Annotated in this window: 57 protein-coding genes (1 of these 57 cut by a window edge); 36 read left to right on the forward strand and 21 right to left on the reverse strand. The window is 73.5% G+C overall.

Going from position 1 to position 55,619, the window contains the following annotated elements:
- A protein-coding gene (locus ACQPYN_RS21565) for a hypothetical protein (protein ID WP_433027420.1) crosses the window boundary here: on the forward strand, nt 1–3,164 show its 3' end. Its footprint begins 4,486 nt before the window's first position; the window shows 3,164 of its 7,650 coding nt (coding positions 4,487–7,650); its start codon lies beyond the left edge, outside the window; the stop codon is at nt 3,162–3,164.
- 1,527 nt (nt 3,165–4,691) lie between these two features.
- A complete protein-coding gene (locus tag ACQPYN_RS21570) occupies nt 4,692–5,228 on the forward strand; it encodes a LysM peptidoglycan-binding domain-containing protein (protein WP_433027423.1) in 537 nt (178 codons plus the stop codon).
- 443 nt (nt 5,229–5,671) lie between these two features.
- On the opposite strand, the gene ACQPYN_RS21575 is transcribed toward ACQPYN_RS21570, so the two are convergent.
- The 3 genes from ACQPYN_RS21575 to ACQPYN_RS21585 form a co-directional block, all read right to left on the reverse strand.
- Entirely contained in the window at nt 5,672–7,039 is a 1,368-nt protein-coding gene (locus ACQPYN_RS21575) for an MFS transporter (RefSeq protein WP_433027426.1), read from the reverse strand.
- Between the two features lie 108 nt (nt 7,040–7,147).
- Nucleotides 7,148–8,050 carry a biotin-dependent carboxyltransferase family protein gene (locus tag ACQPYN_RS21580; protein ID WP_433027429.1) on the reverse strand — a complete coding sequence of 301 codons (903 nt, stop codon included), beginning with the start codon at nt 8,048–8,050 and terminating at the stop codon, nt 7,148–7,150.
- Entirely contained in the window at nt 8,047–8,685 is a 639-nt protein-coding gene (locus ACQPYN_RS21585; protein ID WP_433027432.1) for a 5-oxoprolinase subunit B family protein, read from the reverse strand. Before ACQPYN_RS21585 ends, ACQPYN_RS21580 begins: the two co-directional genes overlap by 4 nt.
- An 83-nt stretch (nt 8,686–8,768) precedes the next feature.
- On the opposite strand from ACQPYN_RS21585, the gene ACQPYN_RS21590 reads away from it, so the two are divergent.
- Both ACQPYN_RS21590 and ACQPYN_RS21595 read left to right on the forward strand, forming a co-directional pair.
- A complete protein-coding gene (locus tag ACQPYN_RS21590; RefSeq protein ID WP_433027435.1) occupies nt 8,769–9,482 on the forward strand; it encodes a GntR family transcriptional regulator in 714 nt (237 codons plus the stop codon).
- A 437-nt stretch (nt 9,483–9,919) separates the two neighbouring features.
- Nucleotides 9,920–12,277: a hypothetical protein gene (locus ACQPYN_RS21595; RefSeq protein ID WP_433027438.1), complete on the forward strand. Its 2,358-nt coding sequence runs from the start codon at nt 9,920–9,922 to the stop codon at nt 12,275–12,277.
- Between the two features lie 75 nt (nt 12,278–12,352).
- On the opposite strand, the gene ACQPYN_RS21600 is transcribed toward ACQPYN_RS21595, so the two are convergent.
- Complete coding sequence (locus tag ACQPYN_RS21600) at nt 12,353–13,324, reverse strand: aldo/keto reductase (RefSeq protein WP_433027441.1); 972 nt, start codon at nt 13,322–13,324, stop codon at nt 12,353–12,355.
- A gap of 162 nt (nt 13,325–13,486) precedes the next feature.
- Between ACQPYN_RS21600 and ACQPYN_RS21605 the strand changes: the two genes are divergently transcribed.
- Nucleotides 13,487–15,223 (forward strand): MFS transporter, encoded by a 1,737-nt coding sequence (locus tag ACQPYN_RS21605; RefSeq protein ID WP_433027444.1) that lies wholly within the window; start codon nt 13,487–13,489, stop codon nt 15,221–15,223.
- A 70-nt stretch (nt 15,224–15,293) separates the two neighbouring features.
- On the opposite strand, the gene ACQPYN_RS21610 is transcribed toward ACQPYN_RS21605, so the two are convergent.
- From ACQPYN_RS21610 to ACQPYN_RS21625, 4 genes are all read right to left on the reverse strand, one after another.
- Entirely contained in the window at nt 15,294–17,117 is a 1,824-nt protein-coding gene (locus ACQPYN_RS21610; protein ID WP_433027447.1) for an NAD(P)-binding domain-containing protein, read from the reverse strand.
- Nucleotides 17,118–17,253: 136 nt separating this feature from the next.
- Complete coding sequence (locus ACQPYN_RS21615) at nt 17,254–18,108, reverse strand: DMT family transporter (RefSeq protein ID WP_433027450.1); 855 nt, start codon at nt 18,106–18,108, stop codon at nt 17,254–17,256.
- Between the two features lie 2 nt (nt 18,109–18,110).
- Nucleotides 18,111–18,878 carry an SDR family NAD(P)-dependent oxidoreductase gene (locus tag ACQPYN_RS21620; RefSeq protein WP_433027453.1) on the reverse strand — a complete coding sequence of 256 codons (768 nt, stop codon included), beginning with the start codon at nt 18,876–18,878 and terminating at the stop codon, nt 18,111–18,113.
- On the reverse strand, nt 18,875–19,657 hold the full coding sequence (locus tag ACQPYN_RS21625; protein WP_433027456.1) for an enoyl-CoA hydratase/isomerase family protein: 783 nt from the start codon (nt 19,655–19,657) through the stop codon (nt 18,875–18,877). The genes ACQPYN_RS21620 and ACQPYN_RS21625 overlap by 4 nt, the downstream gene beginning before the upstream one ends.
- 59 nt (nt 19,658–19,716) lie before the next feature.
- Between ACQPYN_RS21625 and ACQPYN_RS21630 the strand changes: the two genes are divergently transcribed.
- The gene (locus ACQPYN_RS21630) at nt 19,717–20,316 is read left to right on the forward strand and encodes a TetR family transcriptional regulator (RefSeq protein ID WP_433027459.1); all 600 of its coding nucleotides are present in this window, start codon (nt 19,717–19,719) and stop codon (nt 20,314–20,316) included.
- Here the strand turns inward: ACQPYN_RS21630 and ACQPYN_RS21635 are convergent.
- From ACQPYN_RS21635 to ACQPYN_RS21650, 4 genes are all read right to left on the reverse strand, one after another.
- Complete coding sequence (locus ACQPYN_RS21635; RefSeq protein WP_433027461.1) at nt 20,313–21,599, reverse strand: acyl-CoA dehydrogenase family protein; 1,287 nt, start codon at nt 21,597–21,599, stop codon at nt 20,313–20,315. The genes ACQPYN_RS21630 and ACQPYN_RS21635 overlap by 4 nt on opposite strands.
- A gap of 11 nt (nt 21,600–21,610) precedes the next feature.
- Entirely contained in the window at nt 21,611–22,519 is a 909-nt protein-coding gene (locus ACQPYN_RS21640) for an SMP-30/gluconolactonase/LRE family protein (protein ID WP_433027463.1), read from the reverse strand.
- Nucleotides 22,520–22,598: 79 nt separating this feature from the next.
- The gene (locus ACQPYN_RS21645) at nt 22,599–23,951 is read right to left on the reverse strand and encodes a phosphotransferase family protein (RefSeq protein ID WP_433027465.1); all 1,353 of its coding nucleotides are present in this window, start codon (nt 23,949–23,951) and stop codon (nt 22,599–22,601) included.
- Entirely contained in the window at nt 23,948–25,204 is a 1,257-nt protein-coding gene (locus tag ACQPYN_RS21650) for an acyl-CoA dehydrogenase family protein (RefSeq protein ID WP_433027467.1), read from the reverse strand. Before ACQPYN_RS21650 ends, ACQPYN_RS21645 begins: the two co-directional genes overlap by 4 nt.
- Before the next feature lie 179 nt (nt 25,205–25,383).
- Between ACQPYN_RS21650 and ACQPYN_RS21655 the strand changes: the two genes are divergently transcribed.
- Nucleotides 25,384–26,187 carry a crotonase/enoyl-CoA hydratase family protein gene (locus ACQPYN_RS21655; RefSeq protein WP_433027470.1) on the forward strand — a complete coding sequence of 268 codons (804 nt, stop codon included), beginning with the start codon at nt 25,384–25,386 and terminating at the stop codon, nt 26,185–26,187.
- On the opposite strand, the gene ACQPYN_RS21660 is transcribed toward ACQPYN_RS21655, so the two are convergent.
- Nucleotides 26,184–26,762, reverse strand: a complete 579-nt coding sequence (locus ACQPYN_RS21660; protein WP_433027473.1) for a TetR/AcrR family transcriptional regulator — start codon at nt 26,760–26,762, stop codon at nt 26,184–26,186. The genes ACQPYN_RS21655 and ACQPYN_RS21660 overlap by 4 nt on opposite strands.
- 95 nt (nt 26,763–26,857) lie before the next feature.
- Here ACQPYN_RS21660 and ACQPYN_RS21665 point away from each other — a divergent pair, with 95 nt between their 5' ends.
- The 10 genes from ACQPYN_RS21665 (at nt 26,858) to ACQPYN_RS21710 (ending at nt 36,290) form a co-directional block, all read left to right on the forward strand.
- On the forward strand, nt 26,858–28,009 hold the full coding sequence (locus ACQPYN_RS21665) for an acyl-CoA dehydrogenase family protein (protein ID WP_433027475.1): 1,152 nt from the start codon (nt 26,858–26,860) through the stop codon (nt 28,007–28,009).
- 89 nt (nt 28,010–28,098) lie between these two features.
- The gene (locus tag ACQPYN_RS21670; protein ID WP_433027478.1) at nt 28,099–29,592 is read left to right on the forward strand and encodes an acyl-CoA carboxylase subunit beta; all 1,494 of its coding nucleotides are present in this window, start codon (nt 28,099–28,101) and stop codon (nt 29,590–29,592) included.
- Nucleotides 29,593–29,614: 22 nt separating this feature from the next.
- Nucleotides 29,615–31,540: an AMP-binding protein gene (locus ACQPYN_RS21675; RefSeq protein WP_433027481.1), complete on the forward strand. Its 1,926-nt coding sequence runs from the start codon at nt 29,615–29,617 to the stop codon at nt 31,538–31,540.
- Nucleotides 31,537–31,989 (forward strand): MaoC family dehydratase, encoded by a 453-nt coding sequence (locus tag ACQPYN_RS21680; protein ID WP_433027484.1) that lies wholly within the window; start codon nt 31,537–31,539, stop codon nt 31,987–31,989. The genes ACQPYN_RS21675 and ACQPYN_RS21680 overlap by 4 nt, the downstream gene beginning before the upstream one ends.
- Nucleotides 31,986–32,795 carry an HpcH/HpaI aldolase/citrate lyase family protein gene (locus ACQPYN_RS21685; RefSeq protein ID WP_433027487.1) on the forward strand — a complete coding sequence of 270 codons (810 nt, stop codon included), beginning with the start codon at nt 31,986–31,988 and terminating at the stop codon, nt 32,793–32,795. The genes ACQPYN_RS21680 and ACQPYN_RS21685 overlap by 4 nt, the downstream gene beginning before the upstream one ends.
- Complete coding sequence (locus tag ACQPYN_RS21690) at nt 32,792–33,697, forward strand: LLM class flavin-dependent oxidoreductase (RefSeq protein ID WP_433027490.1); 906 nt, start codon at nt 32,792–32,794, stop codon at nt 33,695–33,697. Before ACQPYN_RS21685 ends, ACQPYN_RS21690 begins: the two co-directional genes overlap by 4 nt.
- 110 nt (nt 33,698–33,807) lie before the next feature.
- Complete coding sequence (locus ACQPYN_RS21695; RefSeq protein WP_433027493.1) at nt 33,808–34,347, forward strand: quercetin 2,3-dioxygenase; 540 nt, start codon at nt 33,808–33,810, stop codon at nt 34,345–34,347.
- Nucleotides 34,328–35,212, forward strand: coding sequence for an alpha/beta hydrolase fold domain-containing protein (locus ACQPYN_RS21700; protein WP_433027496.1), 885 nt, complete (start codon nt 34,328–34,330; stop codon nt 35,210–35,212). The genes ACQPYN_RS21695 and ACQPYN_RS21700 overlap by 20 nt, the downstream gene beginning before the upstream one ends.
- A gap of 149 nt (nt 35,213–35,361) precedes the next feature.
- Nucleotides 35,362–35,820: an STAS domain-containing protein gene (locus ACQPYN_RS21705; protein WP_433027499.1), complete on the forward strand. Its 459-nt coding sequence runs from the start codon at nt 35,362–35,364 to the stop codon at nt 35,818–35,820.
- On the forward strand, nt 35,820–36,290 hold the full coding sequence (locus tag ACQPYN_RS21710) for an ATP-binding protein (RefSeq protein WP_433027502.1): 471 nt from the start codon (nt 35,820–35,822) through the stop codon (nt 36,288–36,290). The genes ACQPYN_RS21705 and ACQPYN_RS21710 overlap by 1 nt, the downstream gene beginning before the upstream one ends.
- 2 nt (nt 36,291–36,292) lie before the next feature.
- Here ACQPYN_RS21710 and ACQPYN_RS21715 read toward each other — a convergent pair whose 3' ends face one another.
- From ACQPYN_RS21715 to ACQPYN_RS21730, 4 genes are all read right to left on the reverse strand, one after another.
- On the reverse strand, nt 36,293–37,024 hold the full coding sequence (locus tag ACQPYN_RS21715) for a GAF and ANTAR domain-containing protein (protein ID WP_433027505.1): 732 nt from the start codon (nt 37,022–37,024) through the stop codon (nt 36,293–36,295).
- Nucleotides 37,021–37,866 carry a GAF and ANTAR domain-containing protein gene (locus ACQPYN_RS21720; RefSeq protein ID WP_433027507.1) on the reverse strand — a complete coding sequence of 282 codons (846 nt, stop codon included), beginning with the start codon at nt 37,864–37,866 and terminating at the stop codon, nt 37,021–37,023. Before ACQPYN_RS21720 ends, ACQPYN_RS21715 begins: the two co-directional genes overlap by 4 nt.
- 106 nt (nt 37,867–37,972) lie before the next feature.
- Entirely contained in the window at nt 37,973–38,374 is a 402-nt protein-coding gene (locus ACQPYN_RS21725; protein ID WP_433027510.1) for a hypothetical protein, read from the reverse strand.
- Between the two features lie 7 nt (nt 38,375–38,381).
- The gene (locus ACQPYN_RS21730; protein ID WP_433027513.1) at nt 38,382–38,729 is read right to left on the reverse strand and encodes a hypothetical protein; all 348 of its coding nucleotides are present in this window, start codon (nt 38,727–38,729) and stop codon (nt 38,382–38,384) included.
- Between the two features lie 60 nt (nt 38,730–38,789).
- On the opposite strand from ACQPYN_RS21730, the gene ACQPYN_RS21735 reads away from it, so the two are divergent.
- The 6 genes from ACQPYN_RS21735 to ACQPYN_RS21760 all read left to right on the forward strand — a co-directional run bounded on the left by ACQPYN_RS21735 (nt 38,790) and on the right by ACQPYN_RS21760 (nt 42,970).
- Nucleotides 38,790–39,155: a hypothetical protein gene (locus tag ACQPYN_RS21735; protein WP_433027516.1), complete on the forward strand. Its 366-nt coding sequence runs from the start codon at nt 38,790–38,792 to the stop codon at nt 39,153–39,155.
- Between the two features lie 40 nt (nt 39,156–39,195).
- Nucleotides 39,196–39,525 (forward strand): Cd(II)/Pb(II)-sensing metalloregulatory transcriptional regulator CmtR, encoded by a 330-nt coding sequence (cmtR, locus tag ACQPYN_RS21740; protein WP_433027519.1) that lies wholly within the window; start codon nt 39,196–39,198, stop codon nt 39,523–39,525.
- Entirely contained in the window at nt 39,522–40,220 is a 699-nt protein-coding gene (locus ACQPYN_RS21745; RefSeq protein ID WP_433027522.1) for a cation transporter, read from the forward strand. The genes cmtR and ACQPYN_RS21745 overlap by 4 nt, the downstream gene beginning before the upstream one ends.
- Nucleotides 40,221–40,290: 70 nt before the next feature.
- Entirely contained in the window at nt 40,291–41,148 is an 858-nt protein-coding gene (locus tag ACQPYN_RS21750; protein ID WP_433027525.1) for a TetR family transcriptional regulator C-terminal domain-containing protein, read from the forward strand.
- On the forward strand, nt 41,133–42,032 hold the full coding sequence (locus tag ACQPYN_RS21755; RefSeq protein WP_433027528.1) for a 3-keto-5-aminohexanoate cleavage protein: 900 nt from the start codon (nt 41,133–41,135) through the stop codon (nt 42,030–42,032). Before ACQPYN_RS21750 ends, ACQPYN_RS21755 begins: the two co-directional genes overlap by 16 nt.
- Nucleotides 42,029–42,970, forward strand: a complete 942-nt coding sequence (locus tag ACQPYN_RS21760) for a 3-hydroxyacyl-CoA dehydrogenase NAD-binding domain-containing protein (protein ID WP_433027531.1) — start codon at nt 42,029–42,031, stop codon at nt 42,968–42,970. The genes ACQPYN_RS21755 and ACQPYN_RS21760 overlap by 4 nt, the downstream gene beginning before the upstream one ends.
- Here the strand turns inward: ACQPYN_RS21760 and ACQPYN_RS21765 are convergent.
- The 4 genes from ACQPYN_RS21765 to ACQPYN_RS21780 all read right to left on the reverse strand — a co-directional run bounded on the left by ACQPYN_RS21765 (nt 42,960) and on the right by ACQPYN_RS21780 (nt 45,039).
- A complete protein-coding gene (locus ACQPYN_RS21765; protein ID WP_433027534.1) occupies nt 42,960–43,160 on the reverse strand; it encodes a hypothetical protein in 201 nt (66 codons plus the stop codon). The two genes, ACQPYN_RS21760 and ACQPYN_RS21765, sit on opposite strands and share 11 nt — an antisense overlap.
- 50 nt (nt 43,161–43,210) lie before the next feature.
- Nucleotides 43,211–44,287 carry a M28 family metallopeptidase gene (locus ACQPYN_RS21770; RefSeq protein WP_433027537.1) on the reverse strand — a complete coding sequence of 359 codons (1,077 nt, stop codon included), beginning with the start codon at nt 44,285–44,287 and terminating at the stop codon, nt 43,211–43,213.
- 20 nt (nt 44,288–44,307) lie between these two features.
- Nucleotides 44,308–44,550, reverse strand: a complete 243-nt coding sequence (locus tag ACQPYN_RS21775; RefSeq protein WP_433027540.1) for a hypothetical protein — start codon at nt 44,548–44,550, stop codon at nt 44,308–44,310.
- A gap of 288 nt (nt 44,551–44,838) precedes the next feature.
- Nucleotides 44,839–45,039, reverse strand: coding sequence for a hypothetical protein (locus ACQPYN_RS21780; protein ID WP_433027543.1), 201 nt, complete (start codon nt 45,037–45,039; stop codon nt 44,839–44,841).
- A 294-nt stretch (nt 45,040–45,333) separates the two neighbouring features.
- On the opposite strand from ACQPYN_RS21780, the gene ACQPYN_RS21785 reads away from it, so the two are divergent.
- The 13 genes from ACQPYN_RS21785 (at nt 45,334) to ACQPYN_RS21845 (ending at nt 55,615) form a co-directional block, all read left to right on the forward strand.
- A complete protein-coding gene (locus tag ACQPYN_RS21785; protein WP_433027546.1) occupies nt 45,334–46,089 on the forward strand; it encodes a MerR family transcriptional regulator in 756 nt (251 codons plus the stop codon).
- Complete coding sequence (locus tag ACQPYN_RS21790; RefSeq protein ID WP_433027549.1) at nt 46,086–46,412, forward strand: YnfA family protein; 327 nt, start codon at nt 46,086–46,088, stop codon at nt 46,410–46,412. Before ACQPYN_RS21785 ends, ACQPYN_RS21790 begins: the two co-directional genes overlap by 4 nt.
- Before the next feature lie 199 nt (nt 46,413–46,611).
- Nucleotides 46,612–48,069, forward strand: coding sequence for a HEPN domain-containing protein (locus tag ACQPYN_RS21795; protein ID WP_433027552.1), 1,458 nt, complete (start codon nt 46,612–46,614; stop codon nt 48,067–48,069).
- Between the two features lie 31 nt (nt 48,070–48,100).
- Nucleotides 48,101–49,306, forward strand: a complete 1,206-nt coding sequence (locus ACQPYN_RS21800) for a helix-turn-helix domain-containing protein (RefSeq protein WP_433027555.1) — start codon at nt 48,101–48,103, stop codon at nt 49,304–49,306.
- Nucleotides 49,307–49,310: 4 nt separating this feature from the next.
- Entirely contained in the window at nt 49,311–49,868 is a 558-nt protein-coding gene (locus ACQPYN_RS21805; RefSeq protein WP_433027558.1) for a flavoprotein, read from the forward strand.
- A gap of 135 nt (nt 49,869–50,003) precedes the next feature.
- The gene (locus ACQPYN_RS21810; protein WP_433027561.1) at nt 50,004–50,357 is read left to right on the forward strand and encodes a hypothetical protein; all 354 of its coding nucleotides are present in this window, start codon (nt 50,004–50,006) and stop codon (nt 50,355–50,357) included.
- Between the two features lie 68 nt (nt 50,358–50,425).
- The gene (locus tag ACQPYN_RS21815) at nt 50,426–50,602 is read left to right on the forward strand and encodes a hypothetical protein (protein ID WP_433027564.1); all 177 of its coding nucleotides are present in this window, start codon (nt 50,426–50,428) and stop codon (nt 50,600–50,602) included.
- A 114-nt stretch (nt 50,603–50,716) separates the two neighbouring features.
- Nucleotides 50,717–51,565, forward strand: a complete 849-nt coding sequence (locus ACQPYN_RS21820) for a hypothetical protein (protein WP_433027567.1) — start codon at nt 50,717–50,719, stop codon at nt 51,563–51,565.
- A complete protein-coding gene (locus ACQPYN_RS21825) occupies nt 51,558–52,448 on the forward strand; it encodes an FtsK/SpoIIIE domain-containing protein (protein WP_433027570.1) in 891 nt (296 codons plus the stop codon). The genes ACQPYN_RS21820 and ACQPYN_RS21825 overlap by 8 nt, the downstream gene beginning before the upstream one ends.
- Nucleotides 52,445–52,711 carry a hypothetical protein gene (locus ACQPYN_RS21830; RefSeq protein ID WP_433027573.1) on the forward strand — a complete coding sequence of 89 codons (267 nt, stop codon included), beginning with the start codon at nt 52,445–52,447 and terminating at the stop codon, nt 52,709–52,711. Before ACQPYN_RS21825 ends, ACQPYN_RS21830 begins: the two co-directional genes overlap by 4 nt.
- Nucleotides 52,708–54,225, forward strand: coding sequence for a replication initiator (locus ACQPYN_RS21835; RefSeq protein ID WP_433027575.1), 1,518 nt, complete (start codon nt 52,708–52,710; stop codon nt 54,223–54,225). The genes ACQPYN_RS21830 and ACQPYN_RS21835 overlap by 4 nt, the downstream gene beginning before the upstream one ends.
- Before the next feature lie 13 nt (nt 54,226–54,238).
- Nucleotides 54,239–54,445: a helix-turn-helix transcriptional regulator gene (locus ACQPYN_RS21840; RefSeq protein WP_433027578.1), complete on the forward strand. Its 207-nt coding sequence runs from the start codon at nt 54,239–54,241 to the stop codon at nt 54,443–54,445.
- 3 nt (nt 54,446–54,448) lie between these two features.
- Nucleotides 54,449–55,615: a tyrosine-type recombinase/integrase gene (locus ACQPYN_RS21845; RefSeq protein WP_433027581.1), complete on the forward strand. Its 1,167-nt coding sequence runs from the start codon at nt 54,449–54,451 to the stop codon at nt 55,613–55,615.
- Nucleotides 55,616–55,619 lie beyond the last annotated feature (4 nt).

Below are 55,619 nucleotides of genomic sequence, written 5' to 3' on the forward strand. Positions count from 1 at the left end.
CGCGCACGGTGCGCACGCAGTACGTGCGCGTGCTGCACGAGGCGCCGATCGAGCGGGGCCGGCTCTCGCGCCCGATCGTCGAGCGCCTCGCCGCCGAGCTGCTGGGAAACCTCGCCTCCGAGGGACGCATGGCCGACGACACCGCCGCCGCGCGGATCGTCGAGCAGCGCGCGGCGACCATCCGCGTCGAGACCGACGAGTTCCTGCGCATCCTCGATGCGCTGGTGAACCTCCCCCTCGCCCGGGAGTACCGCGACCCGGCCACCGGCGCCGTGCTGCGCCCGACCGAGAGCCGCGCCGACCGGGAGGCCCTCGCGATCAAGGAGTACTCCACCTGGCACGACAAGGTCACCCGCGCCGCGGGCGCGACCGCGTCGTCGTTCACCGGGCTGCGCCCGCACAGCGGCCGGGTGGGCCGGACCCTGCAGACCGTCGTCGCGGGCACCTTCGCGCTCAACCTGACCTACCACGTCCTCGCCGGTCTGGCGGGCCTCACCGGCATCGCCACCAGCGGCGTCCCGCCCGACGCCGCCGGACTCGCCGTGGTCGCGGGCGTCCTCACCAACACCGTCTTCGCCGTCACCGACGTGCTGCTCGGCTGGCCCGCCTTCCGCACGGCGGCCGCGGGCCGCGCCGGCTGGGACGACACCAACGACCCCCGGCTGCGTCGCTGGCAGAACATCGCCGGTACGGGCTTCGTGGTGGGCGGCGGCGCCCTGACCGTCCAGCTCGCGGCGGAGGGCAACCTGCCCGTGGCGGTCGCCGCCGCCGGGTTCACCGGCGCGTCGGTGCTGCTCGCCCGGCACGGGATCGCGATCGAGACCTGGCGCGGGCGCGCCGCCGCACCGCGGCGCGGGGTGACCGCCGCGCTGGTCACGCAGACCGGCCTGATCGGCCTGGGCCTCGCGTCGCTGCCGCACCCCGGCCTCGCGGCGGCCGGCGCGGTCATCGCGGCGTCGGTCCCCGGTCTGTACGTGGTCCGGCGGGTGTGGCAGCGCCTCGGCGGCCGCCACCACCCCGGGGCGGTGACGGTCCGCTCGCGCTGCCCGGGGACGGCCCGTTCCCGACCGAGCTGGTCGCGACGGCGCTGCGCCGCCTGGGCGGACGGGACGTGCCGGTGGACCGCCGATCGCTGCCCCACGACGCGCGCGGTCCCCGGTCCGCACCGTCACCGCCGCCGAGCTGCAGCGCGAGCTGATCGCCCTCGGCGTCGCCCCCGTCACCGCGCAGGACACCGCGCGGCGGCTGATCGCCTTCACCGTCCGCGGCGTCGTCCACGTGACCGCCGAGCGGGCGGCGGAGATCGCCGCGCGACTCGGCGACCCCGCCGTCGCCGCGTGGTGGCGCGACGTCCTGGCCCACGAGGTCGACCACCACGTCACGGGGCGGGCGCGCGACACCCACGCCGACCACGACGCCGACGCGGCCGCCCTCGCCGGGCGGTACCGGCTGCTCTTCGGGCCCACCGAGCCGGACGCCGGGTGGCGCGTGTCGCAGCGCTTCGCGCCCACCGGGCACCTCGTGCGCCTCGCCGCCGTCCCCACCGGGCGGGCGGAGAGCGCGGTGATCGGGCAGGTGATCCGCGAGGGCGTGACCTCGGCGCTGCTGCCGCTGGCGGGCCCGGGCGGTCTCGCGGCGCCGGCCGGGCTGGACCTGCGCCCGCTGGCCGCCGTCGGCTGCCAGGGCCTGTGCGCGATCGACGGGTTCGGCGTGCGCATCCGGGAGATCGGCGGGCCGGACGACGTCGTCGCGTTCGTGCACGACGACGGGTGGCTGTACCTCGACACCCGCACCCTGGCCGCGCTCCGGGGCGGCGCGGCGGGCCTCGCGACGTGGCAGGGCCTGGTCGACGAGGCGGAGGCCGCGCTCGCCGGGGCGCCGTTGCGCTTCGCCGCCCGCCTGCTCGTCCCCCTCGCCGGCGTCATCCGGCCCGGTGCGGTCGGGCCCGTGGGCCGGGCGCGCGGGATCGACACCAGGGCGTACCCGGTGCGGATGCACGACGGCGGCGTGCCGATCGCCGGCCCGCAGCCCGACCTGCTGGCGCGGGCCGCCCGGCTGCCCCGGGGCCTCGCGGTGGAGGGCTGGGACGACCTCGCCCCCGACGTCCGCACCGGTCTCGCCGCGGCCGCGGCGCTGCTGGCCGGGACGGGCCTCCTGGACGCCGTGCTCGCGCCGGTCCGGCCCGCCGCCGTGGGTGTCGCGGTCCTCCCCGAGGCCGCGTTCGCAGCCCGGTGGTACTCCCAGCCCGACACCGTGGGCATGGCCGTCCCCGAGGCCTTCGCCCACCTCGGCGGCGGGCTCGTCCTGCGCGAGGACTCGTTCCGCCTCGACGCCGCCGACGCGCCCGCGCGCAACGCCCGTCTCGTCGAGGCGTCCGCCCTGCTCCTGCACGAGCTGACCCACGCCGTCGACGATCCTGCGAACACGGGCCGGCCCACCGAGCACCGGGCGTTCCTCGCCGAGCACCACTTCGCCCGCGCCCTGCGCGGCGCCCTCGAGCTGGCCCCGCTGCGCCACGTCCGCAGCCCCGACGCCGACCGGCGGCGGGCCGTGGCCGCGGGGTGGTCGGAGGTGCTGCGGCAGTGGTCGCCCACCCGCCCGGCGCCGCGCAACTACCCGCTCCCCCGGTGGTACGACCAGTGGGACCACACCCCGGCCAGAGAGGGGTACTCCGGGCACGACGGCCCGCTCGCCCTCCCCGGCCCGGTCCCGTACCCGACCGACGCCGTCGTTGCGGCGCTGCGGGCGCTGCGCGCGCGGGCGGTGCCGCTCGACCCCGCCGTCCTGCCCTACGACGCGCGCGGCCCGCCGGTGCTCGTCGTCGGCGCCGAGGAGCTCCACGCGGCGCTGGTCGCCGGCGGGCTCACGCCCGTCGGGGCCGCGGACACGGTGGCCCGAACGGTCGCGGTCACCGTCGACGGCGCCGTCCACCTCACCCGCGAGCGGATGACGGCGATCGCGGCGCGCCGGGGCCGTCCCGGGGTCGCGGCGTGGTGGCGCGACGTGCTCACCCACGAGACCGACCACCACGTGACCGGCCGGGCCCGCGGCGACCACGACGCCGACGCGGCTGCCCTGGCCCGGCGGCACCGCGCGCTCTTCGCCCTCGACCGGGTCGGCGTCGAGCGGGAGATCGTCCTGCCGGCCCCGCCGCCCGGCAGTGACGGCGACGTCAGGGTCCCCACGACCCTCGACCTCACCCTGCAGCGCTGGAGCCCCGCAGGCCTGCGGCACATCGAACTGCTCGACGTCGACCCCGAGGTCGTGCGCGACGGGCTGACCGGCCCGGTGCTGCGGCCGTCGTACGCCCGGGCCTGGGCTGCCGCGCTCGACCACGCGACGCCGTTGCCCGCCGCGCACCGCGTCCTCGACCCGCTGCTCGACCTGGTCGTCCGGGCCACCGGCGAGTGGGTCGCGGGACGCGGCGACGGGCCGGCGCAGGTCGGGCTCCTCGCGGTGTCCGACCGGGCCGTGCCGGCCGTGGTGGTCCACGCGCTCGACGCGGCGATCGTCGACCCGGCGACGGGGCTCGTCGTCGCCGACGCCGGGCACCGGTGGTCCGACGGCGTGCTGCACGTCTGGGCCCCCGAGCCCGCGGGCGTGGTCCACGAGGTCGTCGAGGCCGTCGTGGCGCCGTGGCTCGGGTACGACGGCGACGCTGCGCACGTCGTCGCGACGCTCGCCGAGCGCGCGGTGCCGGGGCAGGACCCCGACGCCCGCTCCGTGCTGCCCGCGCGGCTGTTCGCCGAGGTGGACGCGATGGTCGACGCCGGGCGGGTCGAGGTGCTCGAGGCCCTCGTCGCCGACCACAGGGACGCCCGCACGCGCGTCACCGCGCTCCTGGCGGACGGGCCGTGGCGGGACCTCGCGCGCGCCTACACCGACGCGCTGCGGGACGAGGCCGCGGCGGCGGTGGCGTCCGTGCGGGCGCGGCCCTCGTTCAGCATGCAGATGGTGTCGGCGCCGCTGCCGGGCGCGCGGTTCGTCCGGGCCGCCGGGCGAGCGCTGCGCGTCGCCGGCGTCGCGGGCGGCGCCGTCACAGCCGGTGCGGCCGCCGCCGGGTGGCCCTTCGAGCTGGCGACGACCGCGGGTGCGACGACCGCGGTCGCCGTCCTGGTCGGGCGGGCGCGGGCCACCGCGCGGTCGTGGCGCGGCCGCCGCGCCGGTGGCGGCCAGGCCCGCGACGGGCCCGTGGCGCTGCCCGGGCGGCGGGTCTATCCGGTGCGTGCGATCGCTGGCGCCCTCGCCCGGATCGGCGACGCGACCGCGCCGCTCGACCCCGCGGTGCTGCCCTACGCCCCGCGCGGCCCACCGGTGCGCGTGGTGGACGACGCCGCCCTGCGCGGGCTCTGCGCGCCGGCGGCCTGTCCCGGCGTGCGGCCGCCGACGCGGTCGCCCGGACGCTCGCCTTCACCGCGGACGGCGTGGTGGCCGTGCCCGCCGGGCAGGTCGCCGCGGTCACCGCCCGCCACGACGAGCCCGCCGTGGCGGCGTGGTGGCGCGACCTGCTGGCCCACGAGGTCGAGCACCACGTCCTCGGGCGCGGCGTCGACCACGACGCGCACGCGGGCGCCCTCGCCGACCGGTACCGGCGCCTGTTCGGAGTACCGGTCGCCCGCGCACGCGGTCCTCCTCGGGCGTGGAGGACTCCGTCACCCACTCTCTCGCACGACACCCAGGAGACAACGATCATGAGCATCACGACCACCCACGCCCCCGACTTCACCAAGATCATGCGCCGGGCGGTGGGCCTGGCGGTCGCCGCCGTCACCGCCGCCGCCCTCCTGCTGGGGCTGCTCGCGGGCGCCCTCGGCGAGGGCGCCCCCGAGCAGGCCCAGCCGACGTCCGCGCCCGCCGCGGTGCCGTCGTCGGCACCCGCGGTCGCGCCGGCGGTGCCGTCGGAACCGGCCGCGCCGTCGGTCGAGGCGCCCACCACGCGCACCGTGGCGTCCGGCGACACCCTCGCCGGGATCGCCCAGCGCACGGGCGTGCCGGTCGAGCTCCTCGCGGCCGACAACGGCGTCGACGACCCGGACCGGATCACCGCCGGCCAGGTCCTCACCGTCGCGACGCCCCCGAGCGACGTCGTCGTCGTGACCGAGGGCGCCACGCTCGGCGGCTACGCCCAGCAGCACGCCACCAGCGTCGACCGACTGCTCGAGCTCAACCCACAGATCGCCGACCCGGACCGCATCCTCGCCGGCGCGGGCCTGCGGATCGCGAGCTGATCCCGACGGCGGTGGGCGGCCTCCTCCGGGACGCCGCCCACCGGCCGCCCGGGGTGGTCGCAGCGAACGCGCTGTTCGCTGCTTCTACGCGCACGAACTCCCCGTTGATCACCGAGGCACGGGGCCTCCGCGCCCTCCCCGGACCGTGCGAGGGCGTCCCCGACCGCTGGACGCAGCGAAGGACGCCCTCGCTGCCCGTGGCCGAGCCCGCCCCCTCGCGGGCACGAGCCTGCCCACGAGGGGCACCCTGCGCATGATCGTCGGGCCCCGCCACCTGCGGAACGTGCCCCTCGCGAGGTCCGTCCCGACGCGAACGGGGAGTTCGCTCGCCTAGAAGCAGCGAACAGCGCGTTCGCTGCCCGACTCCGAGCCCCGCACACCACGAAGCCCCACCCCCGGAGAACCGGGGACGGGGCCAGGTGGGTCAGGTGGGTCGGGAGAGGTCAGGTCCGGGTGGCCGCCGGGGTCTCCTCCTCGACCACGTCCGGCCGTTCGTCCTGCAGGTCGACGTTCGCGGTCTCCGGAGCGACGGCCAGCGCGATCACGGTGATCGCGATCATCGCCGCGACGTAGAGCGAGATCGCGAAGGCCGTGCCGAACGCGCTGAGCAGCGCGACCGCGACGATCGGCGCGATCGCCCCGCCCAGCACACCGGCGATCTGGTAACCGATGGACGCGCCGCTGTAGCGCAGCTCGGTGGAGAAGAGCTCGGCGATGAAGGCGGCCTGGGGCCCGAACATCGCCGCGTGGGTGGCCAGCGCGACGACCGTGGTCAGGATGATGACCACCGTCGAGCGGGTGTCGAGCAACGGGAAGAACGCGAAGGCCCAGATGCCCGCCGAGATCGCCCCCGCCATGTACACGGGCCGGCGCCCGAAGCGGTCGGACAGCCCGCCGAAGAACGGGATCAGCACGAGCTGGCACGCCGACGCGATGAGCACCGCGTTCAGGCCGAGGCTGCGCGGCAGGTCGAGCTCGGTGGTGATGTAGGTGAGGATGAACAGCACGAAGGTGTAGAAGGCGACGTCGGTGCCGATGCGGGCCCCCATCGCGATGAGCAGGCCCCGCGGGTGGCGCTTGAACACCTCGATCAGCGGCATCGACGACTTGCGGCCGCTGTCGGCGGCCTCCGCGAACACCGGGCTCTCGGAGACGGTCAGACGGATCCACAGGCCGACGAGGATGAGCGCCGCCGACGCCCAGAAGGCGGTCCGCCAGCCCCAGGACAGGAACGCCTCCTCGGTGAGCGTCACGTTGAGGATGCCGAGGATGGCCGCGGCGAGCAGGTTGCCCACCGGGACGCCGATCTGCGGCCAGCTGGCGTTGAGCCCGCGCTTGTGCGGGTCACCGTGCTCGAGGGTCATGAGCACCGCGCCGGCCCACTCCCCACCGAGCCCGAGGCCCTGCAGGAAGCGCAGCGCCACCAGCAGGACCGGCGCCGCGACCCCGATCGCCTCGTACGTCGGCAGACAGCCGATGAGGAACGTCGCCGCCCCCATGAGCAGCAGCGTCACGACCAGGACGTTCTTGCGGCCGAACTTGTCGCCGTAGTGCCCGGCGACGAACCCGCCGAGGGGCCGCGACACGAACCCGACGGCGTAGGTGGCGAAGGCCAGCAGCGTGCCGGTCAGCGGGTCGAAGCTCGGGAAGAAGAGCTTGTTGAACACCAGCGCGGCGGCGGTGCCGTAGAGGAAGAAGTCGTACCACTCGAGCGAGGTCCCGACGACGCTGGCGACGATGACCCGGGCCGTGCGGCGCGGTGGTGGTGCGGCGTCCGCCCCGCTCGCGGGGGTGGGATGGACATCGGTCATGGCGACCTCCTACGGATGGTCAGCTCCGCCCGGTCATCGACGACGCGGCCCGGATCGGTGATGTGGTTCACCGTAGAGATTGTTCAACAATCCTTCAAGAGGACAGCTCTAGAACATCGGAGCCGGCTGTGCGCGCAGCCGTATCCGCTGGCCAGGACGCAGCTGAGCGGCGACATCGACGTCGCGGTCCCGCAGCACGGCGACGACGGGATAGCCGCCGGTGACGGGGTGGTCGGCGAGGAAGACGAGCGGCTGCCCGGACGCCGGTACCTGGATCGCACCCCGGGCGACGCCCTCGCTGGGCAGCTCTGCCCCCACCCGGCGGCTCGCCCGGACGAGCTCCGACCCCTGCAGGCGCATCCCGACCCGGTTGCTCGCGGACGTCACCTCCCACGGTCGGCCGAACACCGCGCGCAGGGCGTCGTCGCCGAACCAATCCGCGCGGGGCCCCGGCACCGCGTACAGCGTCACCTCGCCGTCGTCCGGCGCGGAGACGGGCGCGCCGTCCGACGCGAGCACGGGCCCGGCGACGTCGCTACCCACGGGGAGGACGTCGCCGGGACGCAGGGGTGCCGGACCGAGCCCGGCCAGCAGGTCGGTCGACCGGCTGCCCAGCACCGGCGCGACGTCCACGCCTCCGCGCACCGCGACGTAGGACCGGAGGCCCCGATCGGGGACGCCGACGCGGAGCTCGTCGCCCACGGCGAGGACCTCGGGTCGCGCGAGCCCGGCGGGTCGCAGGCTCCCGCTCGGTCGTCGCACGAGCACCGGGCCGGTCGCGCCCGTGACGGCCACGACGAGCCGTTCCTCGGCGCGGCACACCAGCCCGCCGGCCGTGACCTCGATCCCCGCGGCGCCGGCCCCGTTGCCGACGAGCCGGTTCGCGAGGGCGAGCGCGGGACGGTCGGCGGCGCCGGAGACACCGACGCCGAGGTCGCTGTGACCCGGCCGTCCACGGTCCTGCACGGTCGCGAGCGCGCCGGTGAGCAGGACCGTCAGCCCGCCGCTCACGCCGCACGCTCCACGAAGCGGACGCGGACGCCGGGGGTGAGCACGGCCGGCGGGTCGCGGTCCGGGCACCACATCTCGTGGTCGGTGCGACCGATCAGCTGCCAGCCGCCGGGCGAGGCCCGTGGATAGACCCCGCCGAACTCGCCCGCGAGCGCGACGGCGCCGGCGGGGACGCTCGTCCGGGGAACCGACAGCCGGGGAACGGTCAGCCGGGCGTCGGCGCCCGCGAGGTAACCGAAGCCGGGCGCGAAGCCGGCGAACGCCACCGTCCACGTCTGCCCCGTGTGGGCGCCGACGACCTCGCGGGTCGTGAGGCCGGTCAGCCGGGCGACGTCCCCGAGGTCCGCCCCGTCGTAGACCACGGGGATCTCGACGGCGTCCCCCTCGTCGGCTCCGGCCCCGGCCTCCGGCGTGCTCAGGCGCACCGCCCGCACCGCCGCGGCGACGGCCCGCAGGTCGGTCCCCGGAGCGACGCGCACCAGGACCGACCGGGCCGCGGGCACCAGGTCCACGAGCCCCGGGGGCGGCGCGAGCCGCAGCGCCGCGTGCAGGGCGAGGGCCTGCGCGACGTCGTCGACCTCGACGAGCACGCCGGTGTCGCCGTGCGCCCGCAGACCTCGCACCGGCGACGTCACGCGGCACCCCGCGACCCGGGGATCGTCCGACGATCCCCATGACGAGTGATGGGAATGTCGGGCGATCCGCGTAGGCTCGTTCTGTGACACAGAGCGTCCCCGGCTGGACCGACTCGCTGGCCCGGCAGCGCGGCCGGCTCGAGGTCGGGTCCACCTCGGAGCGCGTCGCCGGCCTGCTGCGCACGCAGGTGCTGGACGGCACGCTGCGACCAGGTGTCCAGCTCGCGGAGGAGCAGCTGGTCGAGGCGCTCGGCGTCTCGCGCAACACCGTGCGCGAGGCCCTGCAGCGCCTCTCCGCCCAGCGGCTCGTCGAGCACCACCGTCACCGCGGGGTCTTCGTTCGGCGGCTGGGTCGCGACGACCTCGCCGACCTCTGCGGGCTCCGGCGCTCGCTCGAGTGCGGCGCGCTGCGGGAGGCCGCCGCGCGCGGCACGGTCGACCCGGACGCCGCGGCGGCGGTCCTCGAGGCCGCCCACGACGGCGAGCGCGCGGCCGCGGCCGAGGACTGGGACGCCGCGGGCACCGCCAACGCCGCGGTGCACCTCGCGCTGGCCGCCCTCGCCGGCAACACCCGCATCGACGAGGAGATGCGCGGCGTCGTGGCCGAGCTGCGGCTGGCCTTCGTCGTCCTCGCCGACGCGCGGGCGATGCACGAGCCCTACGTCGCGCGGAACGTCGCGCTGGCCACCCAGGTCGCCGAGGGGCGCCTGCTCGAGGCCGCCGACGCCCTCGACGCGTACCTGCGCGACGCGGAGGCGCACCTGCTCTCGGCCTACGGCGCCACGCTCGACGCCTGACGTCGCCCCTGCGCGGCCGACGTCCCGGAGCGCGGAGCCCCGGATCGACCCTGGATCCACCCGTTGCATGTCGGCTATGGTCCGAGTTGTTCAACAATCCGTCAATCCAACATCGACGGGTTGATCGGATCGCCGCGCGAAACGTAGGTTCCTTGCCTAACGTTTCGTGAACGACCTTGTGTCGACGACGCTCGTCGGTGTTCTCTTTCCGGCGGGCTCGTCGCTCACCGTGGCGATCTCACGACAACAGAGGCCCCGGATTGGCGATCCGGGGGCGGGAGGGGCTCCGACAGATGGCCGTGCAGTGCGCGCTCGAGGGTTGCACCGTGGAGATCGAGCAACCGGAGAGAGGCCCTCAACGCAAGTTCTGCTGCCCGGCACACCGCACGGCGGCACGCAGCGCCCGCCTGAAGTCGGCCCGCTCCGCGGCGCCGGTCTTGCCCGCGGAGGCTGCCGCTCCTGCCGAGCCGGACGAGGCACCCGACGAGGCACCGGCGGCCGACGTGCAGGACGAGGCCCCCGACCCCGCGGCCGACGAGGAGCTCGCCGCCACCGCGTCGCTCGACGCCCCCGAGGTCGCCCGCCTCCCGGGCGACGCCCCGGTGACGCCGGCGCCGGAACGCCCGGTCCGTGCCGCGGGCGAGATCCCGCCTGCGCTGCGCCGGCAGCCGGTCCCCCTGCGCCGCCTGCGCCGCGGGTCGAACCGGCCGCACCGGGCACGCGCGGTCGTCGCCGGTGGCCTCGTCGTCGCGCTGGCGTTCGGCGGCGGCGTCTCGCTCCTCGACCGCACCCAGGAGCCGGCGCCGAGCGCCCAGCCGGCGTCCGTGCCGGTCCCGAGCGGCCAGTGGATCACCGAGGCCAACGTCGCGCTCACCTCGATCTCCCAGCAGCTCGACCTCGCACGCGCCGCCGAGGCGCGGTGGACGGCCGCCGTGGGCGAGCGGTCCGGCCGGCCCTCCGAGGTGGCGGCCCTGGTCGAGCGTCGTCAGTGGCTCGAGCGTCAGCGGCTGCTGCTGGAGTCCCAGCTCTCCACCTGGACCAACCTCCAGCAGACGCAGGCCGCCCTGTCGCTCGCCGAGCAGCGCCTCGGCGAGCTCGACGCCGCCACCCGCGGACCGACGCCGGTGGGCGTCGATCTCGGCGCGCAGCGCGAGAGCGCGCAGCGCCAGGTCGACATGCTGCGCACGCAGGTCCAGGCGCTCAGCCAGGACGCGTCCGTGGCCGCCGCGTCGCCGGTGCCGGACACCCAGGACGTCACGGCGCCCCTCGCGGAGCAGGTCGAAGAGCTCGCCGACGACCCGAGCAGCGCCGGCGGGGCGGAGGGCGACACCTCCTCCGGTGCCGCCTCGCCCGACCCGGCCACGGTCGCCCGGGGTCCGGAGTCCGGCGACCCGGCCGTCGCCCTGCCGGACACCAGTGGTCCCCCGCTCCCGCCCTCGGACGGGGGCGACGACGGCGCCGGCGGCGAGGGCGTCGCCTCCTCGGCTCTGCCCGACTTCCCCGAGCCCGTCACCCAGCCCGTCGACGAGGCGGCCTCCGACGTGGGCGAGACCGCCCGCGACACCGGACGCGGCCTCGGCGAGGGCGTGGCCCGCGCCGGCGACGAGCTCGCCGACGCCTTCCCGGAGCCCGTCAGCCCGTCCGCGTCCGAGCCGGTCCGCGAGGCCACCGGCGCGCTGGGTGGAGCCGTCGCCGACACCACCGACGCCGTCGGCGACGTCCTCGACCCGTCCGGAGCCGACGAGCCCTCCGACCGCGACGGCGGGCGGGAGGAGCAGCGCTCGGCGCTCGGGGCCCTCGACGGCGCGCCGTTCGCCGGCGGGCTCGACGGGGTCCTCGGGCAGAGCTCGTCGGAGGCGACCCCGTCCGAGTCCTCGGACGGCTCCGGCGGCGACGACCAGGGCAACGGGCCGCGCGGGCGGGACGAGGCCGTCCTGCCGTCGGCGCAGCGACCCGACCTGGCGAGCGCCGGCACGGACGACGACGAGGACGACCCGTCCGCGGGCGCGGGCGAGAGCACTCTGGACCTGCTGTCGGTGGCGCGCTCGGAGGAGCAGGGTCAGGAGACCGGCTCGGAGGCCCGCGCCGACGAGAGCCGGGACGGCGACGACGAGGGCCGGGAGGAGGCGGGCTCCTCCAACGGCGACGAGGACACCACGCCCGGCGACGCCGACCGGCTGGCCGCGCAGCTGCGCGAGGGCATCACCCGCGAGGTCACCCAGCGGGTCGAGGCGGCGCTGGACGGGGTCCCTGGTGCCTCCGAGGCGGCGAGCGGCGACGACAGCGACGGCTCCCGCTCCGGCGGGGACGACGAGTCCGGCCGGGAGGACTCCGGGCGGGACGACTCCGGCCGGCAGGCCTCTCGGTCGGACGAGAGCTCCTCGGACGACGGCTCCTCGGACGACGGCTCCTCGGACGACGGCTCCTCGGACGAGTCATCCGAAGACGGCTCCTCCTCGCGGACGTCGACGGTGAGCTCCTCGCCGGACGAGTCGTCAGGTGTCTCGTCGGACGACGCCTCCTCGGACGACTCCGACGACTCCGACGACTCCTCGTCGAGCCGTGAGTCCTCGGAGAGCCACTCCTCCGACGACTCCGCGTCCCACGAGTCCTCGAGCCACGAGTCCTCGGAGTCGTCAGCGTCCTCCGACTCGTCCGACGACTCCTCGGGTGACGACTCCTCGGGTGACGACGAGTCCTCGGAGAGCCACTCCTCGTCCGACGACTCCGGGAGCTCCTCCGACGACTCCGGGAGCTCGTCCGGCTCCGACAGCGGCTCCGACAGCGGCGACTGAACCCCCGCTCGCACCAGCACCACTGGACGCCCGCTCCGCCATCGAGGGAGCGGGCGTTCCGGCGTCCGGGGCCGCTCAGCGGTGCCCGGCGACCCCACGGGGCTCGTAGCGCTCCTCGAGCGCGCGGACCTCGTCGTCGTCGAGACGCAGGTCGACCGCGGCGACGGCGTCGGCGAGGTGGTGCTCCTTCGTCGCGCCGATGATCGGGGCGTCGACGACGGGGTTGTTCAGCACCCAGGCGAGCGCGACCTGGGCGCGGGAGACGCCGCGCTTCTCGGCGATCTCGGCGACGGCCTCGACGATGTGCCGGTCCGTGTCGCGGTAGAGCGACTTGCCGACCTCGTCGGTCTCCTGCCGCCCGGTCGAGTCGCCCCAGTCGCGGGTGAGCCGGCCGCGCGCGAGCGGGCTCCACGGGATGGCGCCGACGCCCTCGTCGCCGCACAGCGGGAGCATCTCCCGCTCCTCCTCGCGGTAGAGCAGGTTGTAGTGGTCCTGCATCGTGACGAAGCGGGTCCAGCCGTTGACGTCCTGCAGGTGCAGCGCCTTCGCGAACTGCCAGGCCCACATCGAGGACGCGCCGATGTAGCGGACCTTGCCCGCCTTGACGACGTCGTGCAGCGCCTCGAGGGTCTCCTCGATCGGCGTGCCGTAGTCCCAGCGGTGGATCTGGTAGAGGTCCACGTAGTCCATGCCGAGGCGCCGCAGCGAGGCGTCGATCCCGGTCATGATCGCCTTGCGCGAGAGGCCGCCGCCGTTCGGGCCCTGGCGCATCGGCATGAAGACCTTGGTGGCGACGACGATCTCGTCGCGATCGGCCATCTCCCGCAGCGCGCGGCCGGTGATCTCCTCGCTCGTGCCGTCGGAGTAGGCGTCCGCGGTGTCGAAGAAGTTGATCCCGGCGTCGAGGGCCTGACGGAAGAAGGGTTTCGACGCGTCCTCGTCGAGGGACCACGGGTGGGTACCGCGGTCGGGGACGCCGTAGCTCATGCACCCCAGGCAGATCCTCGACACGTCCATTCCGGTCATGCCGAGCTTCGTGAACTCCATGCCGTCAGCCTGCCCCACGAACCGCCGATCGATTCACACGTCCTCGCGGGAATCGACGAGACCCCGTCCGCGCTCGACTCCACAGCGTCGGCAGCCAGGGACAACGCCGTTCCCGACTCGGTCGAACCTTCCCCAGAATCGCCCAGAACGGTCGTACGCCACGTGAGCACCACCGAAGCACCACCCGCCCGGCGACGTTGGCTGATCCTCGCCGTCATCGGGATCGCCCAGCTGATGGTGATCCTCGACAACTCGATCGTGAACATCGCCCTGCCCTCGGCGCAGGCCGACCTCGGCTTCGACGACGCGCAGCGCCAATGGATCATCACGGCCTACGCGCTGGCCTTCGGCAGCCTGCTCCTGCTGGGCGGCCGCCTCTCGGATCTCTTCGGCCGCAAGCGGGCCTTCATGGTGGGCCTGGTCGGCTTCGCCGTGGCCTCGATCCTCGGCGGTCTCGCGCCCGGCTTCGAGCTGCTGGTGGCCGCGCGCGCCCTGCAGGGCGTGTTCGGCGCGCTGCTCGCCCCGGCCGCCCTGTCGCTGCTGACGACGACGTTCACCGAGGGACGGGAGCGGGCGCGCGCCTTCGGGGTGTTCGCCGCCCTCGCCGGCTCCGGCGCCGCGATCGGGCTCCTGCTCGGCGGTGCGCTGACCCAGTACGTCGACTGGCGCTGGTGCATGTACGTCAACGCGGTCTTCGCGGCGGTCGCCTTCATCGGCGCCTCGCTGCTGCTCCCGGCGCAGCCGGTCGAGCACCGGCCGCACCTCGACGTCGTGGGCACGGTGCTGGCCTCGGCCGGGCTGTTCAGCGTGGTCTACGGCTTCGCGAGCGCCGAGACCGACGGCTGGACGTCGCCGCTCGTCTACGCCTTCCTCGCCGCCGGCCTCGTGCTGCTCGTCGCGTTCGTCCTCGTCCAGCGCCGGGTCACGGCCCCGCTGCTGCCCCTGCGGGTGGTGCTCGACCGCTTCCGCGGCGGGTCGTTCCTGACGATCCTCGTGCTCACCACGGGGATGTTCGGCGTGACGCTGTTCCTCGCCTACGTCATGCAGCAGGTCTTCGGGTTCTCGCCGCTGATGACCGGGGTCGCGTTCCTGCCCATGGTCGCCTGCATCGTGCTGGCGGCGAACACCGTGCCGGCGCTCCTGCTCCCGCGGACCGGGCCCAAGCCCCTCGTGGTCGTCGGGATGCTGCTCGGTGCGGGCGGGCTGTTCTGGTTCTCGTTCCTCACGCCTGAGTCGGGCTACGCGGCCCACGTGCTCGGCCCGCTGCTGATGATCGGTCTCGGCATGGGCACGGCGATGTCGACGTCGATCAACACGGCCACCTACGGCGTCGAGCCCGGCGACGCGGGCGTCGCGTCGGCCTCGGTGAACACGATGCAGCAGGTCGGCGGGTCGGTCGGCACCGCGCTGCTCTCGAGCATCGCGGGCACCGCGACCGCCGGCTTCGTGGGGCCGCCGCTCGCCGCGGCGCTCTACGGCTACACGACCGCGTTCACGGTCGCCGCCGGCATCTTCGTCGTCGGCGCCGTCGTCGTCGGGTTCCTCATCCCCGCCGGCCGGACCACCGCGCGGAGCGCCGTCACCACCCGGACGGCCCCCACCCAGCCCGAGCCCGCGGAGCCCGTCGGCACAGGGCTTGTGGGCGCGGTGCGCGACGGCGGCGGCCGGGCTGTGGCCGGGGCGACGCTGACCCTCGTCGACACGGCAGGCCGCGAGGCGGGCCGGGCGGTCACCGACGACGCCGGCGACTACACGCTGCGCGCGACGCCCGGCGACCACCTGCTCGTCGCCGGGGCCGCGGGACGGGCACCCGTCGCGCAGCAGATCGTGCTCACCGACGGGCTGACCACCCGCGGCGACGTCGTCCTCGACCCGGCCCCGGAGCCCGCCCGCACCTGACGTGCACTCCGCGCATGTGAGCAGTTCGGAGTGCTGGAGCACTCCGAACTGCTCCCATGCCGACGGCACCTCAGGTCGTGTGGTGCGACTCCTGGAGCTTGTGCACCGGGGTCGGGATGCCCACCGCGCGGGCCTTGAGCTGCAGCGCGAGGTAGAGCGAGTAGAAGCGCGACTGGTGCAGGTTGCCGCCGTGGAACCAGAGGTTCTCCTGCTGGGTCGGCTTCCACATGTTGCGCTGCTCGCCCTCCCAGGGACCGGGGTCCTTGGTGGTGTCCGAGCCCAGGCCCCACACCTTGCCGACCTTGTCGGCCACGTCCTGGCCGATGATGTCGGCGGCCAGGCCGTTCATCGACCGGTAGCCGGTGGCCCAGACCAGGAGGTCGGCCTCGAGACGGGTGCCGTCGTCGAGCACGACCTCCTTCTCGGTCAGCTCGGTGATCTGGCCCTTGGCGAGCTTGACCTTGCCGTCGGCCACGAGCTCGGCGGCGCCCACGTCGATGTAGTAGCCCGAGCCGCGGCGCAGGTACTTCATGAACAGGCCGGAGTCGTCGTCGCCGAAGTCGAGGTCGAAGCCCGCCTCCTCGAGGCGCCGGTAGAAGTCGGCGTCGACCTCGCGGGCCTTGTCGTACGCCGGCTTCTGGAAGTTGTGCATGATCCGGTACGGCAGCGACGCGAAGATCATGTCCGCCGTGTACGTGTCGACGCCGTTGCGCACGGCCTCCTCGGAGTACAGGTCCCCGAGGGCGTAGGTCATCAGCGTCTCGGACCGGATGATGTGCGTGGAGCTGCGCTGCACCATCGTGACGTCCGCGCCGACCTCCCACAGCGAGCCGCAGATGTCGAAGGCCGAGTTGTTCGACCCGATGACCACGACCTTCTTGCCCTTGTAGGCGTCCGGGCCGGGGTGCTGCGACGAGTGCTGGATCTCGCCCTGGAAGACGTCCTCCCCGGGGACGGACGGGATGTTCGGCTTGCCCGAGACGCCGAGGGCGAAGACGAGCTGACGCGGCTTGAGCGTCACCTGCTCGCCGGCGCGGTCGACGACGACATTCCACTGGCCGGACGCCTCGTCGTACGTGGCGCTCTGCGCGGTGGTGGAGCCCCAGTAGTTGAGCTCCATGACCTTGGCGTACATCTCGAGCCAGTCGCCGATCTTGTCCTTCGGCGAGAAGACCGGCCAGTTGTCCGGGAACTTCAGGTAGGGCAGGTGGTCGTACCAGACCGGGTCGTGCAGGGCGAGGCTCTTGTAGCGCTTGCGCCAGGAGTCACCGGGCTTCTCGTTGCGCTCGACGATGATCGTCTCGACGCCGAGCTGGCGCAGCCGCGCGCCGAGGGCGATGCCGCCCTGGCCGCCGCCGATGACGACGACCTCGGGCTGGCGGGTGTACCCGAGCTCGGCGGCCTCGGCCTCGCGCTGCTCGGCCCAGGTGACGCGGTCGGGGTTGGCGCCGTGCTCGGTGCCGAACGGCCGGTCGGCGTTCGGGCTCGCCGGCTCCTCGTGGCCCTTGATCTCGTCGAGGGTGGTGAGGAACGTCCAGGCCTTGTCGTCGGCGTTGAGCCGCAGGTGCCCGGTGCCGCGACCGATGGCGGTCTCGAACTTCAGCCAGGCCTCGGTGACGCCGTCGGCCTCGCTCGGCTCCCCGGAGACCTCGAAGCTCACCGGCGCGACCTGCCGGGCGGCGTCCGCGGACACCAGCTCGGAGACCCCGGCGGGGCCCTCGACGGTGACCAGGTTCCAGGTGAACGACACGAGGTCGCGCCAGTAGGACTCGTCGGCGAACAGCGACGCGGCGCGGTCGGCGTCCCCGGCGTTGAGCGCCTCGGTGAACTGGGTCAGCCAGGCATCGACGCGGGTGCCGGCCTGGGTGCGGCCACTCTCGACCGTCTGGGTCACTGCTACCTCCACGCGGGCGACGTACGGCCGACCGCGGGCACTCGCCCACACCCGCCCGCGGTCGTGTGGCGTGAGGGACAGTGAAGCCGCTCACGCGTCCCAGCGGCAGGGGTTGCAGCCAGGTTGCAGCGCCCGTTCAGCCGCGCCGGCTGCCCCGGACCACCAGCGCCACCCCGCCCAGCAGCACCACCAGGCCGGCGAGGGTGGCCGGCGCGAGCCGCTCCCCCAACCAGAGCGCCGCGACCAGCGCCGCGCCGGGCACCTCGAGCAGCGAGACGACGGCGACCACCGGCGCGCCGACGGTCCGCAGGGCGCGGTTGAGCAGCGAGTGCCCGAGGAACTGCCCGCAGAGCGTGATCGCGACCAGCGACAGCCACCCGGCCGCGGGCCACCCCGCGAGCGGCACCCCCGCGACGAGGACGACGGCGAGCAGCACGAGCGCCGCGGTGGCGTAGCAGAGCAGCGTGTAGGTCGAGGTCGCGAGACGTTCCCGCGCCGCCGCGCCGGCCAGGAGGTAGCCCGCCATCGCCAGCCCGCCGAGCAGGGCGAGCGCGTCGCCGAGCAGGGCACGGGGCGAGCCCGCGAGGTCGACCCCGGCGACCAGCAGCACCCCCACCAGCGCCACCGCCACGCCCGCCCACTCGGCACCGGCGACCCGCCCGCCGCGCAGCCGGGTCAGCACCGCGGTCCACAGCGGCGCGGTGCAGACCAGGGCCGTCGAGGTGGCCACCGAGGTGAGCACGAGGCTCGGCACCCACGTCCCGAAGTGCACCGCGAGCAGCACCCCGGCCACGGCGCAGGTGCGCGCGTCCCGGGCACCGACCCGCCGACGCGCCGAGCGCGCCCCCACCACCGGTGCGAGGACCGCCGACGCCATCGCCGTGCGCCAGAACGCGATGGCCAGCGACGGGACCGCGGCCGCCGCCGCGAGCGGCGCGGAGAACGAGATGCCGACGACCGCGAGGAGCAGCAGCCCCGCCTCGCCGAGCACCTCTAGAAGATCGAGTACGCGCCGTCGACGACGATCTCGTCGCCGGTGTGGAACCCGCCGACGCCGCCGGCGAGGTAGACGGCGAGCCGCGCGAAGTCGTCCGGCTCGCCCCAGCGCCGCTGCGGCATCCGCGCCATGACCGCCCGCTCGAACCGCTCGTCGTGCAGCCGTGGCGAGGCCATCGGGGTCTCGGTCCAGCCCGCGACGATCGAGTGCGCGTGGATGCCGTACCGCGCCAGCTCGACCGCGCAGCCCTTGATCAGCGCGGTCAGCCCCGCCTTGCTCGCCGCATAGGCCTCCGCGCGCGGGGCGCCGTGGACGGTGGACACGCTCGAGGTCCCGACGAGCACGCCGCCTCCCCCGCGCTCGACCATGTGCCGGGCGGCGGCCCGCAGCGTCAGGAACGCGCCGTCGAGGTTCACGCGGGTCACCGCCCGGAATTCCTCGAGGGTGGTGTCGACGAAGCGCGCGCCGGAGCCGGTCACCCCGGCGTTGGCGAAGCAGGAGTCGACGCGGCCGAAGTGCTCCAGCGTCGCGGCGAAGGACTCCTCGACGGCGTCCTCGTCGCCGACGTCGCAGCGCAGCGCCCGGACCCGCGTGCCGTAGCCGGCGAGCTCGTCGGCCGCCGCCGCGTTGCGCTCGGCGTTGGTGCCCCAGAGGCAGACGTCGGCGCCGGAGCGTACGAGCCCGCGCGCCATCCCGAGGCCGATCCCGGAGTTGCCGCCGGTGACGAGGGCGACGTGACCGGTGAGGTCGAAGAGTCCCGTCACCGGATCGACCACTCCCCGCTGAAGTGCGGGTCGCGCTTCTCGGTGAAGGCGGCGAACGCCTCGGGCGCGTCCGCGGTCGCGAAGTTGACGGCCTGGGTGCGCGCCTCGCTCGCGAGCGCCTCCCGCAGCGTGCGGTCGGCGTTCTCGTGCAGCAGGGCCTTCGACTGCGCCGCCGCCACGGGCGCGACGGACGCGAGCCGGGTGGTGAGGTCGGCGACGAACGCGTCGATCTCCTCCGCGGGCGTCACCCAGGTCACCAGCCCGAGCCGTTCGGCCTCGGTGGCGTCGATCATCTCGGCGAGCAGCGCGAGCCGCTTGGCCTGCTGCATCCCCACGAGGCGGGGCAGCAGCCACGATCCCCCGAAGTCCAGCGAGAGCCCGCGCTTGGCGAAGATCTGCGAGAAGCGCGACGTCGGGGTGGCGACGACGAGGTCGCAGCCGAGCGCGAGGTTCCAGCCGGCCCCGACTGCGACGCCGTCGACGCGCGCGACGGTGGGCTTCGGGAGCTCGTGCAGCAGCAGCGCGATCTCGTTGATCGCGCGCATCCGGTCGAGCGGGTGGCCCTCCCGCTTCGCCGAGAGGTCGGCGCCCGCGCAGAACGCCCCGCCCGCGCCCGTGATCACCACGACCCGCGTCTCCGGGTCGTCGCGCGCACGCTCGAACCCCGCGCGCAGCGCCTCCCACATCGGGCCGTCGATCGCGTTGCGGCGCTCCGGCCGGTTCAGCGTGAGGGTCAGGACACCGCTCTCGCGGTGGGCGAGCAGGACCTCGTCGGCCATGGTGCGGAACCTATCGATCGATCGTTCAGGATGCCAGGCGATCGCCCTATGCTGACCCGATGAGCACCGCCGCGCCGGTGCCGCGCGGGGGCGGCCGGGACGCGATCACGCGCGCGGCACGCGAGAGCTTCGCCGAGCAGGGGTACCACGGCACCTCGATCCGCGACATCGCCCGCCGGGCCGGACTGTCCCTCTCGGCGCTCTACCACTGGCACACCGGCAAGCAGGACCTGCTGGTGCTGCTCATCGAGGAGAGCACCGAGGAGTACTTCCGCCGCTGCGAGGGCGCGCTCGACGACGCCGGCGACGACCCCGCCGAGCGCCTGCTCGCGCTCGTGCGCGCCACCGTGGAGTACCGGGTGAGCCGCCGGGTGGAGAGCACGGTCGCGGCCGCCGAGTGGCGCAACCTCGCCCCGGAGCACCGGGCGCGGCTCGACGGGCTGCGCGAGTCCGCGGGCCGGCTGTGGACCGAGATCGTCGACGACGGCGTCGCTCGGGGCCACTTCCGGTGCGCCCACCCCGAGGACGCCCGGCGCGCGATCGTCGCCGCGTGCAACGCCATCGCGCAGTGGTACGACCCGGCGGGCGACCTCGCCGTGGCCGACCTCGTCGAGCGCTACGGCGAGATCGCCCTGCGGATCGTCGACCACCGGGCCTAGCTGCTCACCGCCGCCGCGTCCAGCAGGTGCGCGAACTTCCGCCGCGCCGCCTCGCGACGGGTCGGCACGTGCTCCGTGGGCACCTCGCGGGGCTCGTAGTCGCGCAGCACCCGGCGCGCGACGGTGACCTTGTGGACCTCGTCGGGGCCGTCGTAGATCCGCGCCGCCCGGGCGTGGCGGTACATCGACTCCAACGGCAGGTCGGTCGTGTAGCCGAGCGAGCCGTGCACCTGGATCGCCCGGTCGATGACGTTGTAGAGCACCGAGGCGCCGTAGAACTTGATCATCGCGATGTCGGTGAGCGCCGCCTCCGTGCCGCCCTGGTCCATCTTCCAGGCGGCCTGCAGCGTCATCAGGCGCGCGGCGGTCATCTCCGCGGTCGACGTCGCGATCCAGTCCTGCACCATCTGCTTCTCCGAGAGCAGCGACCCGTGGGTGTGCCGCGAGATCGCCCGCTCGCAGAGCATGTCGAAGGCACGGCGCGACTGCCCGAGCCAGCGCATGCAGTGGTGGATGCGTCCGGGGCCCAGCCGCTTCTGGGCCAGCAGGAAGCCGTCGCCCTCGGCGCCGATGAGGTTCTCCGCCGGCACGCGGACGTCGCGGTAGAGCACCTCGGAGTGCCCGCCGGCGTAGCCCGTGCCCTCCTCGGGGTGCTCCATGGTCGGGATGTCGCGCACGACGTCCACCCCGGGGGTGGTGACCGGCACGACGAACATCGAGGCGCGCCGCCGCGGCGCGGCGTCCGGGTCGGTGACGGCCATGAGGATGAGGAAGTCGGCCACCGAGCCGTTGGAGGTGAACCACTTGTGCCCGTTGATCACGTACTCGTCGCCGACGCGCTCGGCCCGGGTGGTGAGCAGGGTCGGGTCGGCGCCGGCGTTCGGCTCGGTCATGGAGAACGCGCTGCGTAGGCGGCCGTCGAGCAACGGCTCCATCCACTGCTTCTTCTGCGCCTCGTTCGCCCCCAGCGCCAGCAGCTCGGCGTTGCCCGAGTCGGGGGCGTTGTTGCCGAACACCGACGGCGCGTACACGCACTGCCCGAGGATCTCGTGCATCAGGCCCAGCTTGACCTGCCCGAACCCTCCCCCGCCCAGCTCCGGGGGCAGGTGCGCGGCCCAGAGCCCGCGGGCCTTGACCTCCTCCTGCATCGGCGCCGTCGCCGCCCGGAGGGCGGGCCCGTCGAGGTCGAGGGTCTCGAGCGGGAGGATCTCCTCGCGGACGAACGTCCGCATCCACGCGAGCTGCTGCTCGAACTCCGGCTCGGTCGAGAAGTCCCAGGCCATGTGTCGCTCCTTCAGGCCCTGAAGGCCAGGTCGAGCCCCGGGGTGTCCCACTCCAGGGCGTAGAGGACGCCGCGTCCCGACGAGGTGACCCAGGCTGAGTGCGAGTCCGCGCCGGCGAAGCAGATGTTGGTGACGTAGGGGTCCGGGTCGGGCACGGGCACCTGCCGCCGCAGCGTGCCGTCGGGCGCGACGACGCTGATCGCGCCGGTCACCAGCGTCGCGACACAGACGTTGCCCTCTCCGTCGACGGCCAGCGAGTCGAGCGGCTGGTGGCCCTCGAACCCGTGCAGGAGCCGCCGGGGTCCGTCGAGGCGGCCGGGCCCGACGACGTCCCACGCCCACAGCCGGCCCGGCCCCGTCTCGGCGACGTAGAGCCGCGATCCGTCCGGGGACAGGCCGACGCCGTTGGGCTCGACGAGGGGGTGCACGACCTCGGTGACCGCGCTGCCGTCGGGTCGCGCGTAGTACAGCGCCCCGGTGTCCTGGTCGCGCTCGCGCTTCTTGCCGAGGTCGGTGAACCAGAAGCCGCCGTCGGCGTCGAAGACGATGTCGTTGGGTCCGCGCAGCGGGCGGCCGTCGCAGGCGGTGTAGAGGTCGGTCACCGCACCGGCGTGCGGCCCGTCGAGGACGACGCGCTGGATGCGCCCACCGATGTAGTCGGGCGGCTGGTGGCCGGGTGCGGTGATCCCGCCGTCGCGGTCGTGCCACGCGAAGCCGCCGTTGTTGCAGACGTAGACCGCGCCGTCCGGGCCGATCGCGGCCCCGTTGGGACCGCCGCCGAGCTCGGCGACCACCGTCGTCGTCCCGTCGGGCGCGACGCGCGTCAGCGTGCCCCGGCGGATCTCGACGACCAGGACGTCGCCGTTCGCCAGCGCGATCGGTCCCTCCGGGAACCGGAGTCCGGTCGTCACCGCGCGCATGTCCGGAGCCTCCTTCGCGACGGCGGTCCCGCGCAACGGCACGTCATCCGGGCTGTCATCCGGGCTGTCATCCGGGCTGTCATCCGGGCTGTGTCAGGTAGCGCGGGTTGGTGACGGCGAGCCGGTCGGTCGTCGCCGCGCGCACGGCCGCGAGCAGTGCGGGGTCGGTGTCGTCGATCTCCCCGGCCCGGATGGCCGCGGCGAGGGCGGCCTGGTCGGCGTAGCCCAGCGCGGCGAGCCGCTCGCGGTGGCGACGCTCGTGCTCGGGACCTAGCCGCAGCTCCCTGCTGACACCGCCGAGGACGTTCGCGGCCACGCGGGCGAGGAACGCCACCCGCTCGTCGTCGCCGGTCACGACGTCCTCGCGCAGGAAGGACGCCACGGCGTCGACGAGGTCGACCGCGCTCGGGCGTCCGTAGAGGTCGGAGGGCCCTGCCTCGACGGCCTCACCGACGGCCTCCTCCTGCGCCGGGAGGCCCAGCAGGAGCAGGAGGTCGTGCTCGTTCTCGGCGACCCGCCGGCCGATCGCGGCGAGCTCGACCGACGGCGTGATCCCGTCCAGGTGCCGCTGCGCCATCTCCCGGCAGCCCAGCGCCCACCACGTCGTGCGGTGGATCTGCCACCAGCGCACGGCCTCCGGGTCGGGCCGGTACCCGGCCACCTCGGCGTAGCCGTCGAGCAGCTGGTCGACGGTGCCGAGGCCCGCGACGGGCAGCGGCGATCCGAAGCGCCAGCACTTCACGCACAGCCAGCCGAGGTCCTCGCGGGGGTCGCCGCGGTGCACCAGCTCCCAGTCGAGCACTGCGCGCAGCCCGGTCTCGTCGACGATGAGGTTGCCGAGGCGGAAGTCGCCGTGCACGAGGGTGTCGGGTACCGGGGCGGGCCGGTGGCGGTCGAGGCGGCGCAGCGCGATCTCGACGACGGGCAGCGGCTCGTCAAGGGCGTCGTAGGTCGCCCGGAGGTCCTCGACCGGGTCCCCCGCCGCCAGCCCCGGGAGCGCGTTCGGCCGGATCGTGTGGATGCGGGCCAGCGTGCGGCCCAGCTCCGTGGCGAGACCCTCCCGGGCGTGCGCGTAGCGCTCCTCGCGCAGCAGCCGCGGCCCGAGCGTCTCGCCGTCGACGTGCTCGGTGATCAGGTAGGGCGAGCCGACCGCCGCGGTGTCGGTGCCGCTGTCGACGAGCCGCGGGACCCGGACGCCGGCGTCCGCGGCGGCGGCGATCGCGGCGGCCTCGAGCGCCATCCCCTCGGGCCGGTCGTTGCCCGGCGGGTCGCGGCGCAGCACGAGGTCGCGCGGCCCGTCAGCGGACGTCGCGGTGAACGCCCACGTCTCGCGGCTGGCGCCGGCGGTGAGTCGCCGCAGGTCGGTCACTGCGACCGCGGTGCCGGAGACGTCGGCGAGGCGCGTCGCCAGCTGGTCGCGCAGGTCGCTCATCGGACCTTGTTCGGCCCCGCGAAACCGAACAGGTACGCCGCCACCTTGCGCATCTGCACCTCCTCGGCGCCCTCGGTGATCCGGTAGCGGCGATGGTGGCGGTAGATGTGCTCGAACGGCGTGTGCCGGGAGTAGCCGAGGCCGCCGTGCACCTGCATCGCGCGGTCGGCGGCGTCGCAGACGAAGCGGTTGGCCCGGTAGTTGCACATCGAGACGCGGTCGCTGATCTCCGTGTGCGGCACGCGGTCGAGCTCCCAGGCCGTCTTGCGCACCAGACCGCGCAGCATCTCGGCCTCGGTCTGCAGCTCCACGAGCGGCCACTGGATCGCCTGCCGGGTGGCCAGCGGCTCGCCGAACGTCCGGCGCTCGCGGGCGTAGGCGACGCTGCGGTCGACGCAGTACTGGCCCGCGCCGACGCCGGACGCCGCCTGCCGGATGCGGTTCTCGTGCACGAAGGTCTGCGCGACCGCCAGGCCGCCGCCCTCCTCGCCGAAGATCGCGGAGTCGGGGACGCGGACGTCGCGCAGGGTCACCTCGGCGTGGTCGGTGGGCATGTTCAACGTCCACCAGTGGAAGTCGACCGAGAACCCCGGGGTCTCGACGGGGACGAAGAACGCGGTGATGCCCCGCGCGCTCCCGTCGGTCCCGGACGTCCGGGCGAACACCACGTCGTGGGTGGCCGAGTGCATCCCGGAGTTCCAGCGCTTCGTCCCGTTGATCACCCAGTCGCCGCCGTCACGGACGGCCGTGGTCTCCATCCACGTGGCGTCGCTGCCGTGGTCGGGCTCGGAGAGGCCGAAGCCGACGCGGGCGGTGCGGGTCAGCATCGGCTCGAGGAACTCCTCGCGCTGCTCGGCCGTCCCGTACTCGAGCACCATGTGCACGAACGGGAAGTTGCCGACCACCGACGACTCGTTCTGCAGGTCGTTGTGCAGGCCCAGCCCGCGGTGGGCGAGGTGCTCGCGGATCACCGCCATGTCGAGGTTCGTGCCGTCCGACCCGCCGACCTCCGCCGGCAGCCCGTAGCGCAGCCACCCCGCGGCGTCGGCCCGGCGGAACATCTCGCCGAGCAGCTCCTCCCAGTCCCGTCGTGGGACCCCGCCGCCCTCGAAGTCGGTGCGCGCCCACTCCCGCCGGTGGTCGAAGAAGCGGGCGTTGTCGTCCTGCTCCTCGAGCGGGCGGATCTCGGCCTCGATGAACTCGTCGAGTGCGCCGAGCCGCTGCGTCAGCTCCGCCGGGAGTGCGAAGTCCACACCGACCTCCTCCTGAACGATCGTTCAGCGAGCATGCCAGCGCCGGGAGCGCGGACGGAAGGGCGCGCCCGCGCACGGCGCAGCCCAGCGGATGATCAGCAGGCCGAAAGGCACCTCCGCAGGCCGACATCGGGTACCTCTCGGTCTGCTGATCACCGTGATCGGGGCAGGATGCGGGCATGAGCGACGAGCGGGTCCGGGTCGAGATCACCGACGGGGTCGCCGACGTGCGGCTCGCACGGCCGGAGAAGCGCAACGCGCTCGACCCGGCCATGTTCGAGGGGCTCGTCCACACCGGCGAGCAGCTGAAGGCCGACCCTGCGGTGCGCGTCGTCGTGCTCTCCGGCGAGGGCCCGGACTTCTGCGCGGGCCTGGACTTCGGCTCGTTCCGCGCGATGGCGAACGGCGAGCGGCTCTCGGCGTCGGCGCAGCTCCCACCGACGGACGGGCCGGCGCGGGCCACCGGGCAGCGCGCGGCGTGGGTGTGGGCCGAGCTCGAGGTCCCGGTGATCGCCGCGATCCAGGGCAACGCGCTCGGGGGCGGCCTGCAGATCGCCCTGGGCGCCGACCTCCGCATCGTCGCCCCCGACGCCCGGCTCTCGGTGATGGAGGTCAAGTGGGGCCTGATCCCGGACATGACCGGGACGCAGGTGCTCCCCGAGCTCGTCGGCCGCGACGTCGCCAAGGAGCTGACGCTGACCGCGCGGGTCGTCAGCGGGACCGAGGCCGCGGCCCTGGGGCTCTGCACGCGCGCCGACCCAGAGCCCAGGGAGGTCGCGCTCGCGCTCGCCCGCGAGATCGCCGGGCGCAGCCCGCACGCCGTGCGCGCGGCGAAGCGCCTGATCGACGTCGCCGGCCGGGTGGACCTCGCCACCGGCTTCGCCGCCGAGCAGACCGAGATCGGCGCGCTGATCGGGAGCCCGAACCAGGTCGAGGCGGTCACCGCGGGCTTCGAGAAGCGGGCGCCGATCTTCGCCGACTAACCGTCGAGCACCGGCAGGAGCACGGCGGCGACGTCGTCGCCCAGCTCGCGCGGCGAGCGCGGGCCGGCGGGGTCGAACCACTTGTAGGTCCAGTTCGCGGCGCCGAGACACGCGTTGACGTAGGTCCGCGGGGTCATCGGCAGCGTCCGCCCCGTGGCGCGCAGGTGGGCCTGCACCGCCTCGAGCACGAGGTCCTCGAACGCGCGGCGGCGCGCGAGGATCGGCGCGGCGAGCTCGTCGGGCAGCTCGGACTCCTCCTCGAAGCAGATCGTGAGCAGGTCACGGTGCTCGCAGGTGTAGGCGACGCGCTCGACGATGAGCGCCCGCACGGCCTCGCGCGTCGACGGCGCCCCGCCGACGATCGTGCGGGCGCTCGTGAGGCTCTCGTCGAGCACCTCCTCGTACACCGCGACGAGCAGGTCCTGCTTGGTCCGCACGTAGTGGTAGAGCGTCGGCTTGCGCAGGCCGACCTTCTCCGCCACGTCGTTCATCGACGCCGCGCGGTACCCGCGGCGGCTGAACACCTCCACGGCGGCGGCGAGGATCCGCGCGCGGACCTCGTCGGCACGACTCACCGCGGCCTCCCCCGGTTCCGTGCGGTTGACCCGACTCCTGTGATGTGGGGTACTTTCGTCCGACCGGTCGGTCGAACGCAAGCGAAGGAGCCCGCGTGACCCACGATCTCGACGAAGTCCACGAGGACTTCCGTCGCAGCGTCCGCGCGTTCACCGACCAGCGGGTCCGCCCCGTCGTCGACGAGGCCGAGCGCGAGGGCCGCCCGCCCGAGCGGCTCTGGAAGGAGCTCGGCGACGCCGGGCTGCTGGGCCTGCTGACCCCGGCCGAGTTCGGCGGCTCCGCCGGCGAGGGTGGCGAGGCGACCGCCGTCACGGTGCTCGCCGAGGAGCTCACCCGCGCCTGCGGCGGCATCGCCGTGAGCGCCCTGGTCAGCGCCTATATGGCCGCGCCCCACCTCGTGCGCCACGGCACCACCGACCAGCAGGAGCGCTGGGTCGCCGCGCTCGCCGCCGGCGAGGCCATCGCCGCGATCGCCGTCACCGAGCCCGGCGCGGGCTCCGACGTCGCGGGCATCTCCGCCCGCGCGCGCCGGACCGACGACGGCTGGGTGCTCGACGGCCGCAAGATGTACATCACCAACGCGGGCCTGGCCGACGTCCTCGTCGTCGGCGCGAAGACCGACCCCGAGGGCGGCCACCGCGGGATCACGACGTTCGTGGTGCCGGCCGGCACACCCGGGCTCTCGTTCGGCGCCCCGCTGCAGAAGATGGGCTGGCACTCCTCGGACACCCGCGAGGTCGTGCTCGACGGCGTCACGCTCGGCGAGGACGCGGTGCTCGGCGTCGAGGGCCGCGGCTTCCACCAGATCATGGACGCGTTCCAGCTGGAGCGCGTCGTGCTGGCCGCGATGGGGGTGGGCCACGCCGCCGAGGCGCTCGAGACGGTCACCGAGTACCTGCGCGGCCGCGAGGTCGCCGGCGAGCCGCTCACCGCGCGCCAGGCGATCCGGCACCGCATCGTCGCGATGGAGATCGAGCTCGAGGCCGCGCGCGTGATGACCTACAAGGCCGCCGACCGCATCGACCGCGGCCACCCCGAGGCCGGCCGGTCCGTCGCGGCGGCGAAGTACTTCGCGGCGAAGGCGGCCGCCTGGATCGTCGACGAGGCGGTGCAGCTCTACGGCGGCGCCGGCTACCTCGAGGAGACGCCGATCGCCCGCCACCACCGCGACGTGCGCATCCTGCGCATCGGCGGCGGCACCGACGAGATCCAGCTCGAGATCCTGGCGAAGCGGCTGGTGCCGTGACCGGGACGGCGGCCAACGGCGCGGGTCCCGCGTGGGAGGTGTCGGCGCCCCATCCCCCCGGGGCGCCGGCACCTCCCTCGGGGGATGACGTGCTCGCGGCCGCCGACCGGGCGCGCCTCGGCGGCGACTCCGGGCGCTGGCCCGAGAAGCTCCCCGTCCGGCAGCGCCTCGACGTGCTGCTCGACCCGGGCAGCTTCGTCGAGGACGGCCTCCTCGCCGCGGCGACCCAGCCGGGGATGCCGGGCGACGGCGTCGTCACCGGCGTCGGGACGGTCGAGGGCCGGCCCGTGGCGGTGATCGCGCACGACTTCGGCGTCAAGGCCGGGTCGTGGGGCGAGCGCACCTGCGAGAAGCAGATCCGCATCCTCGAGCGGGCCGACCGCGACCTGCTCCCGGTGTTCTACCTCGTCGACTCGGCGGGCGGGCGCCTCACCGAGCAGATGGGCTTCTTCCCCGGGCGCCGCGGTGCCTCGCGGATCTTCCACCTGCAGGTCCGGCTGTCCGGGCGCGTCCCGCAGATCTGCTGCCTGCACGGCCCCTCGGCCGCGGGCGGCGCCTACATGCCGGCGTTCACCGACTGGGTTGGGATGGTCGAGGGCCGCGGGTCGATGTACCTCGCGTCGCCGCGGGTCGCCGAGAAGGTCACCGGCGAGCACACCACCGCCGAGGAGATGGGCGGCGCGCGGATGCACGCCGAGGTCTCGGGCTGCGGCGACTCCGTGTTCGAGGAGGACTGGGAGGCGCTCGCCGCCGCCCGGCTGCTCCTGACCTACCTGCCCGGCGACTTCACCGGGACGCCACCCGAGGTCGAGCCCGTCGAGCCCGAGGCCACCGGCTGGGACGGGCTGGTCCCCGAGGACCCGAACATCGGCTACGACGTCATCACGGTGATCGACCGGCTCGTCGACGGCGGCACGTTCTTCGAGATCAAGCCGGACTGGGCCCAGGAGCTCGTGGTCGGGTTCGCCCGGCTCCACGGGCGGGTCGTCGGCCTCGTCGCCAACCAGCCGCAGGTGCGCAGCGGCGCGATCCACGTCGACTCCGCCGACAAGGCCGCCCGCTTCATCGCCCTGTGCGACGCCTTCAACGTCCCGCTGCTCTTCCTGCAGGACGTGCCGGGCTTCATGGTCGGCGTCGCCGTCGAACGCCAGGGGATCATCCGCCACGGCGCCAAGATGATCCTGGCGATGTCCTCGGCCGAGGTCCCGAAGTTCACGATCGTCCTGCGCAAGGCCTACGCCGCCGGCTACTACGCGATGTGCGCGCCGGGCTTCGAGCCGCGGGCGACGCTCGCTCTGCCCAGCGCGTTCATCGGCGCCATGGGCCCCGAGGCGTCGGTCAACGCCGTGTACGCCGGCAAGATCGCCGCGATCGAGGACCCCGACGAGCGCGCGGCGTTCCTCGCCGCCCGCGTCGAGGAGCACCGCGCCGAGGTCAACCTGCTGCGCATGGGCGACGAGCTCGTCGTCGACGCCGTCGTCCCCGGCGAGGGCCTGCGCGACGAGCTGATCGCCCGCCTGCGCCACGCCGACGGCTGGACCCGCACCAGCGGGCGCCGTCACCACCCCGTCAGCCCTGTGTGATCCCCACGGAGGAGACCCGATCATGGACGATCGCGACACCCTCGCCACCCTGATCTCCGCGCCGCTGCAGCCGCTGGACGAGCGATGGCGCTCTCCCGACCGGGTCGACGAGCTCGCGACGGCCCGCGCGCGCCACGACGCCGACCCCGACGACTACTGGGTCTGGGTGGCCGAGAAGCACCGCTGGCTCGAGCCCTGGCACACCGTGCGCTCCGGCGAGCTGGGCGACTTCCGGTACTTCGAGGGCGGGCGGATCAACGTCGCGGACAACTGCGTCGACCGCTGGGCCGAGGACCCGGCGACAGCCGACCGCGCCGCGATCGTGTGGGAGGGCGAGCCGGGCGACACCCGCACGGTGACCTACGCCGAGCTCGCCGACGAGGTGAACCGGCTGGCCGGCGGCCTGGTCGCCCTGGGCATCGGGCGCGGCGACGTCGTCGCGGTCTACATGCCGAACCTCGTCGAGGCGTTCACCGCGATCCACGCCTGCAACCGGATCGGCGCGATCTACACGGTGCTCTTCTCCGGCTTCGGTCGTGACGCCGTGGCCTCGCGGCTCTCCGCCGCCCGGGCGAAGGCCGTCGTCGTCGCCGACGCGATCTACCGGCGCGGGAAGCCCGTCGAGCTGCTGGAGACCCTGCGGGCGGCGCGGTCGGACGCCCCGACGGTGGAGCACGTCGTCGTGGTCGACCGGACCGGGCGCGGGCTCGCGCTGCAGGAGAGCGAGGTCTCCTACGCCGCCCTGCTCGCCGAGCACCCCGAGGGCGCCCCGATGGCGTCGCTCGACCCCAACGAGGCCGCGTTCCTGATCTTCACCAGCGGCACCGAGTCGAAGCCGAAGGGCGTCGTGCACTCCGTCGGCGGCTTCCTGCTCGGGACCTGGGCGAACGTGCACTGGCAGGCCGGGCCCGTCGACGGTGACGTCTACTGGGTGGCCGCCGATGTCGGCTGGCTGACCTTCCCGATCCAGGCGGTGATCGGCGGGCTGGCCCACGGCTCGACGATCGCCTGCTACGAGGGCGCGCTGGACACCCCGTCGCCCTCGCGGTTCTACGACGTGTGCGAGCGCCACGGCGTCACCCAGGTGCTGTGCGCGCCGACGGTGCTGCGGATGCTGCGCAAGTTCGGTGACGACCTCGCTGCCGCCCACCCGCTCCCCCGCCTCGCGCTGATCACCGTGCAGGGCGAGCCGCTCGACGGCGAGACCTTCACGTGGGCGAACGAGACGTTCGGGGTCCCGATCGTCAACGCCTACGGGCAGACCGAGACCGGCTCCACCTGGACCTATCCCGTCACCGGCGTCGACGACCTCAAGGCGGGATCGGCCGGCACCCCGGTGCCGGGCCACGCCTTCGACGTCGTCGACGACGACGGCGCGCCGGTGGCGCCGGGGGTGAAGGGCAACCTCGTGATGACCCGGCCGTTCCCCACGCTCGCGCGCACCGTGTGGGACGACCACGACCGCTACCTCTCGACGTACTTCGGGCGCTTCCCCGGGCGCTACGCCACCAACGACGAGGCCGTCGTGGACGCCGACGGGCACCTCTGGGTTCTCGGTCGCGCCGACGACGTCATCAACGTCGCCGCGCACCGTCTGTCGACGATGGAGATCGAGGCCGTCGTCGGCACCCATCCGCGCGTGGTCGAGGCCGCCGTCGTCGGGGTGCCCGACGCCACCAAGGGCACGGTGCCGGTCGCGTTCGTGACCGTGTCCGGCGAGGCCGAGGGAGTGCCCGACGAGGTGCGGGACCTGGTCGGCGAGACCATCGGGGGGCTGGCGCGGCCCGACCGCGTGATCGTCACCTCGGCGATGCCGAAGACCCGCACCGGCAAGATCATGCGCCGGCTGATGCGCGAGGTCCTGCTGCACGGCGAGGCCCGCAGCGACACCAGCGCGCTCGAGGACCCGGGCAGCCTGGACACCCTCGCGGCGGCGGTCCGCGGATGAGCGGCCTGTGGTTCGAGGACCTCACCGAGGGACTCGTGGTCGAGCACGCCGTCCGGCGCACGGTCACCGAGACCGACAACGTGCTGTTCACGACCATGACGATGAACCCCGCGCCGCTGCACCTGGACCACCAGTACGCCGAGGGCACCGAGTTCGGGCGCCCGCTGGTGAACAGCATGTTCACCCTCGCGCTCGTGGTCGGGCTCTCGGTGCCGGAGCTGACGCTGGGGACGATCGTCGCCCAGCTCGGGCTCGACGAGGTGACGTTCCCGGCGCCGGTGTTCCAGGGGGACACCGTGCGGGTGTCCACCGAGGTCGTGTCCGCGCGGGAGTCGCGCAAGCGGCCCGACGCCGGGATCGTGGTGTTCGCCCACCGCGCCCGCAACCAGCGCGACGAGCTCGTGTGCTTCTGCAAGCGGACCGGGCTCATGCACCGGCGGCCGGCATGAGGGTTCCCCGGAGCCTGCTGTTCGTGCCCGGAGCACGGCCGGACATGGTGGCCAAGGTTCCCCGGTGGGCGCCCGACGCGGTGGCCGTCGACCTCGAGGACGCCGTGGCCGCGGGCGACAAGGAGTCCGCGCGCGACGCCACGGTCCGCGCCGTCGCCGAGCTGCCCCGCGACGGCGGGACGCTCGTGCTGATCCGCGTCAACGGCCCGACGACGCCCTGGTACGCCGACGACGTCGCCGCGGTCGCCGAGTCGGCCGCCGACGGCGTCGTGCTGCCCAAGCTGGAGTCCCCGGAGCAGCTCGAGGACCTGCGCTCCCGTCTCGGTGACCGCCCGGTGATCGGGGGACTCGAGTCGGCGCGGGGTGTGGCGCGGTGCCGGGAGCTGATGACCGGCCTGCTGGCGGCCTACTTCGGTGCCGAGGACTACATCGCCTCGGTCGGCGGCCGGCGCACCCCGGGCGGGCAGGAGGTGCTGTTCGCGCGCAGCGAGGTGGTGCTCGCGGCCGCGGTCGCCGGCGTCGGACTGCTGGACCAGGCCGTCGTCGCCGCCCACGACGCCGAGGCGTTCCGCGCCGACGCCGCCGTCGGCCGCGACCTCGGCTACGACGGGAAGATCTGCATCCACCCCTCGCAGGTCGCGCTCGCGCACGAGACCTTCACCCCGACCGACGAGGAGATCGCCCACGCGCGCCTCGTGATCGAGGCGGGCTCCTCGGGGGTGGGCGTCGTCGATGGCGAGATGGTCGACGCGGTGCACCTGACGATGGCGAGGGCGGTCCTGTCGCGAGCGGGTGTGGAGGCGTGAGGATCGGGCTCGTCCTGCCGCCCACAGGCGACCCCGCCGACGTCCCGGACACCGCCCGGCGGGCCGAGGAGCAGGGGTTCGACCTCGTCGCGAGCGGCGAGCACGTGCTGTTCGGGAGCCCGACGCCCAACGCGTTCGTCGCGCTCGCCGCCGCCGCGAGCGTCACCACCCGCGTGCGCCTGCTCAGCGCCGTCACGCTGCTGCCGCTCTATCCCGCGCCGCTCGCCGCGAAGATGGCCGCGACCCTCGACCGCATCTCCGGCGGCCGCTTCGAGCTCGGCGTCGGGGTCGGCGGCGAGAACCCCGTGGAGTTCGCGGCGTGCGGGGTGCCCGTCCGCGAGCGGGGGCGGCGCACCGACGAAGCACTCGACGTCCTCGTCACGCTCTTCGCCGGCGAGCCGATCGACGTCGACGGCACGCCCGCCACGCTCGACCCGCTGCCGATCCAGCGCCCGCGTCCGCCGGTGTGGGTCGGCGGGCGCTCCGAGGCCTCGATGCGCCGCGCCGGGCGCGCGGGCGACGTGTGGATGCCGTACCTGGGCAGCCCGGACCGCGTCGCCCGGGGCCTGGCCACCGCCCGCGAGGAGGCCGAGCGCCGCGGCCGCGATCCCGCCGAGGTCTCCGGCGCCTACTTCGCGTGGACGGCCGTCGACGCCGACCCCGCCGTGGCGCGGCGACGTGCACGGGACAGCCTCGCCGCGACCTACGGTCAGGACATGGACCGCATCCTCGACGCGGTCGTCCCCCACGGGACGCCCGAGCAGGTCGCCGCCCGCCTCGCCGAGTACGCCGACGCCGGCGCCGACTCGGTGGTCCTCGCGCCCGCGGTCGACGACGCGGACCGTGAGCGGATGCTGGATCTCGTGGCCGGCGAGGTCCTCCCCCGCCTGCGCCGCGCGTAGGCCGTGCCGGTGGGCGGAAGCCGTCGTGACGGCGGGCCCGGCGTGGCGCAGAGTGCCGAGGTCATCCCCCTGCCGACCGCCCGCCGACCCCCTGCCGACGAGGAGCACCCGTGACCGCGGAGTTCGTGACACCGACGTCCGAGGAGACCCTCCCGGGGCGTCCGTCCCCGTTCTTCCTCGCGGCGGGTGAGGGCGAGCGGGCGCACCTGTTCGACCAGCTCTTCACCGTGCTGCTGTCCGGAGACGAGACCGAGGGGCAGTTCGGGGTGTTCACGATGGAGGCGCCGAAGGGGCAGGCCATCCCGGTGCACTCCCACGACGACGTCCACGAGATCTTCTACGTGCTTGACGGGCGCGTCCGCGTCGCGGTCGAGGACGCCGACGGCGCGCTGCTCGACCGCGTCCTGACCACCGGCGACTTCGGCTACGTCCCGGCCGGGCGCAAGCACACCTTCCGCGTCGAGTCGCACCGGGCGCGCACGCTCGGGGTGTCGACGGGCGGCTTCGAGCGCTTCTTCGCCGCCGCCGGTGAGCGGACGGCCTCGACGATGCCGCCCGCCGAACCCGTCATCCCCTCGCGCGAGCAGCTCGGCGACGCCGCGCGCCGCTACCGCAACGAGTTCCACCACGATGTCCGTCTCCTCGACTGAGCCCCCGGGCGCGCCACGGAGCGAGCCGCCGGACCTGCCCCCGCCCGTCCACGCCGACGGCGTCACCACCTGGCGGGCGGTCGAGTACGCGGCCGTCCCCGGCTACCGGCCGCTGCTGCTCGACCTGCACCGGCCCGACGGACCGCTGCCGGCGCTGATCGTCTTCCTGCACGGCGGCGGCTGGCGCGGTGGCAGTCGCTCGGGCTTCGGGCCGGCCTTCGCCGACTGGTCGCCGTCGCCGTTCCTGCAGCTCGCGGCGCACGGGTTCGCGGTGGCGTCGCGGGACTACCGGCTCAGCGGCGAGGCCCGCTTCCCGGCGCCGCTGGAGGACGTCGCCGCGGGGCTGGGCTGGCTGCGCGCCCAGGCCGAGCACCTCGGGATCGACCCCACCCGCGCCGCGCTGTGGGGCGAGTCGGCGGGCGGACACCTCGCCGCGCTACTCGGCCTCACCGACCCCGGTGTTCGCGCCGTCGTCGACTGGTACGGCCCGGCCGACCTGACGACGGTCGCCGCCGACGCCGCGGCCGGGGGCATCAGCGCCGTCGACCCGGGCGCGCCGGACTCCCGCGAGGCGCTGCTGCTGGGCGTCGCGCCGTCGTCGGACCCCGAACGGGCGCGGGCGGCGAGCCCGGTGACGCACGCCCACGCCGACGCGCCGCCGTTCCTGCTGCTGCACGGCACGGCCGACCGCCTCGTCCCCACCCGGCAGTCGGAGCGTCTCTGCGCGGCCCTGGACGACGCCGGCGCCGCGGTGACGCTCGAGCTGTTCGACGGCGCCGACCACCTGTGGCTCGGCCGGCCCGACGTCGCCCGGGCCGCCTTCGACCGGTCCGTCGACTTCGTCCTGGAGCGCCTCACGAGCTGACCGGCCGACTCCTTCCGGTGCGTGCCGACCTGGTGACGAACGGTGCTCGGGGCGTTAGCATATGCGCCTCAAGCGGTCGCACTCGGCCGTACCGCGCCCCGGACCCCTGGCGCTCAGTCATCACTGCGCTGCGTCCAGGGGGCCACGAGATGAGCCGGATCACCGTCACCCGCACGAGTTCCTCGCGATGGGTGGGCGAGCACCACCGCAAAACGATCTTCGTCCTCGGAGGGGCCGTCGACGGCGCCGCCATCCCCGCGCTGCGCGCCCGGACGGAGTCCGAGGCCCGCGAGGGGTCGACCCGGGTGGTCCTCGACATCCGCGCGATCGTGTCGTGCGACCGCGCGGGTCTCCTCGGCCTCGTCCGGCTGCGGGGACGGCTCGAGGCCCATCCCGACTGCGTGGTGGACGTGGTCGGTGCGCGCTGGCCACAGTTCGCCGACATCCTGGCCCGCGAGGCCGCCGAGGGTGTCGACACGCTCCAGGGCACGGTCCGGGAGCTCCGCCGCCCGCTCATGATCGACCCGCACCGCGCCCCGATCGTCGCGCCCCAGGTGCCGGCACCCCGGACGGCGGCCCCGCCCGAGATGCGCCCCGCCGACAGCTGATGATCACCAACCGGGATCTCGAGTGCCTCGGACTGGCCACGGGATGCGTGTGCCCGGCGGGCACGGACACCGCCGGGATCCGCGGGGCGTGGCTGTGGGAGCGGCGTCCGGCGCGCCCGGAGACGGTCGTCGCCCTCCGCCGTCTCGTCCGGCGGTGGACGGCGGCGACGGTGGCGGACGAGGAGATCGGTGAGTCGATCGTCCTGCTGGTCGACGAGGCCGTGAGCAACGCCGTCGAGCACGCCTACCGCGGCCCCGTCGGGGACGTCTCGCTGTTCGCGGCGCCCCGCCCGTGCGGGTACGGCGTGGTCGTCGAGGACCAGGGGGTCTGGTCGCCACCGGACGCGGACCCGGGCTTCCGCGGCCGCGGGCTCGATCTCGTCCGCGAGCTCTCGGACCACCACGTCGTGATGGGGTCGGAGCTGGGCACCACGGTCCGGATGTGCTGGCGGACGCACGTCACGAGCTGACCTCAGCGCAGGAGCGGGGCGGTGTCGAAGGACCCGTCGGTCACGGCGCGGGCCAGGTCGGAGAGACGCTGCTGGGTCGACCGGGCGTGGGCCCGCAGGCGGGAGAACGCCTCGTCGAGGGGGATCTGGCCGCGTTCGGCGAGGACGCCCTTGGCCTGCTCGATGATCACGCGGCTGGTCAGCGCGGCCTGGAGCTGCTCGGTGAGGCGTTCGCGCTCGCGGGTGTTGCGGTCCGAGAGGATGGCGATGGTGGCGACGTCGGCCAGGGCCTGCCCGATGGCGAGCTCGTCGACGCTCATGTCCGTCCGGCTGCGGTGGAACAGGTTGAGCGCGCCGATGGTCTCCCCCCGCAGCCGCATCGGGAGCGCGTGCACCGCGGTGAAACCGTTCTCGTCGGCGAGCGTGGCGAACCGCGGCCAGCGGGTGTCGGTCGCGAGGTCGCCGGCGTGGACCTGGGCCGAGGTGCGGAAGCAGTCCAGGCACGGGCCCTCCTCGGCCTGGAGCTGGAACAGCTCGACCAGGTTGGCCGCCTCGGTGGACGCGGAGACGACCTGCAGGGCGCCGCGCTGGTCGGTCAGCAGCAGGCCGGCGGCATCGACACCGAGGAGCGAGACACAGTCGCCGCACAGTCCGTGGAACAGCTCGATCACGTCGTAGTCGGCCACCAGGGTGTCGGCCAGACGGACGAACGTCGTCACCAGCGCCTGTTCACGGGCGGCTGACGGTGTGCTCATGATGGGTTCTCCTCGTCGTCCCGGCTGGGAGAGTCAACCGGGTCGTCGCTCGGGGTCTCGCCGTATGAGGGATTGCCGGTGGCGGCGTCGCTCCACACCCCGTCGGGGTGCAGGCGGAGGCGGCGGGCGAGGACCTCGTCCGCGACCTCGGTGATCGTGCGCTCGGTGCTGAAGGAGTACGCGCGCAGCCGGGCCAGCGCCGACGGCGCGTCGAGCCGTGCCTGCGCCATGAGCATCCCCGTGGCCTGGTGCACCTCGGCACGCACCAGTGCGGACCCGTCCGGCGCACCGGCCGGCCCGTCGCCCCCGGGGTGGGTGCGGTCGAGCAGGGACCACACCGCCGCGTCGGCCGTGCGCAGGGCTCCGGTCAGGTCCTCGTCGTCCAGCGGGCCGGGAGCATCGCGGTAGCAGTCGAGCACACCGATCCGCGCGCCGCCGACCAGGAGCGGGAACACGAACATGCCGCGGGCGCCGGTCGCGGCCGCGGCCTCGGCGAACACCGGCCACCGGTTCTCGGACGGGTCGGCGATGTCGGGCACGAGCACGGCCCGGCCGGTACGGAAGGACTCCACGCAGGGGCCGTCGCCCAGACCGAACTGCAGCTCGTCGATGCGGGCGGAGACCGCGTCGGTGGCGCAGACCGGCTCCTGCACCTCGGCCACGGTCATCATCGTGATCGACGCCCCGGTCATCGGCAGCCATTCCACGCAGGCCCGGCACACGGCCAGGGCAGCTTCGGAGCCACCCGCGGCGACGGCGTCGGCCAGGGCCTTGCTCAACCGGGCCTGATCCACCTCGCACCCGCCGCCCATGGTCGCCGCGTGGGCGGGTTCCCCGCTCACGCCCCGACGAGGTCCAGGCCGGGCTCCCCGCCCCCACCGAGAGGTCCCGGAGGAGCAGGTCCGGCGAACCCTACACCTGGGCACAGGCCCTGCCCGGGCCGCGCGCTCACCGCCACCACCGCCTCGACGGACGGCGTTGTGCCGGGATGTGTGGGGCCACGGTGACCGCGGCGTAGGCCCTCGCGTCCGGGTCGGCCGGATTCCATCCCAGGACGTCGATCCCGTGGGCGGACAGGACACGGACGGCCACCGCCTGGGCGACGCGGGTGGGCGCCGCGAAGGCGGCACCGTGCGCGTCGAGGCGGATCGACCAGCTCCAGCGGCTGCCGTGGGCGGCCAGCACGGTCCACCCCGGCCCGCACAGGCCCAGCCCCGGGACCGACGGAGTCGGGGCGGACGACCCGGCGGGATCGCTGCCGGAGTGGACGAGCACGTAGGACACCGTGGGTTCCGCCGGCCGCGGGCGCGCCGGCCCGGAGGGACCGTGGGACGGCTGGAGGGTGCTCATCGGGGCCTCAGAGGTCGTGCCGTGGAGGCGAGCTCGCGACCGCCGAGAGGTGGCGTCCGGTGCGGACCGGACGGCTGAACACCAGCTCGTCGTCCCGGAGACTGTCCGAGAGGACGGCGAGGGCCGCGGCGTGGAGCGACACGCTCTCCGCGGCGGCGCGGCGACGGAGCGCCTCGGCACTCTCGGTGTCGGAGAGGCCGCGCGCCAGACCGAGGAGGACCTGTGCGCGGCGGATGTCGCGCCGGTCCTGCAGATCTTCGGGACTCCTGTGGGCCATCATTCCCCCGGTGCCATCGACGACCCCCGATCTGGGCGGGGGCGGGTCGGCGACGGGGTCCTGGTCTGCCGTCTCCACGATCGCGCACGACCGCGACGACGTCCAGCCGAAACGGATCACGGTGCTAGGAAGGACGGCATGGCCCCGCCCTCCACGCTCGTCCTCGGGCTCGACCCCGTGACCATCCCGGGCTACGACCCGGCACCCGTGCTCGAGGCGCTGGAGCGCGGGCGGCGGCGCTTCGAGGAGCTCGGGATCTCCCACGCGATGTGCCTGGTGCCGCTCGACGACAGCGCCGAGGGCACGATCGTCGAGCACCTGCGCCGCGAGCCGTGGGAGTGCGTGGTCATCGGCGGCGGCCTCCGGAAGGAGGAGGAGCTCCTGGAGTTCTTCGAGGTCGTCATCAACCTCGTCCGGCGGCACGCGCCCCGGGCCGCGATCGCGTTCAACTCCACCCCCGTCGACTGCGCCGACGCCGCGGCGCGGTGGCTGACCCCGCGCTGAGCCTTCCCCACTGTTCAGTCGTTGCTGTACGGTTCAGCGCATGCTGACCGGTGAGACCCAGGACGCCGCCCTCGCGCGGGTCGGGCGGGCGCTGGCCGACCTGACCCGGTGCCGGCTGCTGGTGGCGTTGCTCGACGGCCCGGGCTATCCGGCGCAGCTCGCCGAGACCCTGGGGCTGTCGCGGTCCAACGTCTCGAACCACCTGGCGTGCCTGCGGGGCTGCGGGCTGGTGGTCGCCTCGCTCGAGGGCCGCCAGACCCGCTACGAGATCGCCGACCCCCACCTCGCCACGGCCCTGCGCGAGATGGCCCGCGTCGTCCTCGCGGTGTCGCCGTCCCAGGAGTGCCTGGACGAGGTGGTGCGCCCGTGAGCGCCGGGCACCAGGCACGGCACTCGCTGCCCCTGGCCTCGGGGGCGGAGTGCGACAAGGAGTGCTGCGCCGGCCCGGTCGCGCAGCGCGCCGGCGGCGACGCCGACCGCCGCGCCGTCCTCACCCGGCGGGTCCGCCTCCTGGTGGCCGCGACGATCACCTACAACGTCGTCGAGGCGGTCGTCGCGATCAGCGCCGGCACGGTGGCGTCGTCGTCCGCCCTCATCGGCTTCGGCCTCGACTCGACCATCGAGGTCGCCTCGGCCGCCGCCGTGGCCTGGCAGTTCTCGGGCCGCGACCCCGAGGCCCGCGAGCGCGCGGCGCTGCGGATCATCGCCGTCTCGTTCTTCGCGCTCGCCGCCTACGTGGGCGTCGAGTCGGTGCGGACCCTGCTCGGCGCGGCCGAACCACGGCCCTCGACGGTCGGCATCGTCCTGGCCGCGCTGAGCCTGGTCGTCATGCCGTTCCTCTCCCTCGCACAGCGCCGGGCCGGGCGGGAGCTGGGCTCGAACTCCGCGGTGGCCGACTCGAAGCAGACGCTGCTGTGCACCTACCTGTCGGGCGTGCTGCTCGTGGGCCTGGTCCTCAACGCCACCGTCGGGTGGAGCTGGGCCGACCCCGTGGTCGCCCTCGTCATCGCCGCCGTGGCCGTGCGCGAGGGCATCACCTCCTGGCGCGGGGAGCACTGCTGCTGACGTCGCAAGGCTGACTGATCCGTCAGTGAGGTCTTGCGATTCTCGTGTGGGGCGACCTACCGTCCGGAGTGTGTCCGAGGACGAGGAGGTCCGGCGGCGGGTGCGGACGGCCGTCGACCGGATCGGTCCGCGACGCCGGGTGGCGAGCGCGATCGGACTCGACGAGACCAAGCTGTCGAAGGCCCTGGCCGGGCGCCGCCGGTTCACGGCCGGGGAGCTCGCCGCGATCGCGGGCGTCACCGGCGTGCCGCTCCCCTGGCTGACCCGTGGTGACGACCCGCCGGTGACGGCGACCCCCGGGCCGGCGCTCCGCGAGAACGTCGCGCCCGACCCCGACGGTGCCCGCGCGCGCATCCTCGACGCCGCGTGGACGCTCATCGCCACGGCCGGCTACCACCGGGTCCGCGTCGCCGACGTCGCCGACCGCGCCGGCACGAGCAGCGCCGCGGTCCACTACCACTTCCCGGGACGTGAGGCCCTGCTCGGCGAGGCCCTGCGCCACAACGTGGAGCTCGCGTTCGCACGCCAGTCCGACGTCCTCCGCAGCATCGAGGACCCGCACCGGCGCCTGCTCACGCTGCTCGACCTGCAGATGCCCGAGGGCCCCGTCCTGCGGCCCGAATGGTCGATCTGGATGCAGGTGTGGGTCGAGGCGGTGGTGGACGCCGACCGTCGCGAGCTGTACGCCCTGGCGCAGGACCGGTGGTGGCGCACGGTCCGGATGACGCTGCAGGACGGCGTCGACGCCGGGGTCTTCCGGGCCGACCTGGACGTCGAGCTGCGCGCCCGCCAGCTGACCGCGCTCGTCGACGGGCTCGGCGTCGGCGTCATGACGGGGGCCTCCGACGCCGCCGCCATGCGCGCCGCGCTCCACGACGTCATCGACCACCTCGTCCTCCGGAGGGACCCGTCATGCCCCGAACCGTGAACCGCCAGGTCGTGATCACGGCCGCGCTGACCGGGGCCGCCGACAGCGTCGGCAAGAGCCCCCACGTGCCGGTGACCCCGGCCCAGATCGCCGACGACGCGATCGCCGCTGCCCGGGCCGGCGCGGCCGTCGTCCACGTGCACGTCCGGCACCCCGAGACCGGCATCCGCTCGCGCGACGTCGCCCTCTACCGCGAGGCCGCGCGCCTGATCCGCGCCAGCGAGGTCGACGTCGTCCTCAACCTCACCGCGGGCATGGGCGGCGACCTCGTGATCGACCAGGAGGACCCGCTCAAGCCCGTCGACGGCACCGACCTCGTCAACGCGATGGACCGGCTCCCCCACGTCGAGGAGCTCCGGCCCGAGATCGCGACCCTGGACTGCGGCTCCTACAACTTCGGGGACGGCAGCGCCCTGTACGTCTCCACCACCGACATGCTGCGCGCCGGCGCGAAGCGCTTCCAGGAGCTGGGGGTGAAGCCGGAGCTGGAGGTGTTCGACTCCGGCCAGCTCTGGTTCGCGAAGGTCATGCACGACGAGGGGCTGATCGACGCGCCGGCGCTGGTGCAGCTGTGCATGGGGATCCCGTACGGCGCGCCCGCCGACCCCGGCCTGCTCCAGGCGTTGGTGAACCTGCTGCCCGAGGACGCCCAGTTCACCTCGTTCGCCCTGGGCCGTGACCAGCTGCCCTGGGTCGCGCAGTCGGTGCTGCTCGGCGGGCACGCCCGCGTCGGGCTCGAGGACAACCTCTACCTCGCGCGCGGGGTGAAGGCGACGAACGCCCAGCTCGTGGACCGCGCCGTCACGATCGTCGAGGGCCTGGGCGCCTCCGTCGCCACCCCGGCCGAGGCGCGCGCGATCTTCGGGCTGGCGGGTGCGCGGTGAGCCGTCCGATCGCCTGCATCGGCGCCGGCGTCATCGGCGGCGGCTGGTCCGCGCTCTTCCTCGCCCGCGGCTTCGACGTCGTCGCGTGGGACCCGGCCCCGGACGCGGCGTCCCGCGTGCGGCGGACCGTCGACGCGGCCTGGCCCGCCCTCACGGAGCTCGGACTGGACGACGCCGCCGACCGCTCCCGGCTCCGGGTGGCGGACTCGTTGACCGAGGCGTGCCGGGACGCGCTCTTCGTCCAGGAGAGCGCCCCCGAGGACCTCGAGCTCAAGCGTGGCCTGCTCGCCGACCTCGTCGCGTCGACGGAGGAGGACGTCGTCGTCGCCTCGTCGACCTCGGGCTTCCCCATGGGCGAGATGGCGACGGCGGCAGGCGACCCGTCCCGTCTCGTCGTCGGGCACCCGTTCAACCCGCCGTACCTGATCCCGCTCGTCGAGGTGGTCGGCGGCCCCGGGACTGATCCTGCGTGCGTGGCGCGGGCGGCCGCGTTCTACCGCGGGATCGGCAAGGCGGTGATCGAGATGGAGCGCGAGCTCCCCGGCTTCGTCGCCAACCGGCTGCAGGAGGCGCTCTGGCGCGAGGCGCTGCACATGGTCGCGAACGGGGACGCCACCGTCGACCAGATCGACGCCGCCATCACCCAGGGCCCGGGCCTGCGCTGGCCGGTCCACGGCCCGTGCCTGACCTTCCACCTCGCCGGCGGCGAGGGCGGCATGGCCCACATGCTCGACCACTTCGGGCCGTCCCTGCGCGCGCCCTGGACCCACCTCGAGGCCCCGGAGCTCACCGGCGCACTGCGGGACGCGATGGTCGAGGGCACCGCGGCCGAGGCCGACGGCCGTGACTACGCGGCGCTCGTCGCGGAGCGGGACCGGGCGGTGATCGCCATCCGCCGGGCCGTCGAGCAGGCGCGCGGGACTCCTGTCAGGCCCTGATCAGCGGCCGGTAGCCGAGGACGGACGCCGCCCCGTCGAGGTAGGTCCGGCGGTGGGCCCGCGGGACCCACTCCTCGACGGGGTGGACGGTGAGCATGCCGCCGCCGGCGATGCGTCGCTGCTCCTCCTCGGCCAGCGCGATCGCGGCGTCCTGCTCGCCCTGGGCCTGGGCCTGCTCCCGCTCGGTCATGTCCGGCACGGTGCCCGAGCAGGACGTCGGCGTCCAGGGCGGCCGACTCCTCAACCGCGCTCGGCGCGTGGAGGGAGGCCGCCGAGGTCGGTGGCGAACGACCCGATGCCGAAGGCCAGGGCGTTGAGCATGCGCCCGTACGCGACGCGGTCGATGTTGCTCGTGGTGTCGCACGCCCGGTGGTAGCAGGGGTCGAAGGGGACGCCGGCCCGGCCGCCCCAGAGCGCGGCCTGCTCCGGCGTCTTGCTCGGCGCGTCGCCGCTGAAGACCCCGCCGGACGGGATCGCGGCCTCGACGAACGGCCCGTAGTCCGAGTCGCCGCTGAAGCGGATCCCCTGTGCCGGCACACCCAGCGAGGCGAGGCGGTCGACGAGCAGGCGTTCGATCGTCGGCGACCCCGCCGCCGCGTCCTCGGTGCTGCCCGGGTCCGACCCGTCGCCGTCGTAGACGAAGTAGCCGGCGTTGAGGGACGCGATCATGTCGGAGTTCAGCATCAGGGCGATGTCCCGCCGCCGGTCGGCCGAGAGCCCCTGCATGTACTGCTGCGAACCGACGAGGCCCTCCTCCTCGGCCCCGAACCAGACGAAGCGCACCGCGTTGGTCACCGGCGCCGCGGCACCCAGCCGCAGCGCGATCTCGAGGTTCGCGGCGACCCCGCTGCCGTCGTCGTTGATGCCCGGCCCCTCGGGAACGCTGTCGAGATGGGCGCCGCTCAGGACGACCTCGTCGGTCCGGCCCGTGGTGGTCTGGGCGATCACGGAGCGGGTGGCCCGGGCGCCGGCTGCGCCTTCGTGCTCGTCGTCCTCGCCTGTCACGGCGATGGTGGGGGTCTCCACCCGGAAGCCGGCGCGACTCAACGTGGACGCGACGTACTCCACGCTCTGGTCGTAGCCGGGAGTGCCCACGGCGCGGTTCCCGCCGTTGCGGTCGGCGATGGCCTGGAGCGCCTCGAGGTGGCCGACGGCGCCGTCGACGGTCGCCTCCGTGGCGAGACGCTCGGCGAGCGGGCCGCCGCCGACCGGGCCTCCTTCTCCTGCGGCCGGCGCCTGTCTGGATCCGCTCGCGCAGCCCGTCATGACGAGGGACGCGATGACGGCGGCGAGAACACGTCCGCACAGACCGCTCATGAGAGGGCCCCTCGCACCGGTCAGGCCGTCGTGCGGTGTTCGACGCCGGTGCTCTCGCTGTCGGCCCGCTCCCGGCGGCGCAGGCGCCCGCCGGTGACGGCGACGCAGATCAGGGCGGCCACCGCGAGAGCGACATCGACCCACAGCCGGGGACTCGAAGGGGCGTCGGTGGCTTGGGCCCAGCTGGAGCCGAGCAGCCCGGCGATCATCACCGTCGCGGCCAGGAGCCACCGACGCAGAGATCGGATCGTGGCGTGGTCCATTCACCCAGGGTGGCCGTCGCGTCCGGAGTTGACCAGGCCGGCGGGGGACGGACGCCACCGTCGAGGGACCGGGGCGAGGGCCGCTCCGTGGCGTGTCGGTGGGGCAGGTCGGGCTCGAACCGACGACCTGACGGGTCCTGGTTGGCGCGTTCCGGTGTCTTGGCGTTGGTTGCTGACACGCCCACTGAGCTGGGCGGATGTGGGCCGCGCCGTTCCGACCGTGACCGGCTCGGGCGGCCTCTCCCCCATCGTTCCGTGGGGGAAAGGTGTGGGAACGATCTTGCCCCGTCAGGCCATGATCAGCGGGCGGTACCCGAGGACGGAGGCGGCGCCGGCGAGGTAGGCGCGGCGGTGGGCTCGCGAGACCCACTCCTCGGTCGGGTGCACGGTGAGCATGCCGCCCCCGACGATCTGCCAGTGGTCCTCCTCGGCGAGCGCCATCGCGGCGTCCTGCTCGCCCTGGGCCTGGGCCTGCTCCTCCTCGGTCATGTCCGGCACGGTGCCCGAGCTGGTCGACGTCGTCCAGACGCAACGGCCGGTGTGTGGTCTCCCCGTCGGCCAGGTCCTCCCGGAGCGCGCCAGGGCCAGGGGGCCAGGTGGAGCACCCCACGCGCTGAACGACCTGGCCCCCTGGTCCTGGGGTGCTACGCCCTCGCGGTGGCCGGCGAGGAGACCTGCCCTACCCCTCCCCGGAGGTCGCCTGGGGGTTCGGGGGGCGGCGAGCGCCCCCGCTGCTCGTCGTGCTTGACCTTCAAGTCGACTCACAGGTTTAACGTCGATGCTGTGAACGGGTTGATGGTCTCGGAACTGGCTCGGCGCTCGGGGGTGCCGGCGTCGACGGTGCGCTTCTATGAGCAAGAAGGTCTGCTCCCGGCACGCCGGTCGCCGTCGGGGTACCGGCTCTACGACGAGGTGGCGGTGGACAGGCTCGCGTTCATCGGCACGGCGAAGAGCCTCGGTCTGCCCCTGCCGGAGATTCGCCGGCTCCTCGAGCCCTGGCAGCACGGCGAGTGCTCCGACGTTCAGCACGAGCTGTTGCCGCTGGTAGAGCAGCGCATGACCGAGACGAAGGACCGCATCCGCGAGCTGAGCGAGTTCGCCGACCGCCTGTCCCGCTCGCACGCACAGCTCGAAGCGATCGAGCGCCAGGGGCCCTGCGACCCCTCGTGTGCCTTCCTCGGACGCACGGAGACAGTCGCCGGGCCGGTGCTGGCGTTACTTCCCCTCGCCACGAGCACGGACGACGCAGTGATCGCGTGCGGCTTGGACGGAGCTGCTCGCGAGGCTCGCGCCGCCCACTGGCGCGACGTACTGTCGGCCGCCACCGAGCGAGTCGCGGTCCCTGGAGGTGTGCGGCTCACCTTCGACCGCGAACGTCTGCGGCTCGCCGAGCTCGTCGAGCTGGCCGAGTCCGAATCGCAGTGCTGCAGCTTCTTCGAGCTGGTGGTGCACATCGGCCCGCCGGTGCGCCTCGACGCACGAGCCCCCGAGCACGCCCTGGTCCTCGTGCACGAGCTGTTCGGCGAGCCCACCGCATGACACTGCGCTCCATCGGCCTGTTCGTCATCGCGGCACTGTTCGAGATCGGCGGCGCGTGGCTGGTCTGGCAGACCGTGCGCGAACACCGGGCGTGGTGGCTGGCCGCGCTCGGCATCGTGGCCCTCGGCTTGTACGGGTTCGCCGCGGCGTTGCAGCCGGACGCTCAGTTCGGGCGCATCCTGGCCGCTTACGGCGGTGTCTTCGTCGCCGGCTCCCTCGCGTGGGGCGTGGTCCTCGACGGCTACCGGCCTGACCGGTTCGACCTCATCGGCGCTCTTGTGTGCATTGTCGGGGTCGGAATCATCATGTACGCGCCCCGCTAGGTCGCTCCGGCTGCGTGGGACTTCTTGTACTTCGCCGGGTCGACTGTGGGCGGGCGTGGCCGCGCGGCGCGCCGGGTCGAAGACAGGAGGCGAAGCCGCAGCGAGCCCGCCCGCCCGGCCCGTCAGGGCCGGCTTGAAGACGTAAAGAAAGTCCTCACACTGCTAACGTGCGCTCGGCCATGCGAGGTCTGGGGGGAACTTGCTACTAGATGAGTCCGGCACGTGGTGGCTGCCGGAGGCGTCGCAGGACGAGGTGCCGGGCCTTCTCTCAATGGAGGGGAACGATGATCCGACTCTTCGCCTGATCGGTGGATTTGACCGTAGGGTATTCCACCAGCGCGAGGGTGGTGGGCTCATGTCTTTCGGCGAGCTTCGCCCCATGGACTGCGTGCATGGCGAGTCTTTCGGGAAGCCCATAAGTCTTCTCGGCTGCTCAGTTACGAGCATGAAGTCTGGGCTACTTGGACCTCCGATCGAACAGGTAGTGAGGCCCTCAGTAGCCGTTGTGGGGGTGTACGTCGACTCCCTCAAGGACGAAGTGATCGATGCGGTCGAAGTGTGCCTGGAGAACCTGACCCAATGGTCAGGAAGCTCGGCTTTCACTGGGAGCATCGAGTTCTCTCCGGACGAGGGTCCTACAGGTCGCCAGACGATCGAAGTCGAGCCAGTCGAACAGGTCGAATGTTCCGTAGGCACAGTCAAGTTCGCTCTAAAGCATCGCCATACAGCACTGAGGTACGACGACGAACGGGCGCGGCGAACAGCCCGTGTGAAGGAATACACTGTTCTGCGAATCGAGTTCGGCAATCCTGTCGACTTTCGAACCTGCGACAGATACATCGCAGATATTCAAGACCTACTTACACTATGCGTCGATAGCCCGTGCGCCATCCTTAACGAAACGATCTTTGTTCGAACGTCGTCTGGCGAGGAGCAAGGAAGCAGTCGCGGCGCTCGGCGAGGAGACGTCTTTCGGCGCTATGTAGTGACACCTAACCCTGACGCTGAGTCAGTCGAGAGCCACGAGATGTTAGCCACGCTAGATGCAGTGAGCTTCACCCAGCTCGTCCCGCGCTGGTTCGAGCTGATCGAGCGAGTCAGGTCATCCGTCCGAATGGTGACGGGTCTTTCGTATATTCGCGGCGGATATCTAGAGACACGCCTTGTAACGGCGGTGAGCGCTGCGGAGGGTCTGCATCGATCGCTATACGCCGGGGAGGCTATGGCCGAAGAGGACTTCCAGGAGCTTCGTCGCGTCGCGCTAGATGGCCTCAAGCCAAGTCAAGCTCAATGGCTTCGGGATCGCCTACGGAACGAGACGGCGCTCAACGACCGCCTTCTTGATATGGCGAGGCGCGCCGAGAATCTGCTGGGCTCTCCGCCCCTTCCTGATGTAGCGTTCTGGGCCAGCGAAGCGAAGCGGGCACGGAATGCGTTGGTGCACCGAGATGAGACGGGGAGACCTGCGCGTCAGCTTCGGCGAATGAGTCTGCATAAACTCGACGCGATCGTCGAGGGCACTCTTCTCATTGTGACACTCCTTCTTTTCGTTGAACTTCGGCTTCCAGAGGACGCCTTTACCGCGCTTCCCGGAAAGAATCGCCGACTTACGGCGGCGCGTGACCTTGCGACAAAGCACCTTACGGAGACTTCTTGAGAGTTAGCGAGAGAGATGAGACAATGCTGAGGTGGCCAGCGACTCGGTAGGCAAAAGAATTGCGACCTATCGGCGTCGTCGTGGGCTGAGCCAGGCCGCGCTTGCAGGCCTCGTCGGCCGGTCGGAGTCATGGCTGTCTCAGGTGGAGCGCGGGGTGCGCTCGGTGGACCGCATGTCGGTACTGCTTGATCTCTCGCGACTGCTGAACGTCGAGGTGCAGGCCTTGACCGGCACCCCGTGGCAGCTCGCACCGAATGGCGGACCGCGCGCCGAAGGACTCGGCGAGATTCGCTCCGTGCTCACCCGCTACGCGAACCTCGTCGAAGACGACGTCCGGGCCCCGACGGCGACCACGCTTCGGGTGGTCGCCTCGGACCTTCACCAGGAGTATCAAGCGGCGAAGTACGCGAGCGTCATCCGCGAGCTGCCGATGCTGATTGGACAGGCGGACTCGGCGCTTCTCAGTGCGTCCGGCGACGATCGAGAGGCCGCCCTGTCCTACGTCGAGGCTTATGTCGTCGCGTCGAAGCTGCTGACAAAGCTCGGCGTTGGTGACCTCGGCGCGGTGACAGCGGACCGCGCGGCCATGGCCGCAGGCCGGACAGACTCGAACGTTGCGCAAGGCATGGCGATCTATCAGGTCGTGACGGCGCTGCTCCGCTCGGATCAGGTCGACCAAGCTGAGCAGCTCGCGACCCGGATGGCGGAGCAGCTCGTGCCGCGCGTGCGATCGGACGACCCGGCTCTGGTTTCAGTCGCTGGCGCCCTATGGCTGATCGCCAGCGTGATCGCCGCACGTCGCGCCGAGAAGTGGGAAGCGGAGCGCCGGCTCGATCGTGCGCAGATGCTCGCCGAGATGCTCGGACACGATGCCAACTACGCCTGGACCGCCTTCGGCCCGACGAACGTCGCCATCCACCGTGTGTCAGTTGCGGCCGAGCTCGGCGACCCGGCGGCGGCGCTCGATGCGGCGGCAGCTGTCAACCTCGCCCGGCTGCCCGAGGGTCTCGCGAGCCGTCGCGCTCAGGTGAATCTCGATCTGGCGTGGGCACAGGCGCAGCGCAAGCGCGACGCGGAGGCCACGCTCAACCTCCTCGAGGCGGAGAGCGCCGCGTCCGAAGCCGTGGCACACAACGTCATGGCCCGAGAAGTCATGCGCGAGATGCTCGCTCGGTCCAAGCGCGGCCACGGCTCGGCGCTGCAGGCTCTCGCGACCCGCGCGGGTGTGCTGCACTGAGGCCATGTCATCGCCCCTCGGCCTGGTGGTCTGCGGTGCGCCGCTGGCGTCCCGAGCCGACGAGGTAGCGCGCGCGCTGGTCGCGGCCGGCTGGTCCGTAGCCGCCGGCGTGACGGAGTCCGGCACCGGATGGATCGACGCCGGCAAGCTCGCAGAAGCCTCGGAGGCGCCAGCGGCTACACGACGGCGTCAGCCTGGCGAAGAACGGCGAGAGGGCCGACCGGAAACAGTGGTCGCGTTCCCGCTGACCTTCAACACTGCGAACAAGATCGCTCGCGGAGTGATGGACAACCACGTCACAGGCACGCTGTGCGACGCGCTCGGGACCGGCGCGGCCATCGTTTCGGTGCTCTTCGTCAACGACCGGCTCTGGGGCCATCCCGCATGGGCGTCGACTCTTGACGCCCTGACCTCGGCCGGTGTGGTGTTCCTCGACCCACACACCGGGCGTCTGGGACAGCCTGTTCCCGTCCATTCCGGTACAGGTGGAGATGTCGTCGCCGGCTTTGACCCCGCCTGGGTAGTCCGCGCGTTGGAATCGCGCTCAGTTGCGTCGGCCTGAGTAGGCACAACCCAGCGACCCGCACTTCTGTGCGGGTCGCATTTTTGTGCGGGTTAGGTCGTCGACCTGCGGTTTTCCTGGTGGTGCGCCCCGAACGGATCGGGAATCGCGCACGAGTCCCTGGAGGACCGCGTCATGGCAATCAAGGTCAAGACTGACGGCACGCGCTACAGCGTGGCTCTCCCTCCAAAGCCGAAGCTGGACATGGAAGGTCGGCAGCGCACTGACCGGGTGACCGGCGTCGGCCTGTCGGTGACCCAGCTGATCCAGCTGGACGAGGACGGCGCCGAGATCATCAACTGCACAACCCCCGGCGTCCCGGACGTCGGCCAGGGCGCCGAGGTGATCCCGACCAACCTGATCGCGATCCCTTGGCAGCAGGGCCAGCGCTCCGGGGTCGCCTACCGCGCCGACAGCATCGAGCACGTCCCGGCCGCTGGATCGGCGTCCGCGCCCTCGTCTGGCTCCTCGAAGGGCTCGGGATCGTGACCACGGCTCGGACCGAGCCGGTATGGCAGGGCTTGAACGCGTCCCAAGCCGATGGCACCGAGTGCGTCATGTGCGAACGCTCCTTCACGTGGCCCGAGCTGCCTGAGGCCTACCTACCCGCGTCGGTGCCCGGCACCCGCTCCGGCCCTGCCGGAATCCCGGCCGCGCCGGTCGGGCGCTCGGAGACCGGCTCGCAGGTCTTCGCCTGCGCGGGCATCTGCGCCGCTCTGGCCTGGCCCGACTGAGCAGACCAGTCGTCATCGGCCCAGGGGTCGGGGCTGGCTTCCCCACAGCCCCGACCCCTTCCCCTCCTCGTCACCACCTCTGGCCGGCGCGGTTCCGGCCCCGCTCATCTCGGAGTGATCGTTATGGCCCGTTCCGCCCCGTCCTCTGCGCGCTCTCGCCCATTCCTGCGCGCGTCGCGCACCGACGGATTCGAGATCATCACCGCCCCGACCAGGCACCCCGCCGCCCGCGCCGCCGGGCTCGCGATCCGCCTGCGAGCCGAGATCGTGACCGCCTTGGCGGTCGTCGCCGGCTGGCTGCTGCTGACCACCTGGCTGCCCTGGGGCGCCGCGCTCGCCCTGGTCGCGGTCGTCGTCGCCACCATCGCCGCAGTCCCCGTGCTGCGACGGTCCGTGCAGCGGCGGGCGATGGCGACGCTGACCCGCCACCGGCTTCGTCAGGTCCTCATCGAACGGCGGTGCCTGAACTTCTCCCGCGCCGCGCCGCTTTTCCTGTGGTCGCATCCGACCGAGGTCGGCGAGACCGTGTGTTTGCTCCTGCGCGCCGGCATCTCCCCCTCCGACGTCGAGGACGAGGCCGAATGGATCGCCTCGGGCTGCTTTGCCCGCGACGCCCGCGTCACCCCGACCCGCCGCATGACGGCGCTGGTCAAGGTCGAGGTCATCCGCCGCGACCCGCTCGCCCGCGACCTGATCGCCTCCGAGCTGGACGACTGGACCGCCACCACCGGCCAGGCGCCCCCGCGAGGCACCGCGATCGTCCCGCCGAAGCCCGCCAATCAGCACCACTCCGGCACCGCCCGCCCTGCGGCCTCGAACGGTGTACCGGTCCCACGACGCACGCTCGACGGGCGCGACGACGTGCCCGTGGTCATCGACGCCGAGCCCGCACGGCCTGAGCGCTCCGAGGACGACCGGGCGGTGGTGCCCGACCGTGGTGGGGACTGGTCGGACTATGTCTGAGCGGACCCGCCTCCGGGCGCTCCTACGCGACTGGCTCACCGCCATCCGCACTCCCGCTGGCCTCTGCGACGACGCGCCCGAGCCCTCGACGCTGTCGATCTGGGACCCGATCCACCTCGGCGTCAATGAGCACGGACAGCCGGTTCGCGTCACCTTGGCCTACCGCAACATGCTCCTGGCCGGGGAGCCCGGGGCGGGCAAGTCGGTCGGGCTGAACCTCCCGGTCGGCCATGCGGCCCTGTCGACGGACTGCGACCTGTGGCTGTTCGACGGCAAGCTGGTCGAACTCGGGCTCTGGCGCAACTGCGCCGAGCGGTTCGTCGGCCCAAACCTCGACGACGCCCTGAGCGCCCTGGGCGACCTCCAGGCCGAGATGGACCGTCGCTACGACCTGCTCGACGCCCAGCGCCGTCGCAAGATCACCCCCGACGACGTTACGCACGGCATCTCGCCCGTGGTGGCCGTATTCGACGAGGTCGCCTACTACTCGGCCACCGTCGGCACCAAGGGCCAGCGAGAAGCCTTCTCCGTCGCGGTGCGCGACCTCGTCGCCCGGGGCCGCGCCGCCGGGATCATCGTCGTCGCCGCCACGCAGCGACCGTCCTCGGACATCATCCCCACGTCACTGCGGGACCTGTTCGGCTACCGGTGGGCGTTCCGCTGCACCACCGACAGCAGCTCAGACATCGTCCTTGGGGCCGGCTGGGCCACCCGCGGCCACACCGCCGCCGCCATCGCCCCCGAGGACAAGGGCGTCGGCCTGCTGCTCGCCGAGGGCGGCGAACCCCACCGCATCAAGTCCGCCTACCTGTCCGACGAACAGGTCTACGCCCTCGCCGACCGCGCCGCGTCCCTGCGGCACGGCCACGGGAGCGCGGCATGAACGCCCCGCAGCGGGTCTCGGCCGGTCTCGGAGACGTCCCGGTGGACCGGGTCACTCGGCTGTGCGCGGCCAACATCGCGCCGGTGATGGACGCCGCCGCGGTCGTGCTTGTCGTCCGCCTGACGATCGGGCCGAACCGCACCATCGAGGTCCTGCTCTCGCCCGACGAGGCCGACCTGCTCGGGCGCGACCTGCGGGCCAACGCCCGCTATCTCGCCAGCCGCGACCCCAGCATCGACACCCGCATCTGGGAACGGCGATGACCACCACCAGGACGCGCGTGGCGCGGTCGGAGACGGTCGAGGAGCTGGGCGCCCGTCGACGAGCTCGCGACGCTGCCACCGCCTCTCTCGCCGAGGTCGCAGCTGCGGTCCGCGACGACCACGACCGGTGGATGAGCCACATCGCCGGCGCCGCCGGGTGCTCGCACCCGATCCGGCTGGTCGGCAACGTGACCCACGTCGAGGCCTCCACCGGCCGGATCACCCGCGACGTCCACACCACCGAGATGCCCGACGGGGTGCTCTACACCCCGTGCGGCAACCGCCGGGCCTCGGTGTGCGCCGGCTGCGCCGAGACCTACCGCGCCGACACCTACCAGCTCGTCACCGCCGGCCTCGTCGGCGGCAAAGGCGTCCCCGCCACGGTCGGGGAACACCCGTGCGTGTTCCTGACCGTCACCGCCCCCTCGTTCGGGGCCGTGCACGCCCGCCGCATCGACCGCGCCGGCCGCACCCTGCCGTGCCGCCCACGCCGCGACCTCGAGCACTGCCCCCACGGCCACCGGCTGGCCTGCTTCGACCGCCACGCCGACGACGCCCCCGAGCTGGGCCGCCCGCTGTGCCTCGACTGCTACGACCACCCCGCCCAGGTGGTGTGGAACCTGCACGCCGGTGAGCTGTGGCGCCGCACCATGATCGCCGCCCGACGCGGCACCAAGACCCTGGAGAAGCGCCACCACATCAAGCTGCGCCTGAGCTACACCAAGGTCGCCGAGTTCCAGGCCCGCGGCGCGGTCCACCTGCACGCCCTGGTCCGCCTCGACGGCCGCGACCCCACCGACCTCGACGCCGTCCTCATCCCCGACGCCCGCGTCGGCGCACACCACCTCGCCACCGTCCTCCGCCGCGCCGTGGAAGAGACTCGGTTCAGCACCGCTCCGCATCCGGCCCGCGAGCTGGGCTGGCCGATCGTGTGGGGCGAGCAGGTCGACCCCCGCCCCGTCCGGCTCTCCCGGCTCGACGTCGACGACTCCGGCGAAATCACCACCGGCGCCGTCGCCGGCTACCTCGCGAAGTACGCCACCAAGGCGACCGAGCTGGCCGGCCACGCCTCGACGCGCCTGCGTCCCGACACCGTGCGGGACTACGCGCGCCTCGATACCCACCCCGGCCGCCAGATCGACGCCAGCTGGCACCTCGGCACCCGCCCCGAGACCGTCGACGCCGAGGAGTGGGCCGCCGGCTGGGGCCGCCTCCGACTCTGGGCGCACATGCTCGGCTTCGGCGGCCACTTCTCCACCCGCTCCCGCCGCTACTCCACCACCCTCGGCGCCCTGCGCCAGGCCCGGCGCGACTGGCGCCGCGAGCACGCCCCACGTCCCGACGAGGACGACGAACTGGCCGACGAGGACACCACCGAGGTCATCGTCAACTCCCTGGCCTTCGCCGGGATCGGCTGGCACACCAGCGCCGACGCGCTCCTGGCGAACACCTCAGCCGCCAACGCGAGGGCCAGGCGACGTACGGCGAAGGAGGAGACCACGACGGCTGCATGATCGAGGAGGAGTGATGGCAACAGGAGTGATGAACCCGCGGCTCGCGAAGCTGTGGACGGTGCAGGACCTCGCGACGTTCCTGGGCGTGCCGGTGAAGACGATCTACTCGTGGCGCTCGACCGGCTACGGCCCTCGGGCGCGCAAGGTCGGCCGCTTCCTGCGGTACGACCCGGAGGAGGTGCGTGGCTGGTTCGACGCCCTCACCGACGAGGTGGCCTGACCCGTGGGCCGCCCACCGCTACCCGTCGGAGCCCACGGCAAGATCAGATTCTACGAGCTGCCCTCCGGTGGTGTCAGAGCCATGACGAAGGTCCGGGACGCGGACGGCGTCACACGTCCCGTCGAGCGCTCGGGCAAGTCCCGTGCGGCGGCCGAGCGGGCGTTGAAGTCCCACCTGCGGATTCGGCAGGCGCCGACCGGTGGAGAGATCACGGCGGACACCCGGGTCGAGAAGCTGGTCGAACGGTTCCTGTCCGAGACGAAGCGCCGGCGCAAGGGCACGACGTACGACACCTACGAGATGCACGCCCGGAACCACGTCGTTCCGGCTCTGGGCCAACTCCGAGTCCGGGAGGTGACGGTCGCGCGGGTTGATGTGTTCCTTCGGTCGTGCGAGGTGCGGCTGTCGGCGAACACCACCCGCAGCGTCCGGACGGTCATCTCCGGGGCGATGGCGCTGGCGGCGCGGTTCGGCGCGATCTCGACGAACCCGGTCCGGGACGCCGGCCACATCGAGGGCTCGCCGAAGGATGTGCGGGCGCTGACCCGGTCGGAGCGGGTGGAGCTGCTGGGCAAGCTCGACGCCGACGAGGATGCTTTCCGCTTCGACGTGCCCGACCTCGTGCGGTTCATGCTCGCGACCGGCTGCCGCATCGGTGAGGTCCTGGCCGTGCAGGATCGCACGATCGACTGGCAGGCCGAGACGGTGGCGATCGTGGCGAACATCGTGCGGGTCAAGCGCGTCGGCCTCGTCCGCCACGAGGGGAAGACGTTCGCCGCGCAACGGGTCCTGCCGCTCCCGGCGTTCGCGATGGCGATGCTGACCGAGCGGCGGCCGGCCGACGTGCTGCCGGATTCGATGGTCTTCCCGAACTCCCGTGGTCACGGCCTCGGGCGGGACTCGTGGCGCGATCCGCACAACACCGGCGCCCGGCTGCGGACCGCGCTCGACCTGGCCGGCTTCGAATGGGTCACCAGCCACGTCTTCCGCAAGACCGCGGCCACCGTGCTCGATCAGCACGGCCTCTCGGCGCGGGCCATCGCCGGCCACATCGGGCACGCCCGGCCCTCGATCACACAGGACGTCTACATGGACAAGCGAGCCGCTGGACGCGAGGCCGCCAACGCCCTCGACGACGCCTGGGGATCAGCGGAAGCCGACGAAAAGTGAGGGA

Source organism: Actinomycetospora sp. CA-053990 (assembly GCF_050948445.1).
GTDB lineage: Bacteria > Actinomycetota > Actinomycetes > Mycobacteriales > Pseudonocardiaceae > Actinomycetospora > Actinomycetospora callitridis.

Bases quoted from the DNA above. Each gene is read 5' to 3' on its own strand.
- ACQPYN_RS21700 (WP_433027496.1), top strand. From the start codon at position 34,328: ATGTCCGTCTCCTCGACTGAGCCCCCGGGCGCGCCACGGAGCGAGCCG.
- ACQPYN_RS21570 (WP_433027423.1), top strand. From the start codon at position 4,692: ATGAGCATCACGACCACCCACGCCCCCGACTTCACCAAGATCATGCGC.
- ACQPYN_RS21765 (WP_433027534.1), bottom strand. From the start codon at position 43,160: ATGACCGAGCGGGAGCAGGCCCAGGCCCAGGGCGAGCAGGACGCCGCG.
- ACQPYN_RS21635 (WP_433027461.1), bottom strand. From the start codon at position 21,599: ATGGCCTGGGACTTCTCGACCGAGCCGGAGTTCGAGCAGCAGCTCGCG.
- cmtR (WP_433027519.1), top strand. From the start codon at position 39,196: ATGCTGACCGGTGAGACCCAGGACGCCGCCCTCGCGCGGGTCGGGCGG.
- ACQPYN_RS21705 (WP_433027499.1), top strand. From the start codon at position 35,362: ATGAGCCGGATCACCGTCACCCGCACGAGTTCCTCGCGATGGGTGGGC.
- ACQPYN_RS21835 (WP_433027575.1), top strand. From the start codon at position 52,708: ATGACCACCACCAGGACGCGCGTGGCGCGGTCGGAGACGGTCGAGGAG.
- ACQPYN_RS21725 (WP_433027510.1), bottom strand. From the start codon at position 38,374: ATGAGCACCCTCCAGCCGTCCCACGGTCCCTCCGGGCCGGCGCGCCCG.
- ACQPYN_RS21815 (WP_433027564.1), top strand. From the start codon at position 50,426: ATGTGCGAACGCTCCTTCACGTGGCCCGAGCTGCCTGAGGCCTACCTA.
- ACQPYN_RS21655 (WP_433027470.1), top strand. From the start codon at position 25,384: ATGAGCGACGAGCGGGTCCGGGTCGAGATCACCGACGGGGTCGCCGAC.
- ACQPYN_RS21685 (WP_433027487.1), top strand. From the start codon at position 31,986: ATGAGGGTTCCCCGGAGCCTGCTGTTCGTGCCCGGAGCACGGCCGGAC.
- ACQPYN_RS21675 (WP_433027481.1), top strand. From the start codon at position 29,615: ATGGACGATCGCGACACCCTCGCCACCCTGATCTCCGCGCCGCTGCAG.
- ACQPYN_RS21780 (WP_433027543.1), bottom strand. From the start codon at position 45,039: ATGACCGAGGAGGAGCAGGCCCAGGCCCAGGGCGAGCAGGACGCCGCG.
- ACQPYN_RS21805 (WP_433027558.1), top strand. From the start codon at position 49,311: ATGTCATCGCCCCTCGGCCTGGTGGTCTGCGGTGCGCCGCTGGCGTCC.
- ACQPYN_RS21680 (WP_433027484.1), top strand. From the start codon at position 31,537: ATGAGCGGCCTGTGGTTCGAGGACCTCACCGAGGGACTCGTGGTCGAG.
- ACQPYN_RS21770 (WP_433027537.1), bottom strand. From the start codon at position 44,287: ATGAGCGGTCTGTGCGGACGTGTTCTCGCCGCCGTCATCGCGTCCCTC.
- ACQPYN_RS21775 (WP_433027540.1), bottom strand. From the start codon at position 44,550: ATGGACCACGCCACGATCCGATCTCTGCGTCGGTGGCTCCTGGCCGCG.
- ACQPYN_RS21810 (WP_433027561.1), top strand. From the start codon at position 50,004: ATGGCAATCAAGGTCAAGACTGACGGCACGCGCTACAGCGTGGCTCTC.
- ACQPYN_RS21840 (WP_433027578.1), top strand. From the start codon at position 54,239: ATGGCAACAGGAGTGATGAACCCGCGGCTCGCGAAGCTGTGGACGGTG.
- ACQPYN_RS21825 (WP_433027570.1), top strand. From the start codon at position 51,558: ATGTCTGAGCGGACCCGCCTCCGGGCGCTCCTACGCGACTGGCTCACC.
- ACQPYN_RS21710 (WP_433027502.1), top strand. From the start codon at position 35,820: ATGATCACCAACCGGGATCTCGAGTGCCTCGGACTGGCCACGGGATGC.
- ACQPYN_RS21645 (WP_433027465.1), bottom strand. From the start codon at position 23,951: ATGAGCGACCTGCGCGACCAGCTGGCGACGCGCCTCGCCGACGTCTCC.
- ACQPYN_RS21625 (WP_433027456.1), bottom strand. From the start codon at position 19,657: ATGGCCGACGAGGTCCTGCTCGCCCACCGCGAGAGCGGTGTCCTGACC.
- ACQPYN_RS21755 (WP_433027528.1), top strand. From the start codon at position 41,133: ATGCCCCGAACCGTGAACCGCCAGGTCGTGATCACGGCCGCGCTGACC.
- ACQPYN_RS21790 (WP_433027549.1), top strand. From the start codon at position 46,086: ATGACACTGCGCTCCATCGGCCTGTTCGTCATCGCGGCACTGTTCGAG.
- ACQPYN_RS21630 (WP_433027459.1), top strand. From the start codon at position 19,717: ATGAGCACCGCCGCGCCGGTGCCGCGCGGGGGCGGCCGGGACGCGATC.
- ACQPYN_RS21575 (WP_433027426.1), bottom strand. From the start codon at position 7,039: ATGACCGATGTCCATCCCACCCCCGCGAGCGGGGCGGACGCCGCACCA.
- ACQPYN_RS21830 (WP_433027573.1), top strand. From the start codon at position 52,445: ATGAACGCCCCGCAGCGGGTCTCGGCCGGTCTCGGAGACGTCCCGGTG.
- ACQPYN_RS21735 (WP_433027516.1), top strand. From the start codon at position 38,790: ATGGCCCCGCCCTCCACGCTCGTCCTCGGGCTCGACCCCGTGACCATC.
- ACQPYN_RS21715 (WP_433027505.1), bottom strand. From the start codon at position 37,024: ATGAGCACACCGTCAGCCGCCCGTGAACAGGCGCTGGTGACGACGTTC.
- ACQPYN_RS21600 (WP_433027441.1), bottom strand. From the start codon at position 13,324: ATGGAGTTCACGAAGCTCGGCATGACCGGAATGGACGTGTCGAGGATC.
- ACQPYN_RS21640 (WP_433027463.1), bottom strand. From the start codon at position 22,519: ATGCGCGCGGTGACGACCGGACTCCGGTTCCCGGAGGGACCGATCGCG.